The sequence below is a fragment of the Herbaspirillum sp. GCM10030257 genome, from assembly GCF_042666555.1.
In the GTDB taxonomy this organism is placed as follows: domain Bacteria; phylum Pseudomonadota; class Gammaproteobacteria; order Burkholderiales; family Burkholderiaceae_D; genus Noviherbaspirillum.
The window spans coordinates 1-57,252 of record NZ_JBHTDH010000018.1; the positions used below are offsets into that span (position 1 = coordinate 1).

The following is a 57,252-nucleotide window of genomic DNA, read 5'->3' on the forward strand; positions in this document are numbered from 1 at the left end:
TCAATGCGTACGCAATCTGTTCGTCGGTAAAGCGGGATTTCTTCACGGCATGCTCCTTCCGTTGCTGGTCGTCCATGCCGACTACTCTAGTTTAAAACGGGACGATTTACCGGGAGGGGATCACGAAGAACCAAAGCCACGCTGATCTACCGGCGCACGAAGAACCTGAGGGCAGTCCAACTACTTCTTGGCCATACGAAGCTGGAGAGCACAGTTCGCTATCTAGGCATTGAGGTCGATGACGCGCTGGAAATTGCAGAACAGACCGAAGTATGACGTATAGCCGCCGGTCAGTGTCTGGCAACTGCAGACGTTGACCGGCCACTAGGGGACGGTGGTAGCAATATCTCAGCTCTCCAAACCCGCCATTGGGTAAGGATCTTGAGCGCTCCCATGTCTGTGGGATGGCGAAGTATGTAAAAGCGGGTATACCATGTCGCCCGAGACACATAGACCTGCTTCGTCTGCAGACTGTAATGCTTAATTCTCAGGAAGCGGAGTAGCTGGTCGAGCAAGGAGGGAGGTTGCCAGGAGGCAGGATTCCGGATGCCGCTTTCTACGGTTAATTGATACTGCATCAATTTACAGCATAGGCTGCAGACCAAGCGGCATGCAGCTTGCAGACGACTAGGCGAAAATGATTAATCAGACACCATCCTGTTTTAACAGGCAAAGCCTGCCGTATAAACCTAGTTGGGCGACTGGTCCGACGTTTCTTTTTCCCTCAACTCCGGAGGCGGCATGGTAAATGCCGCGGATATCAGGCGCTGTGCGCTCGCGCTGCCTGAGGTTCAGGAGACGATCCATTTTCGCTTGCCAGCATTCAAGGTTGGCGAGAAGATCTTCGCTATGGTTCAGAGTGGTGACACTCACGCAATCCTGAGCGTGAGCGAAGAGCAGGCAAAGGCAGCGGAGGACGTGGACCCCCGCTTGTGCCAAGTTGTGCGACGTAATGGCGGGAAGATCTTCGTAGGTGTCAGGGTAGAGTTATCTCATGCGGATGAGTCGCATGTAAAGCAGCTGGTGGAGCAAGCCTGGATGCACAAGGCTCCGAAGCGCATCTCCGCAGGACGTCAGTAGTCCGACGGGTGCCGTGGGTCGCTGCATCTCCCTGCCGTCGCCCCCAACACAGCGTTGCAGGCGACAGAGGGCCACCCATTACGGCCTGACGTCACAGCTTGAAGTGTCCGAGCGTCTGGCTACCGTCCGCGCCGGCCCTCCGCACCTGAACTTGGTCGTTGAATGCCTGTTTTGGGACGAGGCGACAGGCCGCTTAGGATCGCGAGCCACGCTTCCGTTCTACGATAACGCCGCCTGGAATGCGGCGCCGACCTGCTGTTGGCTTTGGATGCCTATAGGACGCATGTCGGCCAAATCGGTCTTTGAGCGGGGCTTTATTGGCGCAAGGCGTGCCTCGATCAGCAGATGGTTTTTGATTGCAAAAATGCAATCACGCTAGTATCGTGCAGCCATCAATCTCTAGAAAGACGGATATGCAGCCCAACGAAAAGGCCCAGGTGATCCAAAAGTACATCGCTGCCTACAATGCGTTTGACGTGGACAGCATGCTAGAGCTCTTGTCGCCAAGAGTGCGCTTCGAAAACTGGTCGGGCGCCCACCTTACTACCGAAACTTCTGGCATCGAAGAGTTTAGACAACTCGCGGAACAGGCTAAGACCATGTTCTCCGAGCGCGAACAGCGCATCACAGCCATCAAACATAATCCAGATTCGGTCATCGTGAGTATTGCGTATCGCGGCCAGCTCGCCGTGGACATACCGGAAGGCCCGCGCGCGGGAACTGTGCTGGACCTTGACGGAGAATCCGAATTTTCCTTCGATGGCCCCCTTATCTCCAAAATTAATGATCGGAGCTAAGGCAGGAAATGGTTGAAGGTCACGTCAGCTAAGCCCCACACTCGAGCGTCCGCTTCGGGGACGGATACTGCGCTTTAAACCTCTGAGGGCAATAGCTTATATGGATGCGCAGCGTACTGTGGCACGCCACGTGGCATGCAGGGGCTCAAGTGAGATAGCCTATCAAGCAGACCCTGCCGTATATATTTAGTTAAATCCTAAGGAGAGATCGTGACAGTCAAGCGTATGGACAACGTCGGAATCGTGGTGGAAAACATTGATTCCGCAATTGAGTTCTTTACGGAACTTGGTCTTACCCTAGAAGGCCGGATGCCCATCGAAGGCGATTGGGCTGGCCGAGTCACCGGCATTCGTGGCCAGCGTGTTGAGATCGCAATGATGCGCACCCCGGACGGCCACAGTCGCATCGAGCTCTCCCGCTTCGACGTCCCTGCCATCGCGTCCGATCACCGCGCGGCTCCCGTAAACTCGTTGGGATACCTGCGCGTCATGTTCACCGTCGAGGACATCGACGACACTATCGTCCGGCTCAGCAAGCTCGGTTCTACGGTGGTCGATGAAGTCGTAGATTATGGAGACACGTACCGGCTCTGCTACATCCGAGGTCCCGAAGGAATTCTTATTGGGCTCGCCCAACAACTTGGGCAGCAGACTTCTCGATAGATCTGATAGAACGTAAAGTTTAAGAAATCAGGTGCGAACGTACAACGACCGGTCTCAACGGACGGGTCGCTTCGCGGCCCACCACTGGATCGCAAGGTTAATGACCGCTTACGAGCAAGGCGACAGTCCGGTCAGGGTCGACAGCGCGCCTTCAGCCGTGGCCTACGAATGTCTGAAAAATGGTCTGCAGCTGCCGTCGGCGCGCAGCTTGCCTAATGCCGGATCCGGCCATGAGCCGCCATACAAGGCTGGTCCTCGATGCCCGAAAGCGGCCACTCAGTTAAATAAATCGAAACCTTGACTTGGTTTTGCAAAACGCTTTGTATTCCTCGTATTGAAAAGTCAACCTAGTTAAACAAGTGAACTTCTGCGTGCTCACTTGGCATCGGGCTCAGTCATCTTGATCGATGATTAATTTGGCAATACCAGCGTAATACGCATCGTCACCCAAAACCTCCTTTTGCTCATCCAGGAACTGCAGAATGTGCAGCAGTTTTTTTTGGGCGATTGCATCAAAAACCTGCCTGTAGATTCGATTCCACTCCTCTTGGGCAGCGTCATAGTTTGCTTGACCTCGAACTGGGTCCAAGACAAGCATGCGCTTGTTTTCGGCCGCATTCCGTAGCTGCATGACAAGAGCTATCATCTGACGTCGTACGTTATCTTGCATGTCTATCTTCAGAAATTGTAAGCGGCTGGATTATATTGCCGATTAAGTCACACACGTTAGGCGGCGCGCAATTATTCAGGCATAGCTGGATGCAGCATTAATGCCGTGACAAAGCGATGGCTTTCTTCTGACAGCACCCCAAAGCGGATCCCCGTCTCCCACACGTCGCGCTCACCTTCGACTGAATAGACAGTCGTGCCCTCGCAGCTAAACTGACAGCCGGAGGAGCTCCCCAATGCGAGGGCAACCTGCGCGGTGGCCGAAATGGGACGACAAGAGAGAATGCTCGCGCCGCAAGTCGATATATTTTTAATACGAACAGCAATGACTTCCGATTGGAAGACGAGATGCGCTTCTATTGGAAAGGGTGTGGGCAGCGCAGAGAGCGATATCGACATGTGAGTAGTATTTCCTTGCGGCAACATATGGATTCTACACTAGCCTACCTCTCGTCAAAGTCTCATCTCCTACTTCGATGCGCCTTAAAAAGGTTGATGTATCTCAACTTCTCAACGTTTTGCATTGATGTCGGTAGGTCAGTTTGAAGAAAAGTAGTACAGTCCTGCCTGGACAAAAGCCCAGCCCCCGCCATGTCTACCTCTTCACAAGTTATCTATTGTTTATCACCCGAGTGCAGTCGCCCTTTTCATGTTGCGGCTTTCCGTTTTCTCGACACTTCCTGGAAGCGCGGCGTCATCTGCTGCCCTCATTGCGGAACAAACATGGTCGGCGCATCGGAATCAGTCTTTTTGGCATTTGCCATGACAGACAAAGACGAGGCACGGCACTTATCCAAATGACAGTGGAACACGAAGTACCAGCTAAACCACTAATAATGGTGGTGGACGACGCCGCTGACAGTGCCTACGCCCTTGCCACAATTTTGGAGATGTGGGGGTATCGGTCCGTTGTCGCAACTGATCCGTACACGGCCATCGCACTAGCCAAGGGCGAACCGGTCGACCTCTTCATACTGGACATCGGCATGCCCGGGATGGACGGCTATGAGCTCGGCGCGGCCCTCAAGAAGGAATACTCCGTTGCAGGTTTTATTGGCAATAGCGCCTGGCCCAGAGACTTGAAGAGGGAAGCAGCGCGAGGATTTGCCTTCGACGCCTACGTCCTGAAACCAATCGGCTTCACGACCCTTAAAAAACTGATACCTGTCGTACTGGCCGAGAAATTGGGTTAGGCACATGCCGGGCTAGAACTGAAAATTTACGCCGGCTAGGTCAATTGTAACTTCGTAAAACTACCAAGGTTCGTTTAACAAGTGGAGCCGACATGGCTTACTTCATTCCCCGTGCACTGCTTCGCGGACTGTCGTGTCAAACTTTGACCGTTCGCTGTCTGAAGTGACGACAGGCGGGTAAGGGACGCATTCCGCAGTTTCGAACTATAGACCAACTGGCAGGACAGCGGTCCAAAGCCGCCAATGTCCTCGAATCTTAGAGCGCACATATAGAGAATTGCCAGATAGTTAATACGGCACACGATTCCGACAACGGGTACAATCTCGCCCGCATTTCATTCAGTATAAAATCAGGCGGTTTCGTCATTCATTGACGCTGGACTGTCCTAATCCTCTTACCTTTGACACCAAATTTCCTATGAAAACGCGCAGCTATCTGAGCTTGGTGGTTGCGATCATTCTCGTTCCGGCGTTAGCAGTCGCCGGGTGGGGGCTCGTGCTACTGCTCGGAAAAGAACGCGAGGCGCGATTCAACGTTGCTGAAGCCCGGGCGTCGGCAATTGCATTGGATATCGACCAGGAAGTCGCAGCTGCGGAAGGCAAACTGCGCGTATTGGCTAACACCAGCTATATCGAAAAGGGCGACTTCGTATCACTGTATCAACTGATGCAAAAAGTGAACAGAACGCCGGATTCCTGGACAGTCCTCTATGACGAGAATGGGCAGACCCTTATCAATACGAAGTCACCTTTTGGTGCGGACTTCACGGGGTTGGTCTACGACTGGGTACCTTCCGCCATTGCGTTAAAACAGGTGACTACGTCCAACCTGCGAATGGGTTTAGTGAGCAAGTCGCCCGTGGTTTCCGTCAACATGCCGGTCGTGACAGCATCGGGCAAAAAATATCTGTTGGGCCAAGTATTCCCGTCTCAGTATTTCGCGGAGATGCTTAGCACCCACAACATCCCGGATTCCTGGATCGTAGGAGTCGTTGGTTCGGATGGCATCACCATCACGCGGAATAGGAATGCAAACACTCTGACAGGACAAGCGGTCGTAGCTGAAATACGCAACGCAATGTCCGAGCGGCCTAGTGGACGTGTAAAGAATATCAGCCGTGACAATATCCCCCTCTTTACCGTCTTTACGCATACGGAACGGACTCAATGGGTTGTCGCCATCGGCGTGCCTCAGGTCGACATCGAGGCTCCAGCCCGGAATGCCTTACGGTATAGCCTATTTTCCATTTGCCTGATATTTGGAGTCGCCGCATTTGTCGTATTTGCTTTGGCAAACCGGTTGACCCAGGCGTTCAATAACGCGGTCAGGGCCGGAAAACGCCTTAGCAACGGGGAGATACCAACCTTTGCAAAGCAAACGGTAAAGGAAGCCGATGTCTTGCTGGGCGTTCTTCACGATGCGGGTACAACCCTTGCCGCAGAACGTCATCGAAGGCAATCACTGGAGCAGGAGCGCGAATCCCTTCTTCAGAATGAAAAGGAAGCAAGGCGACTGGCCGAGGACCAGAATGCTGCAAAGGACGATTTCTTGGCCATGCTGGGGCACGAGTTACGGAATCCACTTGCGCCAATCAGCGCGGCAGCGCAGCTGCTCAAAATCGCCAAGCACGACGAAACGACGGTACAGCGAACAAGCGACATCATCGAACGGCAAGTGGATCACCTCACTGAACTAATTGAGGACTTGCTGGACGTATCTAGGGTAACGCGTGGTCTCGCTGAACTTGAAAAAGAGAACGTTGATATCAAATCGGTGCTTAGCGACGCGGTTGAGCAGGTTCGCCCCTTGATTGAATCACGTAGTCACGCACTTAATATTCATATCGATGCAACGCATGCATGTGCCCAAGGCGATAGGACGCGTCTTATTCAGGTAATTACCAATTTGTTGAACAATGCCGCTAAATATACTCCTCAAGGCGGTGTCATTGAGTTATCTGTCGGCGTTGAACGGCAGTGGATAAAAATCAAGGTGATAGATAATGGGATGGGCATCGAACCCTCTTTGCTTCCCCATATTTTTGAATTGTTCCGGCAGGGTAAACGCACACCGGATCGTGCACAGGGCGGGCTCGGTCTTGGCTTAGCGCTGGTCAAAAGTATTGTTGCACTACATGGCGGCACTATCGAAGCATACAGCGACGGACTAGGCAAAGGCTGTACGTTTGAACTCAGGCTTCCTGTGCTCGCGTTGGCACAAACAAGTGGTGTCGGTTCGGACCACCAAAAGCATGAAGACTCTCTGGCTGTTGCATTGGACATCATGATCGTCGACGATAACCTCGATGCGGCGCATTCGCTGGCGCTGCTTCTTGAATCAAAGGGCCATCGGATACGTGTGGAAGCGAATGCACAAAATGCGTTGGCGTCGGCGGCTATCGCCAACGCTACGATTTACATTTTGGATATTGGATTGCCTGACCTAGATGGATATGAATTGGCTAGGCGGCTGCGCGCAGGATCTGAAAACACCAATGCGTTGATGATTGCGTTGACTGGATACGGACAAGCGCATGACAAAGTCCTGTCTAAGGCAGCTGGTTTCGACCATCATTTCGTCAAGCCGGTTGCCATTGAACAGTTAGATAGAATCTTCGCAGCCTTTACAAAAGGCACGTCAGCCCTTAGCTAGGCACACATCGTTTCGTACTGGAGAGCATACAATCCATGCTCGAACAGACTAAAGTCGGCGGTGGTATATAAGGTGAACGTGGTTCACCGTTTCAACGCAATATCAAGCACGATGCTCATTCATATGCGGCATATGCGGCATATGCGCAAATGAAAGGGCAGTCTTTTGTGTTTTAGCTTGCCGCTCTGAGACTAACTTCGTTTCTACTGCATCGGACCTGATAAATCGGCACGTGCTAATTTGTGACGGGTCGGCGAGGCTTACCGCCCTGGTGTGCTGCTCGCGGAATAACGTCGACAGGGCAGTCGTCTACTTTCTCAATTGCTGCTTCGAGAATGTCCCGCATCGTTCGCCGATTGATTTCGTATTCCGGAGCGGAACAGTGACGTCGAAAGAGGCCGGCCTCGGTTGCCTTCTGGATTGCGATATCAAGAGCCGAATCAGTTATATGGAAGAATTTATTCATCGAGCATCAACGTTGGACTAAGTCATGAGGATTCATCATTTCGATCGACGTGAACGTACTACGTCGGAGGAAAGGAACCTGGAATTAATCCAGTCGACTTTGTCCCCTGACTCCAGCCACACAGTACCGAACGGCTCGATGAATTCTTCATTGTCTCGTATCTGTTCGTAAACTATCTTGGCAGAATAGAGATTGTCTGCGTAAAGCGCAAAAGCGCCCATAGTAAAAGGCGGCCGCCTGTTTGGATGGAATGTCGACATGATACGAAAGGCTTACGGAAACCACATTGTCGACATCTTTTCTTCTCCTGTCAGTCTGGTAGAAAACATACCTTTCGCTATCCTTTGCTGTTGTTCGGTGGTATCTATGTCTGGAAATGCGGAAACTCACATCTGTGATTTGGTAAAGTGAACCTCCCTATATTTGACTGCCCACGCCCATTTGCGACTGATAAAAAGTAGCACTATGGCGTCAGCCAGAAAGATTGGCTTCAAAAGCAAAGTACCGAGGTTCTAGTGACGCGTTTTGCAGCAGCATACGGCTACGAGTTGACACCTATCGCCATAACTTCCCATAGCAGTTCGCATCTCAAATCTGTTGCGTAGGCATACCAAATGCATCCGCGCAACACAGCCAGACACCTTCCTCACAATTTGTTACCCGCTTGATAGAATCGAATTCTCATGCAATTTTGCAAAACTTCCTATACATACAATATCTCGAATGATAGAAGGTTCCCATTGAAGAATTGCAGTAAGCGACATGGGCTTCTTAGGGCGAGGAAGAATGATGCAGTGGAATGTCTTAGAACTTATTGCGCTCTGCCGGCGCACCCGTTCTTCCCCGCAGGAGCTTCATTCAGCTTTAGCTTTGCTTAACGGTGAGCTGATTCAGTTCAAACACGTCACTTCCCGACTGGATAGTGAAAGTGCACTGCAACGCTCCGTCGAAAATTTGGCGTCAAGTAATTCGGACGTCTTGAATTTCCAGTTACGCGCGGTCATAGAAAATGATCCTGCCTGTCGTGATGCCGTTATGGCGGTTCGGCAGGCTCACTACGCAGTAGTCACGCTTCTCTACCAGTGGCATGAACTAATGCAGCCGAGGCTGCATGATACGCAGACACCCCATTGATCGGCTAGCGGCGCAGACGCCTACAAGTATGCGTCGCTCCGTGCCCTGCTCGGTTCCGCCCAGCTATAAGCAGTCTGGCAGATTGACCTGAAAATACTCTCGCGGTGGAATCGCAGCTGCTGCGATATCAACAAGAGTGCCATACATCCGTTGATTGATAGCGCTTTGGTAGCAGTCGTCCACATAGCCAAGCAATTACGATCTGTAAAATTGATGCGGGATTGTGGCCCCGTCATCACGATATCAAGTTGATTCTGCTGCCAATGTGCCAAATCAACAGAATCATTTCAACCAGTAGAGGCGATTAGGTGGAGGCATTGAAAGTGCGCAACATTCTAGATCAGCCTCAATCCTGGGATTTACATTGGAAAAATCGACTCAGTCCAGTTATGCATCCTGCTGCGATCTAGAGTTGAAAAATGAAACACTACGTACCAGCCATTCTGCTTGTTGAAGATGACGTTTCCTTGAGGTATTTAACGAGCGACATACTCACCGCTTTGAACATGTCGGTGCAAAGTGTTTCTACGGCTGAGAAAGCGCTGGAATTATTGATTGAGAACGATTACAAGCTTTTGTTGGCAGATATCCATTTGCCGGGCATGACAGGGTTGGAATTGGCCGCAAAGGCTGTAGCCATGCAGCCGCAAATTAAAGTGCTCCTGACCTCCGGAGCGGGCTTTCTAGTTGCGGACCGCATGAACTTCGAATTCGCTCTCCTCCCGAAGCCCTATAACACGCGCCAGCTCCAGCTTGCCATTCGTGAGCTTGACGAAGAAGCGTTCTCCCCGTCCGCGAAGTTAGAGACGCCGGCTTCCGTTGTGCAAAGCCGATCCCCAAACATATAAGCTGTAGCTCGAGAACGGTTCTTCCGCGGGGTCAAACGATTTACACAGACAATCTCCGGTTTCGTTACGTAGTTCAGTCGCCAGGGAGAGCGAAGCTAAATACGGAACCGATACCAACATCACTTTTAACGCAGATGTGGCCACCATGCGCCTCAATGAATGCCTTGCAAATCGTTAATCCAAGTCCTTTGGTTCTCTTCATCACGCCATCGGTCTCAAACTTTTCAAAAATGAGAGATAACCGGTCCTCTGTTATTCCAATGCCATTGTCGGCGACTTCACAAACCACCGCCCCATCCTCGGTCTGGAGGGCTGATATGACAATTTCGCCGCCTGGTGCGTGTTGCAGCGCATTGCCTATCAGGTTTTGAAGCACGCGTCTGACAAGCGCAACGTCAGCAAAAGCCCTGATGTCCTCATGCACGTCGTTAATTATCTTCGTACCTGCCGTCGCTGCCATCGATGAAAGGTCTTGTTCAAGTGATGCGACCAATGGCCAGAGATCAAACCATCGACGCACGACCTTGATGCCAATCTCCGTTTGCACGCTGGTGTTTTCTTCAAGTACCTTGTTGACCAGCGTCTGGAGATAGCCAACATTGCGGTGCAACGTTGTGAACGCACGTTCCGCAGCCTGCCCATCCGTATAGCTATGAGGTAGTTTCTGTAAAATTTCAGATGCAAGCGTCAATGCGTTGAGGGGAGTGCGCAGGTCGTGAGCAACGAATGCCAGGTAATCTTCGCGACGCTGCTGTTCGTCGAAAGCCTGATGTTCGGCAAACGTGCTTGCAGCTGACCCGATTGCTTCGTCAAGTGCGCGGTTAATAATTCTGAACGGTCTACCCTCAAGCGAAATACCGTGCTGGACAACTAAATCGTGAATACATTCCCGCAGCATGTTGTACTCGGCAATGACATCTCTCAGTTCAAAGCCGTTGCGATAGCGTTGAATGCCGTGTTCGGGCGGGAATCCATTCGAGAGTTTGTGCAGTGCGATATCATCAGCTGCACTTTCAAATGCCCAGGAAAGCTCATCCAGGAAATCGGGAATATGATCATTAAGAGTCGGGCGGTCAAGGGCCCGGCCGGCATCAAGCCGTCTGACTAACTGTCGCCATTTTGATAGCAGATCGGACTTTTTTGCTCTGATAAGAGAGCCAATTTCCGCACACGCGTTTTGATGATCGGTCATGATCTAACATCCGAAGGTCGTTGACTGCAAAGCGGAACGTTACGAAGAGAGGTTAGCGCAGTTTCCGTCGCTTAAGCTAGCGCGGTTTTTGCGATTTCGCATTCTTCATGCTTGGTTTAAGCAATCGCAATATCTTGGTTTGTTGCTAGCGATGCCTGTGACTGTTCGCTTGCAAAATTCGGATTTAGACGATACTGTTAAAGTCATTTCTAAATACTTGTTGTGCGGCATGTTATGCGATGTACGGCAATTCACTTTTATTGCTGGCCTTCTTGCGAAGTCTTCATGTCAGCGAAGGGGACTGCAAGAGCAAGGCAGGTTAAAACCAAAAGGGCAATCGCAGCACGCTCCCAGCTGGATTCTATTAAACCAACCTTGCGGTTATACACATCGCCTTCGAACGAGGTTTGGATGTCCCTGTCCGATTGGGCAACGGGGTTGCAAGCATGACCTCGTGCGACGCCACCTACTCGCATGACGCAATGCTGAGTGCGATCGCAACCAATACGATCGAACCGTTTATTGTTTTGGATGCGTCTTTACTTATTTGCGTATGGAACAAGCCGGCGGAACGCCTCTTTGGATGGGCTGCAGATGAAGTCATTGGTCGTGACATCACCAAGCAGATCATTGCTCCAAAACGCGTGACCACCGTTCGTAATGCAATCGCGGACGTGGTCAACGGTGTATTGGAGCCTGGGCTTCCCCTTTACGGAATAAGCACCATACGAAGAACTGGTGATGCGGTAAACGTCGACCTGATAATCGGAAAAATCGACATTAGCCCGTCGCCGCTATTTAGCGTGGCCATTCGCGAGGCCCTGGTCGGACGATCTTTCGATAGGGAGCAGGTGCTGCGCCACAGTTCACTTCTTGAATTCATTCCCGAGGGTGTGTTTACTTTCGGCACGGACGGCACTCTGCAGTCAGCAAACCGTGCATTTTGCGCACTTACTGGCCATCCGCGCGAGGAATTGATCGGGATGCATTACCAACGTATGGTTGCGCCAGAATGCGTTGACGATGCAATCACACGGTTTCAAGCACTTTGTGATGGGGCCGAGCAAAATTTCGACATTATTGGAATCAAACAGGACGGCACCAGGTATCACGCTCATATCACGTCAGTCCCAGTGATTGGCAGTGGTGAAATTGTGGGGGTACAAGGGGTTGTCCGCGACGTTACTGTCATCCGGGAGAATGCACATCGCGCGCAATACCTTGCGACTTACGACGTCCTGACTGGACTGCCAAATCGGACCTTACTGAACGATCGGCTCAGGCATGCAATCGCCCAGGCAGAACGACATGGCGGAAGCGTAGGCCTCCTGTATCTCGACCTGAACAGGTTCAAGGTCATTAACGATAGCCTCGGGCATGAAAAAGGCGACGTCATATTACGGTTTATTGCTGACCGACTTCAGCAATGTGTACGGGAAGCTGACACCGTTGCACGCATTGGCGGTGACGAATTCGTACTGGTCCTGGAGGACGTCACTTCGATCCAGGCATTGATTGCGGTGGCAAGAAACGTCGTTGAGGCGGTAGAGCGGCCAATGACTGTTGATGGGCAGGAAGTGACGTTGTCAACGAGCGTCGGTTCTAGCCTATACCCCAAAGATGGGCGGGATGCGGCGACATTAATCCGGCATGCAGATCTGGCAATGTATGAGGCGAAAGCTGGCGGGAACGGCTCAGTCCGGTTCTTTACCGCCGATATGAACGAAAGGGTCAAAGCGCGCCTCGTCGATGAAAATGAACTGCGCCGGGCACTCGACAAAAAGCAGTTGGTTGTCCATTACCAGCCGCAGGTTGATATTTGCAGCCAACGCATTGTCGGCGTGGAGGCCTTAGTTCGATGGCAACATCCAGACAGGGGGTTGGTAGCACCAAATGAGTTCATTCCACTTGCCGAGGAAATTGGATTGATCAATCGCTTAGGCGCCTGGGTCCTTGAAGAAGCGTGCAAACAGAACCGGCGTTGGCAAGTTGCGGGTGTGGATCCAATTAAAGTATCCGTCAATCTATCGCCTCATCAACTGGCACCCGACTCTCGTATTCTGGAATCTGTTCTTGATGCACTAAAACAAGCAGGACTTTCGGCCGAATTCCTGGGCCTCGAGATCACTGAGAGCAGCCTGATGCAGAATGTTGAGTCGACCTTGGCTAAATTGCTGAGTCTTCGAACTCATGGCGTATCGATTGCAATTGATGACTTCGGGACTGGGTATTCGTCGTTAAGCTATCTACGGCAACTGCCTATTGATGTCCTGAAAATCGATCAATCATTCATTCGCGACATGATGAATAACCGAGATGATGCTGCGATCGTGGCAGCGACGATCGCGTTGGCTCACACGATGAAATTGAAAGTCGTTGCAGAGGGTGTCACATCGTATGAACAACTCTCGTTCCTGCAGAGCCATGAATGTGATGAAGTGCAAGGATTTCTACTTGGTGCCCCCGTCGCGGCGGATACATTGGCAGCTCTCCTTTCCGCTCAGAGTTCATCACTTCGAAAGACGGACTAACATTATTATTATGCCGTTAACGACCCGGCGTAGGAAGGTCATGCGGTTCTCAACCGTCCCATTCCTGCACGCGGCCAAAAGCGGAAGGAAGCGACAGAGGCTCAGTACCCCACATCTGCGAATTTTATTCAGCCAGATGGGGAAAATCAGTGAGCAAGAATAGCGGTCTGATTACGTATCGATTGGGCCGAAGGGCTGAGCAGAAACCGCGCCTCATGAGTTGGGGCGATAAGCGGCTTTGAAAGGCGAGCCGTCACCTGACAGCCGGCAGACCACATGCCGTCCTGAGCGATGTGACATGACCACACTCGGCACCCCAGATTGTGTATGGGCTGTCCATTGCAAATGGTCGGGCCGCACTTTACCCTTGTTTTAAACTATTCCACGCATCGGAGACAACCATGAAGCTGCCCCTCCCTAGACGCCATGTCGCGGCCACCGCCGCAGTGCTCGGCCTGATGGCCGCCGGAGCCGCGCACGCGGGCACTTGCGAGAACCTGACCGTGGCTAACGTCGGCTTGAGCAGCGGCACCATCACCGGCGCGGTGACCGTGCCGGGGCCGAACTTCACCGCGGCCGACGGCGTCACCTACACGAACCTGCCCTCGTTCTGCAAGGTAAGCGTTGTCATGACGCCGACGAGCGATTCCTTCATCAACGTGGAGCTCTGGATGCCAGTCAGCAACTGGAACGGCAAGTTCCAGGGCGTTGGCAACGGCGGCTACGCCGGCACCATCCAGCAGGGCCTTTTCACGCTGGCCACCGGCTTGCAGCAGGGTTTCGCGGTGGCGACGACCGACATGGGCACGGCGCCGTCGACGGCCACCAACGGCGACGCGCTGATTGGCCACCCGCAGAAGTGGATCGACTGGGGCTCGCGTGCCACGCACTTGATGACGGTCGCATCCAAGCAGCTCATCCAGAGCTACTACTCTGCCCCCCCGAAGTACTCGTACTTCACGGGCTGCTCAACCGGCGGCCAGCAGGGGCACATGTCGGCGCAGCGCTATCCGGCCGACTACGACGGCATCCTCGTCGGTGATGCCGCGAACAACCGCACCCACGACCACGCTGCTGCGCTCTGGGGCTACCAGTACGCGCGCAGGACGCCGCTTGCGCCCTTCTTCAGCACTGGCCAGACCGGCGCGATGGCAAAGGCGAGCGCCAAGGCGTGCGCCGTCAAAAGCGGCGGCGTAGACGGCGACGGCTTCCTGACCGACCCGCGCGCCTGCGACTGGGATCCGGCGTCGATGCAGTGCACTGGCGCGCCCGACGGCACCTGCCTGACCGCCGACCAAGTCACGACCGCACGCGCCAAGTACCAGGGCCCGCGCAACCCGGTGACCGGTCGCCAGATCTTCCCCGGCCTGCCGTACGGCAGCGAGCCGCCTTCGACCGGCGGTTGGGCCAACCTCGACACCCAAGTTGAGACGCCGTTCGGATCCCTCTTCAAATGGGTGTTTGGGCCGACGTTCACGTACTTGAACTTTAACTTCGACACCGACATGCAGACACTGGACTCCGTGCTCGCGCCAATTCTTAACGCCAACAGCACCGACCTGTCTGCGTTCAAGGGCCGCGGCGGCAAGATCCTTGCGTACCACGGCTGGTCGGATCCGCTCGCCTCGCCGCAGGACAGCATCAATTACTACGAGCGCCTGGTCGCCACGCAGGGCGGCAGCGCGAACAGCGCCACCAAATCGGTGCAGGACTACTACCGACTGTTCATGGTGCCCGGCATGTATCACTGCTCGGGCGGCCCCGGCCCGAACGCCTTCGGGCAGCCGTACGGCACGTCGACGACGGTCCCCCGCCCGCTTAGGCCCGATGCCGGCCATGACGTCTTCCGTGCGCTGCAGCAGTGGGTCGAAAAGGGCGTGGCGCCGCAGCGTGTCGTTGCCACCAAGTACACCAACGACGACGACACCCAGCCCGTGCTGATGACGCGCCCGCTCTGCGTGTATCCGAACGTCGCGCGCTACAAGGGCTCCGGCGACACGGCCAACGAGGCGAATTTCGTATGCGCGCCCACCGTCGGCAAGACCGACCCAGCCCAGGTACCTGCGCCCGAATACATCAACTGAAAGCGATGGCAGGAAGTCGGTATCCGCTGCGCGACCGAGGGAGCCGCCGCATTCCATGGCGGCTTCATTGCATAGGTACGTTCGTCCACCGCCGAGCGGCGGTTCCAATGCAAGACAACGACGCACAGCGCGATGGCTTTCTGCCGTGAGGAGCTGTTCAAGTTGGCGTAGCGCATTCAGGGAAGGTCTGAACAAGTCCACCGAGCGCGATGAGCCAGAAGAGTTTCTCGGATGCGGGTACGCCGGCAAGCGCAAGAAGTCGCGGCTCGAGTGAGTTCTTGGAGTAGATGGAACCGGTCGTGCGGTGGAAGGCGCTGCTTGCTGCTGATCGAGCCGCACTACCGGGTGGATGGCTGCGGAACCCAGGCAAGTTGGCGATACCGTCGAGCGGCTCCTGGGTACCGTCATTCGTTCTCTGGAATGGTCCGTCAGTACCGTCACCGCGCATCAGAACATGTACTTTTCGCTCTTCGGCCCCTGTCGTGAACCAGCGACGCCCGGAATTGCGGCGAAAGAGCCGTGGGCGGGGCTGTCGCCACTTTGAGTGTTTTACAACACTCACCGTAACTGAGATCAGGCGCCTTAATCTGGCTATTAATATTGCATTCTCACGTAAGGCCCGGCTTTAGTCTAGGGCGTAGGTACCATGACTGCGTGCGACCACTAGAATGTGCAGATCAACGGCGGCTTTCAGGATGCAGCTGTGACAGCTTGGGGTCGCGGCACGTCGGTCAATGCTTAATCGGGAATGTCGGATGACGTAACCGAACCAGCCAGTCACTGTTTGCGACGTGACTTCTTGGAGCGGCCACTAGCGGCCGTTCGTAGCACACTTCAATGTAGTGCTATTGGCTACTCTTCGATATGGTATCGTCGCGTTTTTTGTAAGTCCACGCCAGATGGTCCGCCATTTCCTGGGAAAATTGCATACTGTTTTGCTCGCGCAGCCCCTCCCAAAGATTGACGGCTTGGTCATAGGCGGCAAGCGCCTCTTCGACATTGTTCGTGGTAATGCCGCGGTTCTTGTATGTGAGGGCCAGGGCGTTGACCATTAAGGGGGTAAATTGTATGCCCGGCTGCTGGCGCAGCCCTTCCCAAAGGTTGATGGCTTTGGCAAAGTAAGCAAGCGCCGCTTCGATATTGTTCACGCGCGTTAAGGCAATTCCGACGTCGTTGTATGCCCTCGCCAAGCCGTCTGCCATAGCCGGCGGGAATTGCAGGCCGGTCTGCTCGCGCAGACCTTCCCAAAGGTCGACCGATTTTTCGTAGTCGTCAACCGCCCCTGCGAGATTAACCATTCCAGCTCGGGTATTGCCACGGCCCGTGTAGGCCGCCGCCCAGTGAGCGACCATATGGAGGGGAAATTGATTTCCGGGTTGCTGGAGCAGTCCTTCCCACAGATTAATGGCTTCGTCATAGGCAGCAACTGTCGCTTCGCGATCCACCGTTTTCTTCATGGCCATTCCAAGGTTCACGTATGCACAGGCCAAGCCATCCACCATACTAGGGAGGAATTGCATGCCTGGCTGCTGGCGCAGCTCTTCCCAAAGGCTGATGGCTCTGCCATAGGCTGCAAGTCGCTCTTCGGTAACCTCCAAGCTGTTTCCCCGATTCATGTGCGCCGCAGCCAAGTTATCGACCATATCTGGGCCAAATTGCATGACCGACTGCTGCCGCAGCCCCTCCCAAAGACTAATGGCTTGGTCTTGCGCAGCAACCGCCGCTCGAAGGTCTCGCGTGTTCGCCAAGCTAATTCCAAGATTCATGTATGCATGTGCCAAGGCATCGACAAGGACGTTGTTGAAATGCGTGCCTAGCTGTTGGCGTAGTTCCTCACATTTAGCAATCATCCGATTGCTTTCAGCAATCGCTCCTTGGATGTCGCCGATCTCATTTAAGACCATGATGCGACCCTGCAACACGTCTAAGTGGTTACCATGTAGCGTCCCCGTTGTTTCAGTCGATAGATCCCTAGCGAGCTCATCAACGATAGCCTGCGATACCGCATAGCTTGACAGTGCACCGCGCCCGTTAGACATCTCTCGTTGAGCTGCGCCCTTGTCCATAAACTCCTTTAACAAGCCTTTCAAAGCTGCTTTGGATTCAGCATTGGTGTAAAATTCTTCCCGCAGCTTTGATGACAACAACGTAGCGAACCCATCAAAGTAATCGGCCACCCATTCCAAGTCTGCGGGACGAGACATTGGGGATTCACGTTTTGACGGGTATGCTAGAAGACGTCGAATGAGGTGAGCATATAGCTGGTCAAGGTCCGAGGAGTGGCGATCATGTATCATTTCGCGCAGCCCCTTGATCCCTAGCCGGTAACGCGACACGCCAATGTCACCTCGCCATGTGGCCAGCAGCGGTTTGAGCAGATACAACACATAAGCGAGGCGCGGGGTCATTCCAGTCTGGCCTTCGACGGCATGGCATAGTACCTCCATCGGTAATCCCATCCAGGGCGTTTGCGCCAAAAGCGGTAGAGCATTATTGTGCGCTGCATAGGCTTCCTCAGTCGCCACCAACCAGAGCAACACTCTCTGCAGAAGGTCGCCTGCAGCGGTATTCATATAGCGCTGCTGTAACGCAGTTATGTATTGTGGTATTAAATGTGCTGGATCCGCTAGTCCGTCGATGTCTTCAGCCTTCAGATCGCCGTCCTTCATGCGATGCACCAGAAAGGCGAAGTAAAGAAACCGGCCCTCGCTTTTTTCATGCAGCTCGCGCAGCAATGCCTCGTTTCGTAGTAACCCCTTTGCCAGATGCTTGCGCGCATACTCATCCATCAAGGCGACATAATCGACATCATCCAAAGCGATCCGGCGCTGTAGCGCGTCGTGCAAGGCACCGGTCCTTTCAATTAACCATGTGGGCAATTCACTCTGCAGGCGAGAAGTCGCCAGCAAGAACACGTTCGGTGGCATCATCGCGGATTGCGGAAGGTAGTCGGCGATACTTGGAGACTCTTCTGATAACTCGTCCAGGCCATCGATGATGATGAGAAGTGGGCGTTGGCCCAGTTGCTGAAACTCCCTGAAAAATTCGCACAACGCCTTCGGGTTGGGGTTTTTGATGCTTAAGTTCGGCAAGGGCCTTTTCTGGGCGCGAATTTCTAAGGCCTCCTTGAGCTTGTCGCGCAACTGGTCGGCAAACTGACCCAAATGGAATTGATACTCGCGGCGAATATAAAATACAGCGACGGCCAATCCTTCTTTTAGGGTATCTTCCCTAAATTGCGATCGGAAGGCCGGATCCAGGCCCCGTACGAAGGTCGATTTCCCGACATGGGCCGGTGCCTGCAGCCAGAATACGCCGCCTCGGTTCTGGTCTATTGACGTTTCAATAAACGTTTTCAGCGGGGTGCGCAGATAAACAGGGGACAGATAGTCATGCTCGACCGCTTGTTCATCAAGCATCCGGGCGACCTCTTCAGGAAGGCTGTCTTCATCAAACCCTTCCTTTTCTTCGATAGTGCCCAGGCTGCTGGCCGCTTGATAGTGCTCCGCCATCTTCTCATCGGCACTGAATTGTAGGCTGTAGCGGTGGCCTCTTTCGTAATTGATCAGACGGAAGTCTGGAATGGTTTTTTGCAGGCGCGCGGAGTCGTACAGGTAGATTTCCGATTGACCGCAAACTTGACAACGCCGTGTGCTGATCCAGGGGCGCAAATCCAATTGTCTGTCGGATCGTTGCAGTATGACGCTGGTCGTTTCAGCGAAAGTATGTCCGCCTTGTCCTTGCTCCACGATGCTGTCCGCACCCATGATCGGGCGGCCCTCGGCGTCAAGGAGTCTGACGTCGCGCCATAAATCCGCGAAAGGCAGCAAGACCGCATGCATGCTTGATGCGCTTTGACCAAGAAAGCCTTCAAGATCAGTCATGACCGGACCTACGTCGGCTCCCCGTACTCCATGGCCGATGGTTTGATTGCGCCAATTCACCACGCGTTCGCTCAGCATCGCATTGAGCGCGGTACGCTTTTCTTTTGGCGTTCGCCACAGACTGGCGATTTCGGGAAAGAGCAAATCTGCGGCTGTTAGCGCCTGCTTCGACCACGAATCGGCGTGCCTTACCCAGGTACCCATGCTTGGTGGACTCCCGAAGAACCCGGCACGAATCGTCCCAGCGTATTTGGAGGGGGCGTTCTGGAGGAGGTCTTGCGCCAGAATTTGTGCTGAAAGGCGCGCCAGCAGCTCGGCAAAGTCCTTGAATACGAGCGCGGCCGCGTCGATCTGCCCGGTGCGCAACACCTGACGCAATAGCCGGTAGGTGTAAGCCACTGGACCGGGCCACTTTCCTTCAATGTCTTCAATCCATCCAGCATGATTGGCCAGGGTCTTGGCGCGGTGTAGGAAGTCGGATTCGGACGTAACCAGTGGGTCCGGCGCAATGTCCGGCGGACTTCCCGCAAAACGGACTTCGCAGTCCGGGCACTCCCATGTTTGTGCCTTGGCTTTCCAGTAGGGGCGATCTGAACCGCAATGAGGACAGGATGGTGCCATAACCGCTACCCTTCTTTGATGCGAGTACCAAAGTGCCAGCTGATCCACAGGCCCAGCAGAGCACCAAGGATGCTGCCGCAGAAAATGCCGATATCCCAATGTTCCACCAGGGAGACCAACTGCTCTAGCCGCTCGGGCGAGGCATTACGAATTTCGACTGCCCAGACGCGCGTATCGGGGACGGCCCAAGAAGACAAGGCCTCCAATAATTCGTGGGTGAGCAAGAATCCGCCTATGGCCCCGGAGACGCGGGCGAGCCATTGTGTCCGCCGTGTCTTGACCAATTCCGCTACATCCCTAGTGGTGTGCTCGACATATTGCAAACGCTCGTGGATGTGGAAGGTTTCCTGCGAATGCCGGTAGAAGGCGTTGTGAAGACTGATGTGGCTAACCATTGGCAGGTGAAAATAGCGGCGGAACTCTATCGTTTGCTCATAAATTTTCTCCAGATCCTCTGACTCTCCCCGACTGCCTGCCTTGCAACGGTGCGCCGGAATCCATTCCGTCTGATTAAGTAGCCAGAAGTGATTGTGCAGGCTTGCTACTAGCAGGGGGACATAGATGTGAAGGCTTGTGCCCTTAGAAAAATGCTCTACATAATCGGAAGTTAGGTCGGCGTCAAAAATGACGCTGGCTCCGCCCTCCAGCGCGCTGCAGTGGCACAGATAAGGGAAGGGCTGCAAAAGCTCGCCTTGGGCCTCTTGTGAGGGCTGATAGTCCGTTGTTTGACGGTGCCCCAACCGGAGAGCTAAAAGGCGAATGGTCGACTTATCTGTCGGCTGATCCAGCTTCACTACGGAGTACAAAATACGCCGACCTGGATGAAGGATAAGCGGCTTTGCTTCCATCTCAGGTAGCAGTGCCTGAGCAATGGAGCGTAAGAGATTCGGGCTGAGTTCGTGGCGTTCGATTTCGACCCTGTCGTTCTCCGTGTAATTGTCGTGGCTTAGAAAATAGTTGCCTTCCAGTACCGCGCTAGCCTGCAGAGGGCCGTCCGTTTCGTAATGCCACCAGATGTCGAGAATCGCAATACCCGTACGAAAGGCAAACAACCGTGCACCATCAATACAGGTGTCTAGGGATGCAACACCGCATCGTCTGATGGCAGCCTGACGGAAAGGCGTACAAAGTAAGCGGTCTTGAGGCCGGTTGTTTTCGCCTTTCATTCGACGTAGCAATGGAGTTTTTAGAACAAAGGCCCGGCAAAGGCGGGACGCTTCGCCCTTTCTTCCCAGGATTTGCTGCACATGCGGATAGAAGTCGGGCGCGGCGTTATCCTTTGCCATTACTAGTTCCCATGCGGGCTCTTGCAGGGCTTTTGCGTCATCCGGGGACCATCCGAGGCGGTCGGACAGTTGGGCTACACTCAGATCCAGAACTTTTTCCTTGAGCGTCTCAAGCGACGTCTCGGCTCGCGCGTCTTTACCGTTGTCTAAGAAGGTGATGGGGAAGAAGGCATGGATGTGGTGGTCCCTCACCGCCATGCCGGCAAGAACCTGCTGCTGTGGGCTAAGCATTTCCTGCTCCATTTGTCATCCAGAGAAGCAACATGCGGTGCGGCATGCTGCTTGCCTATTTAGGCCTTGGAACCATAATAGGGCACGCCCACCAAACGTTGTACGTTTTCAGTTCGGGTCGCTGAAACCGGCTCGCGACATGTTCCATGAACAATGCCGGCGAACCGTTTGGTTTTCATTGGTTTTTTCGACAGCTGCTGCAAAGCAAGCCCTACAATCCGCATTGGGTGGACTTCGCCGATGAAATCCGGCAATAAGTCTCCAGTATCGTTGTGGTGCTTGCTGGACATGATCAGTCGTCTCCGCCTGACTATTGCCGCTTAAGTGCCGACGAGGTTTCGACGGCTTACATCGGAACTTGACAACATCGTCTTTCGGACGGTTGCTTTGCTCCTCTTGGCACCTAAAGAACAGATGGCCCATGCGCGCCGGAATGCGCTCATGCGGTTGCTTTTGGCGGATGACACGACGGTAGCAGTCCCGGAGGCCCTGCGTGGGGATCCATTCGTATGCCTTTGGGTCGACGATGAAACGCTGACCAGCGACCAGGCAGCAAAGCTCTTAAACGTATCTCGGCCTCACCTCAACAAGCTGCTAGACACGAACGTGATTCCAGGCGGAGAGCGCCTGATGTCCTCATGCTCTCGGTCTGTTTGTGGTTATGCCACAGTCCCAAAGTCGAACGTTGAGCGTCCGCTTTTGAGAAGTGCGACCGGCCCATTTGGGTCGATTTGAACCGGATCACTGAATTCGTACTACGGCTGCTTTAAGGCCTGCAGCAGCCGATCTGTTTAAATACTTGATCGACGGGTGCTGTCGACAATCCCGCTCCGACCGAGCACTGCGGAATGCACAGTCACATGCGGAAATCCCTACGCGCTTCATTCGGCCAACGTGGGCATGTGGTTAAAAAGCGACGCGGATCAAGGGATAGGAACTAAATGTTTGCCAAGTAGAGCATCGGCAGAATGTCAGTGTTTAGTTCGCAATTTGGCAAACATTTAGTTCCGAGCGCTGCGAGCCTAGGTTTACTTCTTGGCAGCCGTCGCTATATTCCCGCAAATACTGTATAAATGTACATATGTTTTGTGTCCATTTAGCAATAGCAACGGATAGTTATCGAAGAGGCAACCTTGTCCATTATATCGGGAAGCGACAGCACAGCAGCACAGAAGCGCGACCGGTTTTTTGCGCTGACAAACTCCTTGCAGGACTCGCTGTGGCGAGCTGATGCACTTGGACGGTCACGAATATCCACGATTTCAACTGGCTACTCCCATCTGGATGCCGAGTTGCCAGGCCACGGGTGGCATCCGTCCGCTCTGACCGAACTCCTGTGGGGACACCAAGGTGGAGGGTAGTTTCGCGTCCTCGCACCCGCTTTGAAAACGTTGTCCGAAGCGGGTAAAACCATTGTCCTGTTGGGTTCTCCGCATGACTTGATTGCGCCGGCGCTGGACCAATTCGGCATCGCCGTCACGAATGTGTTAATCGTCAATACAGACAAGCCTGCCGATCGCTTATGGACAAACCAATAAAAGAAAAACGGCCATGTTGCATTACTACGATTGGAAAGCGATCGACACAGAGAAAGCGCAATGTGCGCTGGAAAGAGGTGGAAAGCTATTTGATTTGCCAACCAGTTTCGGCAATGGTGCGGCAGTTTATAGGACCGGTCTCCAAATCAAGCGCGGGACGTGCTATTTGCTGAGCGATTGGGTCAAAAAGGGACTGGTCCTGCCCACCGCAAACTGAACGAGGAAAAACAATGATTTTGCTCTGCCATACCGAAGCAGGCGTCTTCACGATTTCCCAAAGAGAGGACTATCGCTTTGACCTCGTGTTTGAAGCGGAATGGCTTGGCACTTACGACGATGAACAACAGGCTATTGAGGCATTGTGCGATGGAGAAGTATTTCAGCCAAGTGCAAAGCATATCGACTTCAGCACATTGACGATTCCAAGAAATGTTTTGGAATGGGATTACATACGTAGCTAAGAGGAAAACGATGAGCATCAAGAGTGACTTCCCGCATACCTGGGCGAATATGCAAAAGCTTGAAAGGAAGATTTCAGTCAAGCTTGAGCGAGAACAGGGAGAGCTACCAAAGCGTGTTCGCAAAATCAGTAAAACTAGCCCACTTAAAGCTTTGCAGGCCATTTATGAATATGTGGAGCGTTATTTTGCTGGCGCAAAAAATTTGGCTGCATGTCAGAAAGGATGTGCCAACTGTTGCCATGGTCGCATCTGGATCAAACAAGTAGAAGCCGATTTAATTGCTAACACTTATGGTCTGAAGGTTCCACGGATTCTGGAAATCATGGATGACGGCACCCTCCCAGTAAGAGATTCGAGCCGACCATGTCCTTTTCTTTCAGCGGATCAAGCGTGCACTATTTACGAGGTTAGACCGCTTGTCTGTCGAACGCATTTCAACTTTGAACCCACGAATGTGCTTTGTCAGTACGAGAATGCTGATAAGCCAATGCCACTGTTGGATCGCCACAAAACGATTCCGGGCATACTCGACGCGATGGAGGAAGTTGGCCAGTCACACGGCGGCGGTGGCGGAGATATCCGCAGATACTTTGGCGAATCGCGTATTAACGTAGCGGCAAATGTATTTAGCGCGTCTAAGCCGAGTCAGAGTTAAAGGAAAACAATGGAAAATACGGGCGAATCTGAAATCGACATTTGGAAGGTCAGTGGCCAGTGCTTGTAGAGACGTAACCAAACTGCCTGGCGTGATTGCCTATGAACGTGCAAGAGCGGCAGCTGGAGACTTGGTCTGTATAGGCGCGTTTGACTTGTTCGTAAAGAACTTGGAGTTAGAAGCGTGATGTTTGCTCCTTGCAGAAATTGCATTCCCACCACAGGGTCACTTTTAAACTAAGGAAAAGGTTAAAAATGTCAGCAATTGTTCATGAACTAACAAACATGGCAAGCGACCCAAGTATTGCAACAACCGACCTGCTACGACGCGCATTAGTGGTTGCACGCCGACTAGAAGTGCCGGACTTAATAACTTGGATCAATTCAGAATTGAGTGGATACCGACAAAGCGAGGTTCCCGATTACCGGCGGGTGCAGGGGCAATTGGTTGCAGAGAATCCCTATCGTGGCCCTATCCCCTTCATGCCTCCCGCTGAAATGGCTGAACTACTGTCCGACTTTTCCATCCGCCAATCTGTCCCAGAGCTGGCAAAAGTAGCAGAATCGACAACTGGCATTTATAGCCACTTCCCCCCAGAGGTCGAGCAAATACTGATGAGGATGATGCAAGAGGGATCTGGAGTTGCTATGCGACCCGCGCTCCGGTTCTCGGTCGTTCAGGTCCAAGGTGTAATCGAAATTGTCCGGAGCCGCATCTTGGACTGGGCTCTAGACCTTGAGAGCAGAGGGATCATTGGAGATGGAATGACTTTCACGCAGGAGGAAAAAAATACCGTGCAACAACAGCACTACCATTTCGGCAACGTAAGCGGGTCTCAGATCCAGATCGGATCGCATGAATCCACGCAGTCTCAAACCAATAGCAACACCAACGACGTAGAAGCCCTGCGAGGGTTTATTAGTGCATTCGAAACTGCTCTCTCTCGAAGCAGTGTTACGGGCGAAGCAGTAGAGGAAATGCGCGCGGAACTGGCGACACTGAAAGCGCAAGCCTCTTCGCCAAAGCCCAAATGGGAAATCATTAAAGCGACCGCACGCAGTCTTAAAACAATTGCAGAGGGAGCGATGGGCAACGTTCTTGGCGAGCTAGCTAAGCCACACTTCGGAACTCTCATGTCGCTTGCTTCTTCCTAGCATCGAATACCGGACTGCCTGCAAGGATTGAAGAAGGCTGGTCCACTTACCCCCAGCATCGTTCGAAGAAGCCCCGTCCAAGCCGGGCGGCAGGCCTATTATCACGCGCTGCACGATGCCATCGCACTCGCAGGGCTCGCTGGCGTGGGCCACCGCTAATGAGACAGGGCCTTAAAGTGAACGTTTATGGGGACGCTCAATGAACTACACAAAGGGGGGGCTCCCTATTATCTCGACTAAGCTTGAGCGAGCTGTCCGAAGCTAAGGCCGCTCCGCCACCGTTCGATAGGTGGCTACGCTGCCGGCCCACGCTCGCCCAACAGAGCATGGAATCGAGGTCCACTTCCAAGCGGTCCCTTGGTTGCTAAGCATTCCCCCCTGTAGTGAACTTCAGTTTCTGGCTAAACAAAACCTTTAGCATTTCATCTTCCGTTATATCTAAGGGTGCGCTGACCCTCGCAGGCAAGAAACTGTGAAGTTCAGGGGCAAATTCCCGAAATGCTGGCACTGCCGCCATAGCATTTGCCAGTGCGTCTGAGAACTCCGGATCATCATCGTCTGTATAGGTGGTACGCACAAAGAATCCGCCAACGATCGTCTTAGGATTCGAATTCCGTCGAGCAATACAAACTGCGTAGACGTTAGGGAGTACTCGTAAGAGTTCCAGGTCTGTCGAAAAAGTATCGTGCAGCACTGAGTCAAAGCCGTTGAATACGCACCAGTTTAGTGGAACAGACACGCCTTCTTTTCCTGCCATTTATACTCCTTGAAGAAATTTTTACTCTAACGAGACTGGGTCGATCGCCAGATGCTCACGCATATCGCCCAACAAAGACGAACGACGACAGGACGACAACGCAGTTTAGCGGCGACGTCACTGCACATGATCTTAACGCTGGCAGTTCGGACTTGACCTGACTGGTCGCTTGAGGTGACCAGCTATTCTACCTCATTGCAAGTAGTAGGAAAATTCAGCATTCGTGCCTTGATGCCCTCATAGCCGGCAGGAGAGGGTCGCCCATGCTTCAATGAGGGATCTATACCGGTGCGAGGGTGCATTCTGATGCGGGTCGGAGCGCAGGGTGTGCATCGAAATATGCTGTCCTAGAAAGCATTGGCTGCTCAGCCGAAGTATACATGCACATGATTTCTCCGTTGACTTCTGCCTTTAACCTGTTCAGCCGTTGATACGCGCCGTCAGGGCTAACTTCAATAGCGAAAGTCATAGGGAAGAGCCCGATGTCCGTTTTGAGCCGGCCCAAAGTGAATACAAGCAACATTGCCATCTGGATATTTATGAGGTAGTCAGGCATGGCGATGTACCTTGATGAAACCTGCGGCTAGCAGGGTCAGTGTAGCCGCATGTTGGTGAAGTGCCGGTGTTGGGCGGGTTATTTTGCTGCGGTGGCCAATTCCTGTTCCACCAGTTTCTGCAGTTGCTCAGGACCAAACGACGGCAACGGCTTCCCATTCACGAAAAACTCCGGTGTTCCCCTAACATTCAGCGTTTTGACATCCTGAAGGTCTTGCTCGATCAGGCGCGCGAAATCCGGCGACTGCATATCAACTTTTACGCGAGCCATATCCAGGCCCAAGCCTTCGAGGTGAGGCCAAAGCAAGTCCAGATGCGCTGAATGATCGGGCGCCCATTGCGGCTGTGCGGCGAGCACTGCTTCGAGTGTTTGCCAGTACTTGTTCTGCTTCCTGGCGGCTTCGAGCACCTTGACTACTTCGTTCGCTCCCTTATGGAACGGTGCGTATCGAATCGTCAGCCGGAGTTTCTCGGGATTCGCAGCCATCATCTCTTTTACAAAGGGGTAAAACGCGCGGCAGGACTCGCACGCCGGATCGAAGAACTCGACGATGTGTACCGGCGCGCTCGCGTTGCCCAGGGACGGTGAATGGAACCGCACAAGCGCCTCGCTGTTCTGCGAAGTAGCCTGCGTAGCCTGTTCAGCTTTCTGGGATTTATAAAGGTTGATGCCGAGAGCAAATGCGATCGCAAGGATGGCGGCGGTCGCAATGAAGATAGTCTTTTGTTTCATTTTGAAGCCTTGAAATGAGTAACAGTAAGAAGTGCGGTGATGGCCGCGAACGCTGCAACCGAGAGCATCGGTATGGTCAGGAATCCGAACCATTCGATTTGCTCCTGAGAGCAGGGCACGCCTTGTGTGCAAGGCGTCATCGATTCGGCAATGACGCCTTCAGCAACCAGAAGGTGAAATACTGCAATGCCTAAGCCGATAACGGCCAGCGGAAGTGCGTATCGCACGACTTTTATGTCCAGAGGAAAGAGACCGGCGGTAAGAATGAGTACAAGCGGGAACATGCAGATGCGCTGGTACCAGCACAGCACGCACGGTGTCAGACCCATGACTTCCCCCAGAAAGATCGCCCCAAGGGTGGAAACCGTTGCCAAAGCCCAGCTCAGGAACACCAGGGGCCACAAGGAGGGGTTTGTGTTTGTCGTCGCCATTATGTTTTCAGCAGTGTTTTGAGGTCCTGGACGATGTCTTCGGCCGGCTGCGCATCCCTGAAGAACAATCGCAGGCGGCCCTGCGGGTCGAACGCGTAGGTTTGGCCGGAATGGTCGACCGTGTAGAAGCCGTCTTCATTCGGCTTCTGCAGCACGCGAATGACCTTGAACTCCTTCGCCACAGCATCAACTTGTTGCTCACTTCCGGTTAAGCCAAGGAACGACGGGTGAAAGGCTGGAACGTACTTGCCAAGCACTTCCTGCGTGTCCCGCTTCGGGTCCAGCGTGACCATGAGTACCTGCACTCGTTCGGCGTCCTTGCCGAGCTTTTCCATGGCCGAGGTCAGCTTTACCATCGTCGTCGGGCAGACGTCAGGGCAATTGGTATAGCCGAAGAAGAGGACTACCGCTTTGCCTTTGAAATCGGCAAGAGTCCGCGGCTTGCCGGTATGGTCGGTCAACTGAAGATTCTTGCCCCATTCGCCACCCGTAATGTCTACCGAGGCGAACTTCTGGTCAGGCGTGCTCTTGCTGTCACATCCGAGCAAGACGGTGCCGGCCAGAAGCAACGCTGCTGCATATCGCATTTTCATGGGTGATCTCCGTGTTATTTGCCAAGTGGGCGGACGGGCACTGAAACGACCGAGGTGTTTCTCACCTTCTTGGCGTTTTCGAACGTCAGCTTCACTGTGAGGTTTTCGCCAGCCGCCAACGGCTTCTTTAGGCCGAGCAGCATCAGGTGTAGGCCTCCTGGCGCGAGCTCGACGGTCTGCCCGGCTGAAATGGCCAGCTCACCGTGTTCCCGCATCTTCATGACGCCGTCTTGGTGATGCATGGTGTGAACCTGGACATCCTTGGCAGCATCGGTTTGAATGGCGACCAGACGCACTGCGTCGGAACTGCTGACTTTCATATACACAGCGCCTACGGGTTGGCTAGGCACTGTGGCCCGCGCCCAGGGTTCGTTAATGGAGACGTCTGCGAATACAAGAGGAGCCATCCCTAAAAGAATCGAGGAAAGTACGAAATTTTTCATTGTGAATGCATTGAAGAGTTGTACGCCTTGTGCGCGGCCGTAACAAAAGCGTGCGACAAACCAAGGCTTAAGCGGATAGGCCGGCACTGGTCGCAACCGGATGCTGGTCAGTCCGGTATGACGGTGCTGCAGCCTATTTTCAGGACTGCAGCGACTCAGAGGTAGATCAGGACCGCAGAGGTGGAGCGCGAGATTGCGCCGGCGCCCACATGAACAGTGAGCGGGGACCTTCGTAGAAGAGGGAGGGGGATGATCGCATCGATTCAGCAGCGACAATGCCGGCTGCACCCGTCGGGGGAGGGCCAAAGGAATCGCCTTGGATACGGCAGAACGGACAGTCCTCCGAGTGCTGATCGTGCTTGGCCGGAGAAAACGGCTTGGCATTCTCGCTAGCGATCTGCTTGACCTGCTTAGCGCCCGTCAACGTGCAGATTTCAATCCACTCCGTGGCAGACACTCTTTTCGCTGCGAGGGCATGAGAAACCGACGGCGCGAGCGCAACCAGCAGGATGGCAAAGCATGCCACCCACGCTGTCAACATTCTTGCTGTCCGATTCATTCTCATCCAGCTATTTTAGCTGAGTACCTCTTTTACCAAGTTAAAGGGAATCTGCGGCCGCTTACGTTGGATTTGCTAGCGTTATTCTGGAGCATAGGCAACGGAGCGGGGAATGGCCTGTCTAGGCCAATTTCCCATAAATCTTTGGCAAGGATTAGCTGGATGGACCTTGCATATCTGACATGTGACCTGTGGCTTGTGTGGCTTTTATTACATACTGGCGTAACTCATCTGCAATAACCCGTTGGGTGTCGAGCTTGGCTTGTGTAGTGACTAGTTCGAGTTCCAGCGCCCGGTGACGGGTCTCCAGCGCGTCCGATTGGGCGGCCACTGCAGTCATGCGCTCTGTCATGGCTTTGATTTGCCGATCCCTGTCCTGTAACTGCGCGGCCAGCATGGCGGCACGCTGTTCGACCCCTTGTAAGGTTTCGACCTTCTGTTCTAATTGCCTTAGCTGTGTCTGTGCATCGTACAGCCCCTTCTGCGCGTGGCTGAGGTCCGATACCAGCCGGACACCGTCCTGATTCAGGCGTGTCACTTCCTCTTGTTTGACGACAACCGCTTGCTGAGCCAGCCGCAGTTCCGCCTGCAGCTGATGAACTTGATGCTCGTGCCGTCGCTGCTCCTGCTCTCGCTGTTCCTTCGTCGATTGCCGGTAATGTTCGAGCGCCTCGCGCGCATGGCGGTGCTTGTCTTCGAGAGACTGCAAATGCAGATCGTTTTCCGCAAGCCGCTCCTTCAAGTCCGCAGCATGCTGTTCGGCGGTGTGGCGGAGGACAGTTTCCCGCTGCAGGGCCTCACGGGTCTGGGCATGCACGGACTGTTCGCCGGCCAGGGCTTGTTCCAGGCGCTGCGCTCGTGTTTGCCACTGGTCGGCTTCCTGCCGTGCTGCGGCCAAGCTTTCGGCGTAGCGGCGTTCCATTGCCTCTTGTTCGGCGCGCACTGTATTGATCTGTACGTTGGCTTCTTCTTGCAGCTGACCGGCCAGACGTCCCACCAGATCCTGCAATGCTTCGCTGATGGTTGCGCCAATTTCCTTGGGGCCAACGTCTTCTTCCTCAAGTTCCTTCAAGTACTTGTGAATGGTGGTTTTGGAGCCGGTATTGCCGAGCGCAATACGCACGGCGTCGACCGAAGGGCGAACGCGCTGGGCAAGCAAGACATCGCGTGCGCGCTTGACGTCGGTTTTATAAATGCCGGATCTAGCCATCTGGAAATGTTCCGTGAATATCGTACCGTGTTACGTATTATTGATTACGTGGTATTTTAACGCAGAAATTGACGCGAAAATGATCTCATATTGATTTAGAATAATAGGGAGTTATCCATTATGATGATGCCAAAAACCCGTTTTGTCGCATCTTCCAGAAGTAATACCCGGTTCGACCGCGACAGCGCTTAACGTAATGACCAAGCTTGACCAGTATCTTGAAGCGGCTACCCGGGACAACACCCGCCAAAGCTACCAGTCCGCGATCCGCCATTTCGAGATCGAGTGGGGCGGTTTTTTGCCGGCTACCGCAGACAGCGTCGCGCGGTATCTGGCGGACCATGCCGAAACGCTGTCGATTAATACGTTACGTCACCGACTGGCAGCGATCGCCCAGTGGCATATTGGGCAGGGATTTCCAGACCCGACCAAGGCGCCCATCGTGCGCAAAGCCTTGCGTGGCATTCAAGCCTTGCACCCGGCTCAGGAAAAGCGCGCCAAACCTCTACAGTTGGACCAGTTAAATCAGGTTAGTCAGTGGCTCGATGCCGCCATTGCGAAATCGCAGGAGGAAGGCAACCGTCGCCTGGAACTGCGTCACCGGCGGGACAAGGCGCTCCTGCTGCTCGGTTTCTGGCGTGGATTCCGGGGCGACGAATTGACTCGGCTGCGTATCGAGCATGTACAGGCAGTGGCAGGGGAAGGCATGACTTGCTACTTCCCGCAGACCAAGGGCGACCGCACCTACCAAGGGACCACCTTCAAGGCGCCAGCATTGTCTAGTCTGTGCCCGGTTGACGCTTATCTGGATTGGGTTAGCGCGTCACAGCTAAGCGAAGGACCGGTATTTCGGGCCATTGATCGCTGGGGACATGTAAGCAAGGAACCGCTATGTATCGATAGCCTGATTCCAGTGCTAAGAAGCATGCTGACCAATGCTGGGATCGCCTCGGCTGAAATGTACAGCGGACATTCGCTGCGCCGCGGCTTCGCCACTTGGGCATCGTCCAACGGCTGGGACATGAAAACCTTGATGGAATACGTAGGCTGGCGTGACGTGCAGTCGGCAATGCGTTATGTCGATGCTGCCGACCCCTTTGCCAATTACCGACTCCAGTCCCAACTGGCCAAGGACGACAAAACCCAGAATGAATAGCGCAGCACGCCAAAAGATAGGCAGCTTTCTCATTGGCGACGGGGATCGTCAGTTTTCCGTCTCGAGCTGGTTTGCGGTCTGTTTCCAACGCAAGGCGTACAAAGAAGTTTGGTACCATTCCGCCATGCGTGGCCCCGTCAATCGCTTCCTGGCTTATCTATTACTACTGCTGTTGCCTGTACAAGCTCAGGCAGCCGTAGCCGTTTTAGCTTGCTATGTGAATATGACGCAGGCGGTCATGGTCGTGCACGCCATGGAAGACTGCCAAGACGCCTCCATGATGCAGCAGACCATGTCAGACGCCGGCGTCCCCATTATCAAGCCACATCCGGAATCGCCCCTTGTATCTTACACCTCTCCCTGTGGCATGAGCAGCAGCTGCCTGGCACTCGCATCGATTGCGGTTCTTCCCGATATCCGCATAGTGCTGATCGACCCAGCGATGCAATCATCGGATTTTACCGATGAGTTCTATCTTTCCTATATCCCAGAGGGCCTAGAGCGTCCTCCTCGGCCCATCCGCGCGTAACCCCAGGACTGATTGCGGCGGGAGTTAGTCCGCCGCAATACCAATGGTTTCGTAAGCGTGGCACCTGGCCGTAACGCTTACGAGGACCTTTTACGTTGCAATACCAAGTCATGGACTCACAGATACTAGGAATCCTAGTATGAAACCATTTTCTCTTTCTCCAGTTGTCCCGTCATTGTTTGCCACTTTCGTGCTGTCCGGATGTGCAGGAGCATTGGCAAACTCCGGTACTCGTCCGGCACCCATGGCCGCCGGCATGGCCAACCATCATACGATGATGGCCGACGGGGGTTGCAGCTGCTGTGGAATGCATAAAGGTGGTATGTCGAATGACATGAAGCCGGGACAATCCTCGCCGCAGCACGGCGCGATGTGCATGCCCACAAAGAATGCCGCGGACAAGTCTGGATGTGGCTGCTGTGATATGGGCAAGATGGATTCAGGCGGGTGCGGCTGCTGTGGGATAGGCAAGAAATAATGCCATCCATGCAGATCCCCATAAACGGGTAACGTAATATTGGAGACGCCCGATAAACGTGCCAGGCGTCTCCATAGAATCTGCTCAGCCACCCGCCGCCAACCGACCGGCATCGATGTCCTATCAAAGGGCCGTTGCTGGCGACACCTTGCCTACGAATCGATTGGACGAGTGATAATAACGTCGTACAACGCCGCGTTATGGCAAGACAATCCTATAAAACATCACTGTCCTGCTGTAATGTCTTTTCTTTACTATTACCCTAAATCAAGTCAACGTACCGAATATTTGGCAGATTTGCTTCTTTAGCTACGGGAATTGACACTTTTCCTTCATAAAACAAGGCAGTTTTGCTTCACCGTACGGCAATCACATCATTAGATTTTTTGGGTGCCTAAAAAAGAGTAGGGCACGGATCGCACATCGCCGTTCAGCGAGGTGCAGCAGTTTCGGACCGAATTGCAACAATGACAGCAGTTGCTGTCGGCCGAGTAGGAAGAGGTAATAAGACTGAACTAGGAAGGCGCACGACTTCTTTCAAATTAGTCGCTTTCCTCAGATTTTCTAATTTCGTTCGAAGCTCTCACACCTGGAGGAAGACTCGGGCCCCGAAATCCTGTCTTCGCATTTCCAGGAATATGCATTTTTTGTTTCGGTGCTTCACGTTCTCCGGACAATTCAATGCCATTTGCTTCTGCTTGCATCCGTACGTACCCTCGAAGCATTTTCTCTTTGTAGGTGTACCATCCAGTGCGATTCGGAAGTGGGGTAAGGATTTCGCCAAACGCTTGGCCTTTCAACCTTCGGATGATATCCGAATATTTTTTTCGGTCCAGTTCAGGGCGTCCAAGACGCTTTCGTAATACCGCTTTGTACGCTTGATATAAGTCGTCTAGCGAGCGGAATAACTCTTCTCCATCCGCAGTGGACCAAACAATGTCTTCAAACTCCTCAGGCCTATGGCTTACTGCCATTTCGTATGGTCTTTTCAGCTCGGCATTAATACTTTCAATTGCAACCCGCAAACCGAGATGGAAGTGTTCCCATCCAAGGATTGCAATCTCGTCCTGATCCGAGAATGCCTCCCAAAGCATCTTCTCCATTAGGAGATGAATGTAATAAGGGAAACCATCGCTTACTGCCGCAATTCGCCAATTGACGTTATTGTCAACTGAAAGTCCAAACCGAGAAGCTGCTCGATCAACAATGGCACGTCGGGAATTCCAATCGAGGCGATTCAAGTGAACCGTGTCAAGTTGGCGGAATGCTGAATGGTGGGCTCCAAGTAACTCGTCAAGCGTGGTTCCAATTCCAGTAAAAATAAACTTTAAATTAATTTCTTGATCCCCAAGTTGCTTCAGAAGGGCAGCAAATTTTGCACGCTCGGCAGGATCAACAATCGTGTCAAATTCGTCTAAAACGACAATGGGGAGCTTGGAATGCTGATCTTGGATTTCTTTTAATAATTCGGCTGCATCCCCGACAGAACGAATCTGGCTGCTTATATCAAGGCTAGTAATTTCACTTCCTTTATTTGCCTTGACCTTCCATTCAAAGCCGATGGAGTTTGTTCGTTTGACTGATTCTGTTTTGGATCGACCGAGTGCCTGCTGAACGATATTGGTAATTATCGTCACGAAAGTATCAGTCATAGATCCTGAAACAAAGATAGGCGCGGCTTCAGGGCTTTGATATTGATACGCCGCCGTTGCCGCCAAAGAGCTCTTTCCTACGCCTCGATCGCCATAAATGAAAATATGCCGGCCCGGGGCGTAAAGCGACCGGCTGATGTTTTCAATTTCGCGCTCACGTCCCTCGAGAAGTTCAATGCTGCGTACAGGATGGGAAGGAGAGACGACTTCGTTCAAGCGGACGCCGAACTGATCTTTTGTGAAATTTTGAATCATCATTTCTCCGTTAAATTACCTTAGCACGGTAAGAGGGCGGTCGACCGAGCGCTATCATGGTCGTTCTGCTTGCTTGGCATCGAACCAGCGTTTCTGCCATCGGGTTTGCCGCAAGACCTTCCAATATGTCGACTAGCTAAGTGTACTGTTTTTTCGCGTGCAGTGATCCCGCCAATTCCATTTGCGATTGGTTTCGCGGTTGATAGCGCGGGAGCCGAGTACTCTTGTCTCGAATGCAGTTACATTTGAATGGTGTTTAGCCTAAGCCAGGCAGCGATCGGCGGGAGTAGGTTGGTACGCATTTTGACTGCTTTGCGCTCAGTGCGGATACACAAACATACCTATTATTCATGAGAAGCACTTTGTACGTGTCTGAGAATTACTTTTCATGTCTGTTTTAGAATCAAAGACTTACGATTCATCAGTGATAACAGTCCCAGCAAACCTTGTGTTTCCACCTCTTGTTCAAGCCATTTTCAGATGTCTCACTTGAGGCTATGTTCAAATGTCCTGTTTTATTCCCTGGGTTAGCCATATGTCTAACGTTAAACATGCGCGGCAGCTAGAGGCCGCAGGCCGGAAGCTGTCCGCTCGATGGAAGGGTTAGAGCATTTTGCTGAAAATACCAAGATTCTCGCCCTCGTGAATGACGGTCTCCCTAAGCTGCCACCCACAACGTTGCAGCAGACTCTGCGCGGTACTTGTGCCACACCATATGCGGCCGAAGCCGAGTTTGCAAGCCTGCTCTTCGAGCGCACCCAGGAGCAATGAACCGATTCCATGCCCCCGCAGTGAGGGATGAACGAATCCCGCGGCCGCCCACGGCGACACGTCTGCATAGCTTGAGATGGACTGTGCTTTGAGCGCAGCAATGCCGCAAACGCTGCCGGACCGCAAAGCAACAACTCCAACCGGAAGGCCGCCTTGGTTAGCGTAGGCACGTACATCGCGAAGTGCTGAGCCAGGACCGCCCGGGCCATAGTACGCAGGCCATTCGGCCTCAAACCAGCCGGCTATGGTTTCAACGGCCGAGGGATGATCGACCAAGGGTTCGACGGTGATCTCTTTGATCATGCTCTGCGCTCTAACTGGTACTTAGAAGGCGTGTTCTGCCGGTAAGCACGGACATAGGCTGATAAGCACTTTGGCTTGATGCGCCGCAAACCGCGCCAGGACTAGCCTCGGCAGTATACTGTATATTCATACAGTGATAATTTCCCGTGAAACAATGCGCATCCGAAACCATACCCGACCGTCCTCCCAAATTGCTTGATCAAATGCGCATTCGTATCCGCGAGAAACATTACAGCTTGCGGACCGAGCGCGCCTACGTCTATTGGGCTCGATGGTACATTCGATTCCATGGACTTCGCCATCCCAAGGAGATGGGAGGACCTGAAATTCAGGCTTTTATGTCGTTCCTCGTCAACGAACGTCATATTTCCGGGTCCACTCATACACAAGCCCTGTGTGCCTTGTTGTTTCTCTATAAATCGGTGCTGGAGATTGATCTGCCCTGGATCGAAGGTATCCATCGCCCGAAGCGCCCACCGAAACGACCAGTTGTTCTGACGCCTCAAGAAGTCAATCTTGTATTTGAGCAGATGACAGGCGTACATAAGTTATTTGCACAAATGCTATATGGCACTGGGATGCGGTTATCCGAGTGTGCGGGTCTGCGCATCAAGGATGTGGATTTCCAGCGCCGGGAGATCACCATTCGAGAGGGCAAAGGTGGCAAGGACCGCGTGACGATGCTGCCGTTGTCACTGGTTTCCCCTTTGCGCGAGCACATCGAGCAGTCCCGATTGTTATGGAATGAGGATCGCACTGCCCTTCGGCCGGGTGTCATGCTGCCTCATGCATTGGAGCGCAAGTATCCGAAAGCAGGGGAGCAACTGGGTTGGTTCTGGGTCTTCCCGTCTGATCATGAGTCCACCGATCCCCGTTCCGGTATCGTGCGCCGGCATCATATCTATCAACAAACGGTTCAGCGTGCCATCAAGCGCGCAGTCGCAGCCGCCAAACTAACCAAGCCAGCAACGACGCATTCATTTAGGCACTCGTTTGCCACGCAGTTGCTGGAGTCAGGTTATGACATCCGGACTGTACAAGAGCTGCTCGGACACGCGGATGTCTCAACCACAATGATTTACCTGCACGTACTAAACAAGGGCGGCCGAGGGGTCACATCACCGATGGACCAGGCGAGTCTTCAGGCTTAGCAAAATGCCACGGTAGAAATTCGTCGACGCGGTTGATGGGGTGGTCGGCGATGTGCGTCAGGACATGGCGCAGCCAGGCTTCTGGATCGACTCCATTAAGCTTTGCCGTCCCGATAAGTGAATAGATTGCCGCTGCACGTTCGCCGCCCGAATCAGCACCGGCAAAGAGATAGTTGCGACGCCCAATCGCGACACCGCGCAATGCACGTTCGGCGGCAGAATTATCGATCTCAATTCGCCCATCAGCGCAATATCGTGTCAGCGCCGGCCACAGGTTCAATGAATACAGAATGGCCAGCGCCATATCCGACTTGCGCGACAGTGTGGCAAAGGTCGTGCACAGCAGAACGTGCAGTCCGTCGAGCAGCGGCCTTGCCTCAAGTTGGCGAATCCGTTTGCGCTCATCAGGGGGGCTGCCGCGGATATGGGCTTCGATCGCATACAGTTCCGCTATGCGACGCAACGCTTCTGTAGTGAAACCAGACGGTCGGGCGACATGTAAATCATGCAGCTTTCGACGGGCGTGGGCCCAACACGCCGCTTCGACGATGTTGCCGGTGTCATAGAGCCGCGAGAAGCCGGCATAGGCGTCGGCTTGCAGCACACCTCGGTAATTGGCCAGGTGCGATTGTGGATGCATTCCCTTGCGGTCAGGGGTATAGGCAAACCAGACAGCAGGAGCAATGGAGGAGCCGCTCGGTCGGTCGTCACGGACATAGGTCCACAAGCGCCCCGTCTTTGTCTTGCCGCATCCGGGTGCCAGCACCGGTACCGGCGTATCGTCGGCATGCAACTTGTCAGCGGCCAACACATGGTGGCGTATGGCGTCGACGAGCGGACGAAGCAGGGCGCTGGACGCACCAACCCAGTCGGCCAAGGTAGCACGATCAAGCTCAACGCCCTGGCGGGCATAGATCACTGATTGGCGGTAGAGCGGCAAATGGTCCGCAAATTTGCTAACGAGGACGTGGGCAAGGAGACCTGGACCAGCTAGTCCACGCGCAATGGGACGGCCGGGCGCCGGTTCCTGCACGATCTGATCGCAGCAGCGGCAAGTGTATTTCGGCCGGATATGCCGAATCACCTTGAAACTGGCTGGAACGTACTCAAGCTGCTCCGAGACGTCCTCGCCGAGGTAGCGCATACCGGCTCCGCAGGCTGGGCAAGCGGATATGTCGGGCTGGTAAGTGCATTCCTCGCGAGGCACGTGCGCGGGTATTGGCTTACGCGACGGCTTACCGGTGTTGCGGCCCGGTGCCTTGGTGTCGACTAATGAATGGTCGCCGGCGTCGGCCTGTAGATCTTCCAATTTCAGTTCGAGCTGGTCGATCTGATACGCTACCTTCTCTGACTTGGGACCGAAATGCATCCGTCGTAGCTTGGCAATGAGCAGTTTCAGTGTCTCAATCTCGGTATCCCGATCGGCGATCTGGCTCCGTAGAGTCCCTGCGATAGCGGTTTGTGCGGCCAATTCATCGTCTCGCTGTGCCAGTTCCTCCATGGTGGCAGACAGCATCGCCTTCAATACAACGGGATCATCCGGCAGGCGAGGTTGATAAATTGTCATGACTATAGTTTACAGATAATCAGCCACGTTTACAACGCCATTTGTGGTTGCCAGGTACGGGCAGGCTGCCGCCAGTCGATCCCTTCTAGCAGCATCGACAGCTGGGCCTGCGTCAGTGACACCGTTCCGTTGGGCGCCTGCGGCCAGATGAAACGCCCCCGTTCTAGCCGCTTGGCCAGGAGGCATAAACCATCACCGGTCCACCACAAGACTTTCAGAATGTCGCCACGGCGACCGCGGAAGACGAAGACGTGACCGCTGAAAGGCTGAAGTTCAAGGGTTTGCTGTACCTTGGCCGCAAGGCCATTAAAGCCGCATCGCATGTCGGTCACTCCTGCGGCAAGCCAGATGCGTGTGCCCGCCGGCAGAGCCATCATCGTGTCAACATCCCTAGTACCGTACGCAGTAGCTCGGGATCCGGCGTTCCCTTGATGGTCATCCGCACCTTTGCAAACTTCAGGCAAAGCACACCGACCTGTCGAGGCTCAGGCTGAACTGGCGGAGTAACGGAAGTTGCATTGGCCGGCGATGGAGCAATCTCAACAGCAAGCATTCCGGTATTGGATACCGTCACAGAGGTGTTGACTCGGGCTTCTTTGAAAAGCTTTCGCCATCCGAAGAGTTGGTTGGCGTTGATGCCGTTGTCGCGGGCAATGCGAGCCACCGAGGCTCCAGGCAGGAACGATTGCTCAACCAACGAGCGTTTGAACTCGTCGGAATGGCGACGATGCGTACGCATTGAGTCGGATTTGACTGGTCGGATCATTGTGTCCACGATGGCATTTGTGGGCACAAACCGGATGGGTGCCCCGCTGCTCATCATCGACCGATTGGATTACCTCGTCTAGACGGCCAAGACCTGACGCTTACAAAAGAATGTCCGTGGACGCTTGGGTGACAAATGCCGGGATTCCCGGTGCCTGCATGTCGGGACTATTGCCGTCACAATACGAAACCGGACTATGCAAATACATCCTGCGACTGAAGTCACTGCTGACTTGGTTCTTTGTGCTCGCATCCACAACCGCTTGATAATAAAAGGGTGCTACACGACCACCTTTAAGACCAAGGCCGGTAAGCAAGGTCAAATACTCACTTTTGGGATGATTGAACAGGCTATATCGAAGATCGTGCCAGGTAGCTGCCGGCACGATGGCATCTATCCGACGATCTACTCCCGATCCGATTGTCTGGAAGCCACCTCCATACGAGGCACCCACCGCGCCAATGACCGGATCGGACAAGCCAGCGCTATTTTTCCGGTAAGCCAAGCGTGGCAGGTGGGATTGCGCCCAGTCGATGATCGCTTTGATGTCCTGTCCTTCCAATTGGGGATCCATCAAATTGGCCAGTCCCCCAGACTCTCCGAAACCTCGCTGGTCGAAACTAATCACATACCAGCCGCGTGTCGGCCCTTTGCCACCTTGCATGCCGCTGTCAAGAGCAAGTTTTGCCCCCTGCAATGTGACGTCAGGAGCCGCCTCGTAAGTCGTGCTGTCAAGATTTTTGGCACGCTTATCACCCCATCCATGGCCATGGAGTAATAGCGGCGCGGAATTTCCTACTGCAATGTTTGGTGCATACACAGTGAACGAGATGACAGTTCCGTCTAAAGACACCGTCGTCGAATCGTAGCGATTAGCGGTTTGAGGAGGCGATAGATCATTGATCAAAGCTAAGGTGCTTTGATCAAGATCCGTATCTATAGGAAGTGAAACCATGCTGATCGGCGCAATTTTGGTTGCCTCCGGCCCGCTGGCTGCTTCTAAGCCGCCATTGCACGCGGCAATGGCACATGAGAGAAATGCGACTACGGCAAACTTTCCAATGCAATCTTTCATGGGTCTCGCTCCAAAATTCTCGATTTTCGAACTTGTAGCATTACGTCATCGCTCGCCAGGTTATTGAATCTATTTGCTCCTTTGTGCATTGATTGATATTTATCCAATATCTCGATGTGTTGAAACATATGAATGCCGGCTGTTAGAAGACGCCCGGCCGACATTCCGGCCATGCAGATGCCATTTCGTCCGGACGAGGTACTGGTATGAACACTTAAAAATAGACAGTCTGATGACTACCCATTTAAAGTCGCTCCGTAAGCTCGAAGAGATCGAAACGGACCTTCCGCTATTCCTAATACTCCGGCATTACCTTCGACGATTGGAATGCACAGGCCTAGCGCCTACATCAGGAGATGATCGGCAATGCAACGTGCCACCATGATCTTGGTGGCATCCGACCTTGCAAGACATTGGTATATCGCGATCTTATGCTCGGACATCAACGCCATCTGCGCCCCTGCCGGCGGCACAGCACCATTTAACCGGTTTGTAGCTTGTACTCCTTGAACTGTTCACGAATCCGGTTTTTCAGTACCTTGCCGGTGGCACCGATTGGCAATGCATCAACGAATGTCACATCGTCGGGCGTCCACCATTTTGCAATCTTGCCGTCATAGAACTTGATCAGTTCTTCCTTGGTGACGTCGGCTCCTGGCTTCTTCACCACGACGAGCAGCGGCCGCTCGTCCCATTTCGGATGGAAAACACCGATACATGCAGCCTGCTGCACGGCGGGATGCGCCATCGCGATATTTTCAAGATCGATTGTACCGATCCATTCGCCGCCGGACTTAATCACGTCCTTGCTGCGATCGGTAATCTGCATATAACCATCGGGATCAATGGTGGCCACGTCGCCCGTCGGGAACCAACCGTCCTGCAAGACGTCACCGCCCTCGTTCTTAAAATAACTGCTGATGATCCAGGGTCCTTTAACCAGCAGATTACCGTAGGTCTTGCCATCCCATGGCAACTCGTTGCCGTCGTCGCCAACGATCTTCATGTCCACGCCATAAATCGCATGGCCCTGCTTTTCAAGAACAGCCTGCTTCTGCTCTTCCGGCAAATTCATGTGATGGCTTTGCAGCGTACCAGCCGTACCAAGCGGCGACATCTCCGTCATACCCCATGCGTGCACCACCTCCACACCGTATTGGTGACGGAAGGTTTTCATCATCGCGGGCGGGCATGCAGAGCCGCCGATCACTGTGCGCTTGAAAGTGGAAAACTTCAGGTTATTTTGCCCGACATAGGTAAGGAGGCCAAGCCAGACCGTGGGGACGCCCGCTGAGAAAGTAACTTTCTCCTGCTCGAACAATTCATAAACCGATTTGCCGTCGAGTGCCGGTCCTGGGAACACCAGTTTGGCACCGGTAAGCGGTACGGAGTATGGCAGGCCCCAGGCGTTCACATGGAACATTGGAACCACTGGCAAAACCGCATCCCGTGCCGACACGTTGAGCGCGTCTGGCATTGCCGAGGCATAGGAGTGCAATACCGTGGAACGATGCGAATACAGTGCGCCCTTGGGATTGCCGGTGGTACCCGAGGTATAGCAAAGGCTGGATGCTGAGTTTTCGTCAAACTGCGGCCATTCGTACTGATCCGAGCTATTTGCAATCAGTTCTTCGTAGCACATCAGGTTAGGAATCTTGGTTTCCGCCGGCATGCGGTCCTTGTCGCCCATCAGGACAAAACCTTTGACTGTCTTGCAGTGGGCAGCGAACGCTTCGACTAGCGGCAGGAAGGTTATATCGAAGAACAGGTACTGGTCTTCGGCATGGTTCGCGATATAGGCGATCTGCTCGGGATGGAGCCGCGGATTGATGGTATGCATGACCGCATCGGAACCGGAGATCGCATAGTACAGCTCCAGGTGACGGTAGCCGTTCCAGGCCAGCGTGGCAACCCGGTCACCCATTTTTACGCCGAGCCCAGCCAAGGCGTTAGCCATCTGGCGGGCACGGCGGTGGCAGTCACGATAGGTGTAGCGATGGATATCGCCTTCCACCCGACGCGAAACGATTTCATTACTGCCGTAGTAACGGTCTGCATGCTTAATGATGCTGGAGATGAGCAAGGGCTGGCTCATCATCTGGCCCATTAATGGGCTCTTTGGATATTGCGACATATATTGTTTCCTAGCGAAAGAGTTGTATTGTTAAACGTGTCTGCAGACATCCGCCTAATTACTTAACACCAGCGCCGATGTGTTACTCGTCTACCATGATCAATGATCATATACGCCCAATTTTGCCGTGCAGTAAGTACCACACCGCCTGCAAGGATATCTATGTAGAGGGCGCATGCTTTCTGCCGCCTTTGTTGTAAGTGCTATACCCACTGACAGTCGAAATTATCGCCGTGTAGTAATGAAAGGTATTTGCCAGTGTAAGTCAGGCGGTCTGGTTCCTGCCCTTAATGGGATCTGTCGCAACAGGCAAGAGGAACTTAGGCAAGAAGGCGCCCATAAAGACACATCTATAGATCGAGGTTCACACAAAGGCGAACCTCGCCCAAGCAACGCTTTACTCTATGAACGGCATGCTGATTGTCAGGTCCGTGACATTGACATTGACTGGCGTACGGCTGTACACCTTGTAGTAACGAGGATGGAAACCATACACTATCGCGGCGATGCTTTCACCGGGCAGGAGAGATGTACTCATTCCAGGTAGGTCGAAGGACTTGTCACCGAAACCTTCTACCGGTGTAACCTGATCGTGCAGAACTTCACGCGAGCCATCGGCACGAACACGCACCAAGCCAACAAAAACGATCGGCGCGTTGGCACCTGCATCTGTCGGAGACGCCGCAGCCACCTTCATGGATACTTTTGGAATACCTACAATTGTCCGCTTCGAGGAGCTGGCGGATACAAGGGTAGCTAACTTGCCGGCGTCTGGGGCAAACAGCGAAACGGTAGCAGGCGAAGTAAGCAATTCCAATGGCGCTTTGTCAATCAGAGAGCTTAGTGACGCAGGCAGACCGGCTGTCACACCACCAACCTGCGCAGCGAAATTGCTTCCTCCGCGTTTAAATATTTGTCCGTTCGCTTGCGCTGTAGCAGATGCAACTTCGTAACATCCACTTTCAACGCTTTCGCCCGTGGTGCGTAACGCTTTGCCATCGTCCAGCACCACACGAATGTCAGGCAGAGTTAGGTACCGGTTCGAATTAGTAGCGTCCAGACGTGAATCCACAAGGTTTTGTGCAAGGAACGAGAACTGCAGTCTTGCAACAGAAAGAGAGTTATTACCACACGAAATCCTATTCTCCTGTACTGTTTTAGGAGCCGTAGGAATGAGTGCATCGTAGGTATGCCATGCCCGGATACCCAAGAATTTTGAGTTAGGATTAGCTTTGCGAAGGCACTCGAAGTTGTTAATACCCTCGGTGAGGTTGAACAACGTATCGCCGGCGCCTTGAATGACAAAACTCGGGATATTGGGCCGGGTCATCCTGGTCGATTTGCCTTCACAATAGGAAGCCGGAGAATGCTGGTACAGCTCCGTTAGTGCGGCATCATTGACCTTACCGACTGATAATGCTTCGCCTAGCGCTTGTTGTACAAAGGGCGATGCCTTATCGGTAAACAGCAACGCCCCCCAAAGGCTCTTCGGCTTGTCGAAAAGGGTTGTTGACAGGTTATACCAAGTTACTGCAGGAACCATTGCATCAATACGCTTGTCCACGCCTGCGCCAATTGTTTGGAAACCGCCGCCGTAACTTCCACCCAGCGTCCCGACGACGGGATCCAATCTGCCATCTGCAGTTTTGCGATAGGAAAGGCGAGTGAGGTTTTTTTCAGCCCAGTCAATAATGGCTTGAATGTCTTTGCCTTCGATTGCCGGATCTTGAATATTGGCTACTCCGCCGGATTGACCAAACCCGCGCTGGTCAAATGCGATGACATACCAGCCTTGAGTCGGTTGTGCCCCACCCTGAGGACCTTCAGCCAAGGCGAGCTTGGCGCCCTGTTGCACGAGCTCAAGGGTGTCCTCAGCAGCGGTATCCAGGTTTTTAATGCGCTCATTTCCCCAGCCCGGCCCAGTGATAACTAACGGCGCTGAATTGCCTTTAGCAATACTGGGAGCATATACCGTAAAGGCGATGGGAGTGCCGTCTGCCGATGTAGTCGCCGCATCAAAACGCGTCGCGGCCTCGGCGTTGACATCGTCTGTGCGCATGACAAGGCTTGAAGGGTTTACGCGAACGGAAGGCGACGCACCATCGCCACTTCCTCCGCATCCTTGCAAACCGAGTGAAAGTGCAATTGCTACTGCATGATACAGTTTTGAGAATTTGAATGACATGCCTGTCTCCTAATTGTTCTACGTCGTTCGATCGTGGATGCGAGAATAGCCAGAGATAGGGTCACATTTTTACGGGAGAAAGAATTGAATCTATTTGACATCCCGGAAAATGGAAATGCGCGGTATGATGGTTGACGGCGCGCCACAGCGAATAGGGTTTATTGCCGATGGTGACGAAGGCTTCATCCAGATGTCAGGACGAGCCGGGAGATGGCTGCCGCTGTTTGACCCGCCACATGACGTGCGCAGCAAACTTGTAGCACCAACGCCGGATGGTTGGCCACTGAACCACTGGACATGCGGGCAAGCACAGAGAAATAGCTAGCCCGTGTGGTCAAAGTGTTCAGAGCCGCCCGCATGCACCATGCCTTTCTGTTCGTCAACAGGAGCGGCACACGAATGAGGGTGCTGATCTACGACGGCTTGAGAATCTTGCTGGCGGTACGCAAGTTCAGTCTCGGCCACTTCGTCTGGTGCAATGGTCTTAACGGTTAGCGTGAATGGGTATCGGACATGAAAGCGCGGTGGCATACCCGAACGCGAACGCCTAAGCGACTAATAGTTGCTGGCATTAATCCGGACCATCCATGCCGAAGTCATGAGCGCATACGGCTCGTGGCGCATGACGGCAGAGATACGGGCACGCGGGTTCCCGGCCAGTAAAAACCGTGTAGCGAGGCTCATGCGCAAACAGGATATCCGGACTCGCCACAAGTTCCAATATCGTACGATAACCGACTCCATGCGCAAGTTGCGGGGCTACCAACATGCTGGACCGCCACTTTGCACCGAGAGCACTGAATCAGGCCCCAGTGCGAACATCACATACGTGTGGACCGATGAAGGTTACCCATACTTGGCTGTTGTACTGGACTTAATTAACCGAGAAGGGGTCGGCTGGTCGATCTAGCCACGCACCATGACCGATATCGTCATCGACGCTCTGGCCATGGCGTGGTTTAGCTGCAAACTGGTGTCAAGTGCTCGGCATCATTCCGACCGCCCAGTACGAAAGCCACGATCACCAACACAAGCTGGCCGAATACAGCATGTGTTGCACAAGGAGTCGCAAGGGAAATGCTGGGACAGCCTCCACTCCATTCTTCAACAGCCCGAGGAATAGAGTGGTTCCTCCACGGCGCTACTCAAATCATGAACCGCTCAGGCCGACGGAGCAATTGCGTCCGCTGCGAATACTGTCCATCTCTATAAGCGCCACCTTACGGATTTGAATGCAAACGACGGTGAAATCCTCGGGCTTTCCGGCGCAGACGGAAGGCCCGGAAGTCTATTAGCAAGTTGAAAATCCAGAAACACCTTTAAGTCGGGCTTCTGGCAGCCCGGATTAATCCACGCTGCGGATTATAGCCGGCCACAGCCAGGCAGAACATAACGACCGTCGTGATGCCAACGACGAGCAGCGACGTCTTCTCCAGCTGCCCGTACAGCGCAAAGCGCAGCAGCTCGACCGCATGCGTGAAGGGATTGAGTTGGGCCACGGTGTAGATCCACTCGGCTCCGGATTCCCGGACCTTCCACAACGGATACAACGCGGAAGACAGGAAGAACATCGGGAAGATGACGAAATTCATCGTGCCGGCAAAATTTTCCAGCTGCTTTACATGCACGGAGAGCGCCAGCCCCAACGCGGCAAGCATGACCGCGCCGAGCAAGGTGACCGGCAGGCCAATGAGCAGCTGCGTCAGCGTCAGATCGACGCCGAACAGCAGCACCATGGCGAAGAAGGCCACCGCCTGCAGCATCGACAGCAAAGCACCAGCCATCAGCTTGCACATCAGCAGCCAGGCGCGGGGCAAGGGCGCCGTCAGCAGCAGCCGCATCACGCCCATTTCGCGGTCGTAGACCATGGCCAACGATGACTGCATGCCATTGAACAGGCAAATCATCATCACGAGACCTGGCACCATGTACACACGGTACTCGATATAGGTTTCATACGGCGGGACGATGGCCACGCCGAATACGTTCTGGAATCCTGCCGCAAATACCACCAGCCACAAGGCCGGCCTGACGAGCGACGAGAGCAGGCGTCCCGGCTGCCTGAGGAACTTGTGCACCTCACGCCCGCAGATGGCACGCAACGCAAGGATGGCGTGGCCGGCTTTCATTGCTTTCCGCTCTCTGTGGACGAAGCGCCCATCGCACTGCACGCCGATTCCCGCTCATCCGCCCCGAGCGTGTCGAGATTGTTCTTCGCATGCAGAAAACCGTCGAACGGCGCGACGCCGGCGATACCGCCGCCAATACCGCCATGGGCGAGGAATATCGGCTGGCGCAATTGCTGGTCCCAGGGGCGGAAGGACAGGCGGGCGCCCTTGAATCCATCCAGCACCAAGTCCGCGCCGCGCAGCATGCGCTGGTGCTCCCGGCTGTCGGGTGAGCGCAACGCGACATCGACGATTGCCTTGGTCGCCATCCAGGCTGCCCAGTCGGGCGTGGACATCCAGCGGCCCGACGCCTTTCGGAAGCGTCGATTCAGCTGCGGCGCGCCGTGACGTTCCCATGAAGCGTGCCATGCTTCCGGCACCAGCCCCGCGCTGCCGACCACCGGACGCGGCGCGACCGAGGCGTAGGGAACCTGGCGCGCAAATTCACCGTCGGGATCGACGACCCAGATCACGTCGGCATCAATGCCGGCGGTGAGCAATGCGACATTGCCCAAGTCGTGTTCGCGCGGATCGTTGGATAACTTGAATGTCTTGACCGCAGCCAGTTTCAATCCGTAGCGCTTGATGGCTTGCCGGGCAGCGCCGATGGCCGGCTGGTCGTCAGCCAGAGTACTGGTCAGGAGCAACACCTTGTTCCACTTGCGCACCGTCAGGAACTGGGCGATGGCGTCGCTCCTCATCGCATCATCAGGCAGTGTATGGAACAGGTTGGCCGCGCATGCCTCGCGCCGCAGCCGCGCCTCCGGAGCCGAGACGTTGAACAGCAACACATCCTGCCCGGCGACCGTCTTCGACAGTTCTGTCAGCGATGATCCGGGCAGGTCGGCCAGGAAATGTCGGACGCCTTTCTTCGCAAGCGCCTCGATCTGCGCACGGGCATCCCTGGCACTGGCCGCTGGCACCTCTTCCAGCATGACACGGAGATTGGCCTGTTCAAGCTGGAAGGCGGATTCCGCAATCGCGAGCTCCGCGCCAGCCTTCGGCCGGCCCATCGCCTGGCCGGGATAAAGCTTGTCCAGCCGCTTGCTTTCATACCGCGGGTCAGCCGGATCGAACACGATGCCGATCTTCAGGTCGCGCGCCTGTACGGTGCAGGCGAGTCCCAGGAGCGTAAGGCTGACGGCGAGCCGCAGGGTGCGGAATGCTTCAGTCATCGACCACCACGCTGTGCGGCACCCGGCCTGCCTTGACGGATTTCACTGCGCGCCCCTTGGCGATATCAACAACCGACACATCGTCCGACAGTCCATTGGCGACATACAGCGTCGCTTCATCGCGCGACAGGCCCAATCCCCACGCACGTTTGCCAACCAGGACCAGGTTGCGCACGGCCCGAGTCCCTACATCTACCACGGCCACATGATTGGCCTTGCCCAGGGCAACGAAAGCGGTCTTGCCGTCGCGGCTCATGGTGACGCCGACCGGAGTGATGTCGTCAGCGCGGAAACCCTTGGGTTCGAAACGGACGGTATGGGCAACGGTATGGTCAGTCGTACGAATGATGCTGACCGATGCACCGAGTTCATTGGTCACCCACAACTCCTTGCCGTCGGGCGTCAGCGCAAAGCGGCGCGGGCGCTTGTCGACTTGGATATTCTTGATCACCTTTCCGCTCGCCGTATCGATCACGTGGACCAGGCTGGCGACTTCCGACGTGACATAGATGATCTTCCCGTCTCTGGAAATCAGCACACCTTCAGGTTCCTCGCCGACCTTGATCTCCTTCGACACTTTCTTGCTCGCCAGGTCGACCGCCACCAGAAGGGCATCATCTTCATTAGAGAAATAGAGCGTCTTGCCATCGGGCGAAAGGTCGAACATCTCCGCGCCCTCCTGCAGTTTGATCTTGTCGACGACCTTCTTTGCCGCGACATCGATGATGGCGACGCTGCCGTCGTCACCGCACAAGACCAGCAATTTTCCCTTGTCCCCGGTCAGACGCATGTCGCGCGGCCGCTTGCACGTCTTAATCACCCCGACCTGCTGCTGCGACTTTGCATCCAGCACGGTGACAGTGTGGTCCTTCTCGCTGGAGATGAAAACATTGCCGGGCTCCTTGGCGCTCGCGGCCATTGCACATGCAAGCAACGGAACGGCAAAGAGGATAGCGGTGCGAAGCGGTTTGTTCATTGTCAGGTCTCCCTTTCTTAATTATTGGATAAATACGTTACGGCGCCGCCTTTACGCTGCCCCGGCTTCGGCACCTATCTCCGGGGCGCCCTGCGTCAGGTGCAAAAAAGCTTCCGTCAGTCCAGCATGCCCGTTCAATGCCAGCAGTTCCTGCGCCCGTCCATTGAATTTGACCGTGCCCTTTGCCATGACCACGATGCGATCGGCTGCTTGCGCCTCGTCGATCAGATGCGTTGCCCACAGTACGCCGATGCCTTCGGCGCACAAGGACTTGACGTCGGCAAGGATCTGCGCTCGCGACGCCGGGTCGATACCGACGGTGGCTTCGTCCATCAGGAGCAGTTTCGGACATGTGAGCAACGCACGTGTCAACTCCACCTTGCGGCGGTTGCCGCCGGAGAGGTCACGCGCCTTGTCTTGCGCGCGGTCGCTCAAACCGAAGCGCTGCAGCCAGTGCGCGATACGGCGGCGGGCTTCCCCGCGCGGAATACCGTGCAGGTCCGAATGGAACTGCAGGTTGGCAGCGACCGTCAGGTCGAGATCCAGCGCGGGCTGCTGAAACACGATTCCCAGATGCGACAGTGCGGCAAGCGGCTCTGTCGCAAGGTCATGCCCGACAACCTGCGCCCTGCCCCCATCGGCGCTGAACAGGCCGGACAGCATCTGGAACAGCGTCGTCTTGCCGGCACCATTCGGACCAAGCAAGGTGATGAATTCTCCCTCGCCGACAGTCAGGCTGATGCCCGCGACCGCCTTGCGCGCGCCATAGGATTTGCTGAGTGCGTTGATTGTCAGTGGTAGCGGCATGGCCGTTGTCCCGGAGTGTCTCCTGGCGCTACGTCTAGCAGGTTTCATACCACTGTGCCGCGCACGTGACAAATCGAGTGCAGAATAGAGACGTACTTTAATCTTTCATTCGTTCCAAATTCTTTAGAGCGACAACTGGACGGCTCCGTCCTCCTGTAAGGGAGAGAACTCGGGCGGGGATGGAAGATTTGAAGCATTTTAAGTTATGTCTCGAGCGCACTACCCCTATCCCAATCTTCCCCTGCAAGTAGGGAAGAGCTGTCAGAAGCTGCTTGAACAGTCACTGGAAATGCATGGAGAAGACGTTTTTTTCCCTGGCAGAATCCGCACCTTTGCAGAGGGGGCAGCCAAATACCCATCCCTTTTTGGCACAGATGTTGCGCTCCAACGGTACAGGTGTGTCGTTCTGACACACCTGTACCTCCAGAATACCTCCAGATTTGCGCTACCGGGACGCCAGCGGCGGCAGAAAGCGTACAGGTACGGCAATTGCTATCCACTCCGTCCAGAAGCGATGGCTTCGACTTCATCCAACGTTTGGGAAACGCATTCATGCATCATCGATATTTGCACCACTTCCTGATTGCCCTGGTGACGCTGTCGCTGACCGCGATTGCGCACGCCAACCCCAAGCCGGCCGTCGTCCGGGTCGGCGTGCTGGGGTTCGGCACGGTCAACTGGGAACTGGATGTCATGCAGGTACACGGCCTGGCGAAGAAGCGCGGCGTCGAGTTGAAGATCGTTCCGCTGGCATCAGCGGATGCGCCGACGGTGGCGCTGCAGGGCGGCGCGGTTGACGTCATCGTGGCCGACTGGATCTGGGTATCGCGTCAGCGGGCCGAGTCGAACGCTTACACCTTCGCCCCATATTCCAATGCGGTCGGCTCGCTGATGACGGACCGGCACAGCGGCATCAAGTCGCTGTCCGACTTGAAGGACAAGAAAGTGGGCATTGCCGGCGGCCCGAACGACAAGACATTGCTGCTGTTGCGCGCCTATGCGCAGCGCAAGCTGGACCTTGACCTGCCGCGCCACGTTAAGCCGACGTATGCCGCGCCTCCCCTGCTGACCGAACTCGCACTGCGCAACCAGATCGATGCCGCGCTCAACTACTGGCACTACGCCGCGCGGCTGGAAGCCAGCGGCATGACGACGCTGATCGACATGCCCGAGATCCTGAAAGGCCTGGGCATCGACAAACCGATTCCCTTGATCGGATGGGTATTCCACGAGGAGTGGGCATTGCGCAACGCCGATGCGGTGAAAGGATTTCTCGCCGCCTCCTATGAAGCAAAGGCCATCCTGGCCGGCTCCGACGCGGAATGGAACCGGATCAGGCCGAAGATGCGTGCCGAAAACGATGCCGTCTTCGCCGCCTTGCGCCGCGGTTTTCTGAAGGGGATTCCGACATGTTCAGACCAAGAGACCATGACCGCGGTTGGCAAGACTTTCGGCATCCTGGCCGAGACCGGCGGGACCCAACTAGTCGGCAGGTCATCGGAACTGCCGACCGGAACTTTCTGGCCAGGCTTCCGGCTGCCGCCATGCTCCGCCGGTTGAGCGCACATCGCATTTCGTTCGCCTTGGCCTGGCCGAGACTCGCGCCCCTGCTGCTCCTGGCATGCATATGGCAAACCTTGTCGATCACGCTCGACAGCAAGAGCCTGCCGTCGCCGGGCTCGGTACTGCTGACGCTGCAGCGGGAAATCGTCGATGGTGAACTGCTGCTCCATCTCGGTAAGACTCTCGGGCGCGTTGCCGTTAGCTTCGGGCTCGCGATGGTCACCGGAGTGGCGCTCGGCATATTGATGGGCCGCTCCCCTCGCTGGGACCGGCCGCTCGACAGCCTGGTCATCCTCGGTCTCAACACCCCGGCGCTGGTGGTGATCATCCTGTGCTACATCTGGTTCGGACTGACCGAGACGGCCGCCGTCCTTGCCGTCACGCTCAACAAGCTGCCCTCCGTTGCCGTCAGCATCCGCGAAGGCGCACGCGCGGTCGACACCAAACTACTGGAAGTTGCACGTATCTACCGGCTGTCGCGCCGCGACACCCTCTTCCAGATCTACCTGCCGCAACTCTACCCCTACCTGTTCGGCGCCGCCCGCAACGGCCTGTCCCTGATCTGGAAGGTCGTGCTCGTGGTCGAGCTGATTGGCCGCAGCGACGGCGTCGGCTTCCGGCTCGGCAGCCTGTTCCACTTCTTCGACATCGCCGGCATCCTCGCGTACACGCTGGCATTCATGCTCGTGATCTTCAGCATCGAGGCGTTGCTTCTCCGCCCGCTGGAAACACGGCTTCACAGGTGGCGCGCATGACTCCGCTGGCAATTGACATTCTTCAAAAGGATTACCGGAACGGCACGCGCGCCATCGAGAGGCTGACCTTTCACGCGAGTCCGGGTGAATTCGTCGCAATCGTCGGCCCTTCGGGGGCAGGCAAGACCACCCTGCTCAACCTCGTCGCCGGTCTCGACAGCGAACTGGACGGGACAATCCGTTTCGGCACGGCGGACGATGCCATGCACGCACCAAAGACAGGTTTCATGTTCCAGGAGCCGCGCCTGATGCCCTGGCTCACCGTACGGCAGAATCTCGAACTGGTGGTGCGACCCTATGTTGCCAACGGGACGCTGCCGCTGGACGACGAGCACCTGAGACAATTATTGAACAGTGTTGGCCTTGAGGGCTGTACCTCCATGTTTCCGGATCAGTTGTCCGGGGGCATGAAGCGCCGTGTCGCGCTGCTGCGTGCCTTCATCATCGAACCCCGTTTGCTGCTGATGGATGAACCGTTCGAATCCCTCGACAGGCCGACGGCCGACCATCTTCGTGCGCTGCTGCAGGATCTCTGGCTGCGGACCAGGCCAACCGTGCTGTTTGTCACGCACAACCTGAACGAAGCGCTGTCCCTGGCTGACCGCGTCCTGTTCCTTTCTTCACGTCCTTCACGGGTGATTCTGGATTTTCATGTGAAGGTGGCAAGGCCACGCGAAATGGGTGGCGCTAGCGTGCAGGCGCTGCATGACGAATTGATGGCGCTTTATCCGCGCCTGTTGGAAGGAATTGTTGCGGAGGCGTGAACTGATCCCTATTTGCAATCCGGCGGGTACTTCCTGCTGCTTCCCCGTGATTAAGGTAGACAAGTCGGAGGTGATCAGTTCTTGATTTTTCGGGACACCTCGGTTCCAACAATTCGATGGAAAGTTGGAAAAATTTTTGCAGCTTCCTAACGATGATCATGGAGTGTGCGATGTTGGACATAGTGAGAAAGGCGGCGGGGCAGGACTGGACGGAAGAGCTCAGCGCCTTTCGCCGCATGTGAACATACTCGATATAACAGCCAGCATGTCCGTTTTCCATCCGGTAGAACCCGTTTCGCTTTTCCGCCCTTCTATGAGTCGTGTCAAGGTCTTTTGCAGAGACGCTCTTAGCTGGACTGTGTCCATTTTTGAGCGGTATGGAGTTTTGTCCACATGGCTACCCTCCATGCGATTCTAACGCATCAAATTACCCGCTTACCCCTTCTGTGCTACGTTTGCAAACAGACACTAAGCCCTTCTCGCAGCGCCTCTCAATTCGCGCATATATACTTACTGGCCTCTTTACCTCCATGCCCCCTCATCTGGCCAGTCGCGTACATCGTTAGGCAATGGCCGGGTAATATATGTAAATTCAACATTCGCTTCAAACCTTGCGCTACAACGCGGGCATTTGATGACTCCAGGTTGAATGCGATCGCTAGGAGTTGCACTCAAGCGCTCCATTAAAAAAACAAAGCCACATCGTTTTTCCGAACATTTTTCCAAATGAAGAGACATGGACGCTTTAGGCAAGTGAAAATCAAAGACGTAGAGAATAAGCTTTTTGTGAAAATGCATAACAAGTGTTTTGCACCGTAAAACGCAGTCGCATTTTTTATATATCCGAAAGCGCCGCCATTTCAACACAAGAGCTGATCGCCTTCCGCAGTGCATTGCGGATTAGTGGATCGGAGGCCGTGTGAGTACCGCGTGCCACCCATTCCAGCCGTGCCTGAGGCATCCAACGCTTAATTATGGCCGCGTTGCGCGGCTGGCAAATCCAGTCGTGAGTCCCATGGATCAAGATTGTCGGAATGTTTGACGCACGCTTGGCGGCACCGGCTAGCGCCGTCGTGTTGGTAAAGCATTGCTGCGACAGGTAATGTGCCTGCAACCGGTATTTTGATAACCACTTCGACAGCGGTGGCTCGCGCCCCCCAGCCAGAGTGCCGAACATTGCGTGCATTACACCTTCTTCATATCGACCCCAGCGTAAGGCGGCGTTCTCCTGCTCCATCCTTGTTCCGTTTTGGAGCATCGCTGCCAAAGTTTGGAACACCTCGCATTGTTGCATTGTGGACCAACCGGCGGTCAGTTCTCCCCATGCCTTAGGTACCAGCGGTTTCAATTTCTGAAAAAACCAGTGGACATCTGCATCAGCGCCTAGAAAAGCTCCGCGCAAGATCAGATTCGAAACTGCGTCCGGCATGTGGCCGGCATACAGCAAGGCCAAGCAGGCGCCCCAGGAACCGCCGACGACGCTCCAGCGCTCAATCCCCAAGGATTTGCGTATCATTTCCAGATCGTTCACCAGCTCAGCAGTGGTATTGCCATACAAAGGATCAGCTGCGGTGCTTCTACCGGCTCCACGCTGGTCTACCAATATGACGCGCCAGCATTCAAGGTCGAACCACTCCAGCATGGAAGGATGACATCCGCTACCCGGTCCTCCGTGTAACACGACTACGGCAGGTGCATTTTCCCGTCCATGCTGGGCAACGTAAAGACGGTGGCCATGTCCGACGCTAAGAAAGCCATCATCAAATGGGAAACTTGCTTGCTTGGGCATAGATGTTGCGTTAAGGAGATTCGATTGCATGACTGTTTCACGTCTAGAAGTTTGAAACAGATAATCGATCAAAAACCATACCACCTATTTTTATTCAAGGAGATCACTATGCAATGGTCAAAGCCCGAGTTTACCGACCTGCGTTTCGGATTCGAAATCACGATGTATATCTCTAACCGCTGATCGCTTCACGCAGCGCCTGGCGAGGCGCCTCGCGGAAAAAAAGAGTGCGCCTCGCATACCGGACATCACCATGAAAATTCGCGTACTTGGTTCAGCGGCTGGAGGTGGTTTTCCTCAGTGGAATTGCAATTGCCGCAATTGTGATGGCGTACGGCATGGTCGAATTCGTGCACGCAGGCGTACGCAATCATCGATCGCCGTCACGGTTAACGACGTAGACTGGCTACTAATCAATGCTTCACCGGATCTGCTCGCGCAGATCGGCGCATCTCCGTCGCTGCAGCCAGGACGCTACGCGCGCGACACTGGAATCGTCGCGGTCGTCTTGATGGATGCACAAATTGATCATGTGACGGGATTGCTGATGCTACGCGAGGGGAAGCATCTATCAATCTACTGCACGGCGTCGGTATGGAAGGATTTGACCGAGGGCTTGTCGCTGACTCGTGTACTGTCCCACTATTGCGACATTCAGTGGCATCCAATTGAGATGAACGACACGATGCCGCCCGGGGAAGGAAAGCCGTTCACATTACCGCAACTTGAAGGAATCGACTTCATTCCAGTCCCTTTGAGTAGTAAGGCGCCCCCTTATTCTCCGCATCGAATGTCACCTTCGCCGGGTGATAATATCGGTCTGATAATCAGGAACGCACGTACCGGAAAATCGGCTTTTTATGCGCCAGGACTCGGCCAAATAGAAGCTCATGTGGAGTCCGCAATGCGGGCAGCGGATTCCGTACTGGTCGACGGTACCTTCTGGCGTGACGACGAAATGATTCGACTGGGCCTGTCCAAAAAAAGGGCCCTCGATATGGGTCACCTCCCGCAATCCGGACCTGGCGGCATGATAGAACTACTCGACAGTCTAGGCGACCGTCGGAAAATACTCATCCACATTAACAATACCAACCCGATCCTTGACGAGGATTCGCAAGAGCGAGCAACGCTTGCGCGCGATGGCATCGAAGTTGCGTACGACGGTATGGAGATCGCCTTATGACCACCACCCCCGGACAATTTATTGCTGAGGTCGCACCGTGGTCGCGTGAAGAATTTGAAATGCATTTGCGTGCCAAGGGCGAGCGCTATCACATTCATCATGCTTTCAATGTGAAGATGAACAGCGGCCTACTAACACCCGACCAAATTCGCGGCTGGGTTGCCAACCGATTCTATTACCAACTTAACATTCCCAACAAAGACAGTGCCATCCTCACAAACTGTCCAGACCGGGATACGCGACGGAAATGGGTACTCCGCATACTTGACCATGACGGCTGGGAAGGCAATCCCGGCGGTATCGAAGCCTGGTCACGCCTGGGCGAAGCGGTCGGTATTTCACGCACGGACTTGTGGTCGCAAAGACATGTAGTTCCTGGAGTGCGCTTTGCAGTGGATGCTTATGTCAACTTCGCGCGGCATGCACCGTGGCAGGAAGCAATCTGTTCTTCGCTGACCGAGATGTTCGCGCCGAAAATTCATCAGCAGCGGCTTGCGAACTGGCCACAACATTATCCTTGGATCGACCCGGAAGGCTTGCATTACTTCCGTAGTCGTATCTCCCTGGCTGAACGCGATGTGGAGCACGGTCTGCAAGTCACGCTCGACCATTTCCTTACGCGTGCTCAGCAGGAGCGAGCAATACATATATTGGAGTTTAAGCTCGATGTACTGTGGTCCATGATGGATGCGATCGAGCGCGCCTATCCCTGAGGAGAAACGGAATGAGCATCGCCACTGAAAAACCTCGCCTATCCCGTCTCTTCCGTCTGCAATGGGAGGAGGTACAGGGAGCATACGTGTTGCTGTATCCCGAAGGGATGGTGCAGTTAAACGATAGTGCCGCGCAAGTGCTCAAGCGTTGTGACGGGCATCGCAATATCCGCCAAATCGTGCAGGACCTGGAACGGGCATTCTCCACTAGCGGATTGCGGCATGATGTGGAGGATTTTCTGCAGGTGGCCATCGAGCGCGGTTGGGTGGTGTGACATGGCTGCCACTCTTCCCGTCACGCCACGGCACCCGCTGTGGCTGCTTGCAGAAGTGACTTATCGCTGCCCCTTGCATTGCGTCTTTTGTTACAACCCGGTGGACTTCGCGCGACATGACAAGGAATTGACCACTGCGCAATGGTTCGATGTTATGCGGCAAGCGCGGACATTGGGCGCGGCCCAACTGGGATTTTCCGGCGGAGAGCCGCTGCTGCGCGATGATTTGGAAGAACTAATAGGCGAAGCGCATCGCCTAGGGTACTACACCAACCTGATCACCTCCGGCATCGGTCTGACCGAAGTAAGAATAGCACGCATGAAAGAACTGGGCCTTGATCATATCCAGCTTTCCTTTCAAGATTCCACCCGCGAAATGAATGATTTTCTGTCGAGCACGCGCACCTTCGAACTCAAGCAGCGGGTAGCGAGGTTGATCCAGCAGCATGACTATCCCATGGTACTGAATGTCGTGCTGCATCGACATAATCTGGATCACGTGGACCGTATAATCGAGATGGCAATCGACATGGAAGTCGACTATTTAGAACTCGCAAATACGCAATACTACGGCTGGGGAATGGTCAATCGAGCGCAATTGATGCCGACGCGCGAGCAGCTTCAGCGTGCTGAAGAGA

At 54.4% G+C, this 57,252-nt stretch carries 51 protein-coding genes and 2 pseudogenes (1 of these 53 only partly in view); 26 read left to right on the forward strand and 27 right to left on the reverse strand.

The window, feature by feature from the left end; genetic code table 11:
* Positions 1-123: 123 nt before the first annotated feature.
* The 4 genes and pseudogenes from ACFQUU_RS21495 to ACFQUU_RS21510 all read left to right on the forward strand — a co-directional run.
* Positions 124-276 (forward strand): annotated as a pseudogene (locus ACFQUU_RS21495) (integrase); the annotation flags it as partial.
* Positions 277-741: 465 nt separating this feature from the next.
* Positions 742-1,080 carry an MmcQ/YjbR family DNA-binding protein gene (locus ACFQUU_RS21500; protein ID WP_382250170.1) on the forward strand — a complete coding sequence of 113 codons (339 nt, stop codon included), beginning with the start codon at positions 742-744 and terminating at the stop codon, positions 1,078-1,080.
* 413 nt (positions 1,081-1,493) lie between these two features.
* Positions 1,494-1,877 (forward strand): nuclear transport factor 2 family protein, encoded by a 384-nt coding sequence (locus tag ACFQUU_RS21505; RefSeq protein ID WP_382250171.1) that lies wholly within the window; start codon positions 1,494-1,496, stop codon positions 1,875-1,877.
* 210 nt (positions 1,878-2,087) lie between these two features.
* The gene (locus tag ACFQUU_RS21510) at positions 2,088-2,540 is read left to right on the forward strand and encodes a VOC family protein (RefSeq protein WP_382250172.1); all 453 of its coding nucleotides are present in this window, start codon (positions 2,088-2,090) and stop codon (positions 2,538-2,540) included.
* Positions 2,541-2,931: 391 nt separating this feature from the next.
* Here ACFQUU_RS21510 and ACFQUU_RS21515 read toward each other — a convergent pair whose 3' ends face one another.
* The gene (locus ACFQUU_RS21515) at positions 2,932-3,210 is read right to left on the reverse strand and encodes a hypothetical protein (RefSeq protein WP_382250173.1); all 279 of its coding nucleotides are present in this window, start codon (positions 3,208-3,210) and stop codon (positions 2,932-2,934) included.
* A gap of 71 nt (positions 3,211-3,281) precedes the next feature.
* Positions 3,282-3,608, reverse strand: coding sequence for a hypothetical protein (locus ACFQUU_RS21520; protein WP_382250174.1), 327 nt, complete (start codon positions 3,606-3,608; stop codon positions 3,282-3,284).
* Between the two features lie 398 nt (positions 3,609-4,006).
* Here ACFQUU_RS21520 and ACFQUU_RS21525 point away from each other — a divergent pair, with 398 nt between their 5' ends.
* The 4 genes from ACFQUU_RS21525 to ACFQUU_RS21540 all read left to right on the forward strand — a co-directional run bounded on the left by ACFQUU_RS21525 (position 4,007) and on the right by ACFQUU_RS21540 (position 9,503).
* A complete protein-coding gene (locus ACFQUU_RS21525) occupies positions 4,007-4,402 on the forward strand; it encodes a response regulator (protein ID WP_382250175.1) in 396 nt (131 codons plus the stop codon).
* Between the two features lie 418 nt (positions 4,403-4,820).
* Positions 4,821-7,055: an ATP-binding protein gene (locus tag ACFQUU_RS21530; protein WP_382250176.1), complete on the forward strand. Its 2,235-nt coding sequence runs from the start codon at positions 4,821-4,823 to the stop codon at positions 7,053-7,055.
* Positions 7,056-8,307: 1,252 nt separating this feature from the next.
* The gene (locus ACFQUU_RS21535) at positions 8,308-8,655 is read left to right on the forward strand and encodes a hypothetical protein (protein WP_382250177.1); all 348 of its coding nucleotides are present in this window, start codon (positions 8,308-8,310) and stop codon (positions 8,653-8,655) included.
* 419 nt (positions 8,656-9,074) lie between these two features.
* Positions 9,075-9,503, forward strand: a complete 429-nt coding sequence (locus ACFQUU_RS21540) for a response regulator (RefSeq protein ID WP_382250178.1) — start codon at positions 9,075-9,077, stop codon at positions 9,501-9,503.
* Between the two features lie 73 nt (positions 9,504-9,576).
* Here ACFQUU_RS21540 and ACFQUU_RS21545 read toward each other — a convergent pair whose 3' ends face one another.
* Positions 9,577-10,695 carry an ATP-binding protein gene (locus ACFQUU_RS21545; RefSeq protein ID WP_382250179.1) on the reverse strand — a complete coding sequence of 373 codons (1,119 nt, stop codon included), beginning with the start codon at positions 10,693-10,695 and terminating at the stop codon, positions 9,577-9,579.
* A 482-nt stretch (positions 10,696-11,177) separates the two neighbouring features.
* Here ACFQUU_RS21545 and ACFQUU_RS21550 point away from each other — a divergent pair, with 482 nt between their 5' ends.
* Both ACFQUU_RS21550 and ACFQUU_RS21555 read left to right on the forward strand, forming a co-directional pair.
* Complete coding sequence (locus ACFQUU_RS21550; protein ID WP_382250180.1) at positions 11,178-13,226, forward strand: putative bifunctional diguanylate cyclase/phosphodiesterase; 2,049 nt, start codon at positions 11,178-11,180, stop codon at positions 13,224-13,226.
* A gap of 401 nt (positions 13,227-13,627) precedes the next feature.
* A complete protein-coding gene (locus ACFQUU_RS21555) occupies positions 13,628-15,310 on the forward strand; it encodes a tannase/feruloyl esterase family alpha/beta hydrolase (RefSeq protein ID WP_382250181.1) in 1,683 nt (560 codons plus the stop codon).
* A 157-nt stretch (positions 15,311-15,467) separates the two neighbouring features.
* On the opposite strand, the gene ACFQUU_RS21560 is transcribed toward ACFQUU_RS21555, so the two are convergent.
* The 4 genes from ACFQUU_RS21560 to ACFQUU_RS21575 all read right to left on the reverse strand — a co-directional run bounded on the left by ACFQUU_RS21560 (position 15,468) and on the right by ACFQUU_RS21575 (position 21,622).
* A complete protein-coding gene (locus tag ACFQUU_RS21560; RefSeq protein ID WP_382250182.1) occupies positions 15,468-15,758 on the reverse strand; it encodes a hypothetical protein in 291 nt (96 codons plus the stop codon).
* A gap of 397 nt (positions 15,759-16,155) precedes the next feature.
* Complete coding sequence (locus ACFQUU_RS21565; protein WP_382250183.1) at positions 16,156-19,593, reverse strand: tetratricopeptide repeat protein; 3,438 nt, start codon at positions 19,591-19,593, stop codon at positions 16,156-16,158.
* A gap of 227 nt (positions 19,594-19,820) precedes the next feature.
* The gene (locus ACFQUU_RS21570) at positions 19,821-21,344 is read right to left on the reverse strand and encodes a hypothetical protein (protein WP_382250184.1); all 1,524 of its coding nucleotides are present in this window, start codon (positions 21,342-21,344) and stop codon (positions 19,821-19,823) included.
* 47 nt (positions 21,345-21,391) lie between these two features.
* Positions 21,392-21,622: a hypothetical protein gene (locus ACFQUU_RS21575; protein ID WP_382250185.1), complete on the reverse strand. Its 231-nt coding sequence runs from the start codon at positions 21,620-21,622 to the stop codon at positions 21,392-21,394.
* A gap of 1,478 nt (positions 21,623-23,100) precedes the next feature.
* Between ACFQUU_RS21575 and ACFQUU_RS21580 the strand changes: the two genes are divergently transcribed.
* The 3 genes from ACFQUU_RS21580 (at position 23,101) to ACFQUU_RS21590 (ending at position 25,140) form a co-directional block, all read left to right on the forward strand.
* Positions 23,101-23,331, forward strand: coding sequence for a hypothetical protein (locus tag ACFQUU_RS21580; protein ID WP_382250186.1), 231 nt, complete (start codon positions 23,101-23,103; stop codon positions 23,329-23,331).
* 10 nt (positions 23,332-23,341) lie between these two features.
* Positions 23,342-23,986: a YkgJ family cysteine cluster protein gene (locus tag ACFQUU_RS21585; RefSeq protein WP_382250187.1), complete on the forward strand. Its 645-nt coding sequence runs from the start codon at positions 23,342-23,344 to the stop codon at positions 23,984-23,986.
* A 254-nt stretch (positions 23,987-24,240) separates the two neighbouring features.
* Positions 24,241-25,140 (forward strand): hypothetical protein, encoded by a 900-nt coding sequence (locus ACFQUU_RS21590; protein ID WP_382250188.1) that lies wholly within the window; start codon positions 24,241-24,243, stop codon positions 25,138-25,140.
* Between the two features lie 364 nt (positions 25,141-25,504).
* Here the strand turns inward: ACFQUU_RS21590 and ACFQUU_RS21595 are convergent, their stop codons facing one another.
* From ACFQUU_RS21595 to ACFQUU_RS21625, 7 genes are all read right to left on the reverse strand, one after another.
* Positions 25,505-25,897: a hypothetical protein gene (locus ACFQUU_RS21595; protein ID WP_382250189.1), complete on the reverse strand. Its 393-nt coding sequence runs from the start codon at positions 25,895-25,897 to the stop codon at positions 25,505-25,507.
* 634 nt (positions 25,898-26,531) lie between these two features.
* A complete protein-coding gene (locus tag ACFQUU_RS21600) occupies positions 26,532-27,278 on the reverse strand; it encodes a DsbA family protein (protein ID WP_382250190.1) in 747 nt (248 codons plus the stop codon).
* Positions 27,182-27,616 (reverse strand): disulfide bond formation protein B, encoded by a 435-nt coding sequence (locus tag ACFQUU_RS21605; RefSeq protein ID WP_382250191.1) that lies wholly within the window; start codon positions 27,614-27,616, stop codon positions 27,182-27,184. The genes ACFQUU_RS21600 and ACFQUU_RS21605 overlap by 97 nt, the downstream gene beginning before the upstream one ends.
* On the reverse strand, positions 27,616-28,209 hold the full coding sequence (locus tag ACFQUU_RS21610; RefSeq protein WP_382250192.1) for an SCO family protein: 594 nt from the start codon (positions 28,207-28,209) through the stop codon (positions 27,616-27,618). The genes ACFQUU_RS21605 and ACFQUU_RS21610 overlap by 1 nt, the downstream gene beginning before the upstream one ends.
* Positions 28,210-28,223: 14 nt before the next feature.
* Positions 28,224-28,652 carry a copper chaperone PCu(A)C gene (locus tag ACFQUU_RS21615; RefSeq protein WP_382250193.1) on the reverse strand — a complete coding sequence of 143 codons (429 nt, stop codon included), beginning with the start codon at positions 28,650-28,652 and terminating at the stop codon, positions 28,224-28,226.
* Between the two features lie 166 nt (positions 28,653-28,818).
* Positions 28,819-29,193 (reverse strand): DUF2946 domain-containing protein, encoded by a 375-nt coding sequence (locus tag ACFQUU_RS21620; protein ID WP_382250194.1) that lies wholly within the window; start codon positions 29,191-29,193, stop codon positions 28,819-28,821.
* A gap of 172 nt (positions 29,194-29,365) precedes the next feature.
* Positions 29,366-30,421 carry a DNA-binding protein gene (locus ACFQUU_RS21625; protein ID WP_382250195.1) on the reverse strand — a complete coding sequence of 352 codons (1,056 nt, stop codon included), beginning with the start codon at positions 30,419-30,421 and terminating at the stop codon, positions 29,366-29,368.
* A gap of 196 nt (positions 30,422-30,617) precedes the next feature.
* On the opposite strand from ACFQUU_RS21625, the gene ACFQUU_RS21630 reads away from it, so the two are divergent.
* Positions 30,618-31,577 carry a site-specific integrase gene (locus tag ACFQUU_RS21630; protein ID WP_382250196.1) on the forward strand — a complete coding sequence of 320 codons (960 nt, stop codon included), beginning with the start codon at positions 30,618-30,620 and terminating at the stop codon, positions 31,575-31,577.
* Positions 31,570-32,106, forward strand: coding sequence for a hypothetical protein (locus ACFQUU_RS21635; RefSeq protein ID WP_382250197.1), 537 nt, complete (start codon positions 31,570-31,572; stop codon positions 32,104-32,106). Before ACFQUU_RS21630 ends, ACFQUU_RS21635 begins: the two co-directional genes overlap by 8 nt.
* 1,020 nt (positions 32,107-33,126) lie before the next feature.
* Here the strand turns inward: ACFQUU_RS21635 and ACFQUU_RS21640 are convergent.
* Entirely contained in the window at positions 33,127-34,494 is a 1,368-nt protein-coding gene (locus ACFQUU_RS21640) for an AAA family ATPase (RefSeq protein ID WP_382250198.1), read from the reverse strand.
* Positions 34,495-35,094: 600 nt separating this feature from the next.
* Positions 35,095-35,565 carry a GNAT family N-acetyltransferase gene (locus ACFQUU_RS21645; RefSeq protein ID WP_382250199.1) on the reverse strand — a complete coding sequence of 157 codons (471 nt, stop codon included), beginning with the start codon at positions 35,563-35,565 and terminating at the stop codon, positions 35,095-35,097.
* A gap of 146 nt (positions 35,566-35,711) precedes the next feature.
* Here ACFQUU_RS21645 and ACFQUU_RS21650 point away from each other — a divergent pair, with 146 nt between their 5' ends.
* Complete coding sequence (locus ACFQUU_RS21650) at positions 35,712-36,716, forward strand: integron integrase (protein WP_382250200.1); 1,005 nt, start codon at positions 35,712-35,714, stop codon at positions 36,714-36,716.
* Here ACFQUU_RS21650 and ACFQUU_RS21655 read toward each other — a convergent pair.
* From ACFQUU_RS21655 to ACFQUU_RS21680, 6 genes are all read right to left on the reverse strand, one after another.
* On the reverse strand, positions 36,679-38,217 hold the full coding sequence (locus ACFQUU_RS21655; protein ID WP_382250239.1) for an IS66 family transposase: 1,539 nt from the start codon (positions 38,215-38,217) through the stop codon (positions 36,679-36,681). The two genes, ACFQUU_RS21650 and ACFQUU_RS21655, sit on opposite strands and share 38 nt — an antisense overlap.
* A 95-nt stretch (positions 38,218-38,312) precedes the next feature.
* Positions 38,313-38,660, reverse strand: a complete 348-nt coding sequence (tnpB, locus tag ACFQUU_RS21660; protein ID WP_382250201.1) for an IS66 family insertion sequence element accessory protein TnpB — start codon at positions 38,658-38,660, stop codon at positions 38,313-38,315.
* The gene (locus ACFQUU_RS21665) at positions 38,657-39,049 is read right to left on the reverse strand and encodes a transposase (RefSeq protein ID WP_382250202.1); all 393 of its coding nucleotides are present in this window, start codon (positions 39,047-39,049) and stop codon (positions 38,657-38,659) included. Before ACFQUU_RS21665 ends, tnpB (ACFQUU_RS21660) begins: the two co-directional genes overlap by 4 nt.
* Positions 39,050-39,149: 100 nt before the next feature.
* Positions 39,150-40,124: a CocE/NonD family hydrolase gene (locus tag ACFQUU_RS21670; RefSeq protein WP_382250203.1), complete on the reverse strand. Its 975-nt coding sequence runs from the start codon at positions 40,122-40,124 to the stop codon at positions 39,150-39,152.
* Between the two features lie 481 nt (positions 40,125-40,605).
* Positions 40,606-42,258, reverse strand: a complete 1,653-nt coding sequence (locus ACFQUU_RS21675) for a 3-(methylthio)propionyl-CoA ligase (RefSeq protein WP_382250204.1) — start codon at positions 42,256-42,258, stop codon at positions 40,606-40,608.
* Positions 42,259-42,655: 397 nt separating this feature from the next.
* A complete protein-coding gene (locus tag ACFQUU_RS21680; protein ID WP_382250205.1) occupies positions 42,656-44,443 on the reverse strand; it encodes a CocE/NonD family hydrolase in 1,788 nt (595 codons plus the stop codon).
* Positions 44,444-44,800: 357 nt separating this feature from the next.
* Here ACFQUU_RS21680 and tnpB (ACFQUU_RS21685) point away from each other — a divergent pair, with 357 nt between their 5' ends.
* Complete coding sequence (gene tnpB, locus ACFQUU_RS21685; protein ID WP_382250206.1) at positions 44,801-44,938, forward strand: IS66 family insertion sequence element accessory protein TnpB; 138 nt, start codon at positions 44,801-44,803, stop codon at positions 44,936-44,938.
* Positions 44,925-45,597, forward strand: a pseudogene (locus ACFQUU_RS21690) (IS3 family transposase); the annotation flags it as partial. The gene tnpB (ACFQUU_RS21685) and the pseudogene ACFQUU_RS21690, both read left to right, overlap by 14 nt.
* 165 nt (positions 45,598-45,762) lie before the next feature.
* Here ACFQUU_RS21690 and ACFQUU_RS21695 read toward each other — a convergent pair.
* Genes ACFQUU_RS21695 through ACFQUU_RS21710 form a run of 4 tightly spaced genes read right to left on the reverse strand, consistent with a single transcriptional unit; the run spans position 45,763 to position 49,569 of the window.
* Complete coding sequence (locus ACFQUU_RS21695; RefSeq protein WP_382250207.1) at positions 45,763-46,572, reverse strand: ABC transporter permease; 810 nt, start codon at positions 46,570-46,572, stop codon at positions 45,763-45,765.
* The gene (locus ACFQUU_RS21700; protein ID WP_382250208.1) at positions 46,569-47,786 is read right to left on the reverse strand and encodes an ABC transporter substrate-binding protein; all 1,218 of its coding nucleotides are present in this window, start codon (positions 47,784-47,786) and stop codon (positions 46,569-46,571) included. Before ACFQUU_RS21700 ends, ACFQUU_RS21695 begins: the two co-directional genes overlap by 4 nt.
* Positions 47,779-48,762 carry a PQQ-dependent catabolism-associated beta-propeller protein gene (locus ACFQUU_RS21705; protein ID WP_382250209.1) on the reverse strand — a complete coding sequence of 328 codons (984 nt, stop codon included), beginning with the start codon at positions 48,760-48,762 and terminating at the stop codon, positions 47,779-47,781. Before ACFQUU_RS21705 ends, ACFQUU_RS21700 begins: the two co-directional genes overlap by 8 nt.
* Positions 48,763-48,813: 51 nt before the next feature.
* The gene (locus tag ACFQUU_RS21710) at positions 48,814-49,569 is read right to left on the reverse strand and encodes an ATP-binding cassette domain-containing protein (protein ID WP_382250210.1); all 756 of its coding nucleotides are present in this window, start codon (positions 49,567-49,569) and stop codon (positions 48,814-48,816) included.
* A 552-nt stretch (positions 49,570-50,121) separates the two neighbouring features.
* Between ACFQUU_RS21710 and ACFQUU_RS21715 the strand changes: the two genes are divergently transcribed.
* From ACFQUU_RS21715 to ACFQUU_RS21725, 3 genes are all read left to right on the forward strand, one after another.
* Complete coding sequence (locus ACFQUU_RS21715; protein ID WP_382250211.1) at positions 50,122-51,129, forward strand: ABC transporter substrate-binding protein; 1,008 nt, start codon at positions 50,122-50,124, stop codon at positions 51,127-51,129.
* A 77-nt stretch (positions 51,130-51,206) separates the two neighbouring features.
* Complete coding sequence (locus tag ACFQUU_RS21720) at positions 51,207-51,887, forward strand: ABC transporter permease (RefSeq protein ID WP_382250212.1); 681 nt, start codon at positions 51,207-51,209, stop codon at positions 51,885-51,887.
* Positions 51,884-52,651: an ABC transporter ATP-binding protein gene (locus ACFQUU_RS21725; RefSeq protein WP_382250213.1), complete on the forward strand. Its 768-nt coding sequence runs from the start codon at positions 51,884-51,886 to the stop codon at positions 52,649-52,651. Before ACFQUU_RS21720 ends, ACFQUU_RS21725 begins: the two co-directional genes overlap by 4 nt.
* Before the next feature lie 835 nt (positions 52,652-53,486).
* Here ACFQUU_RS21725 and ACFQUU_RS21730 read toward each other — a convergent pair.
* Entirely contained in the window at positions 53,487-54,512 is a 1,026-nt protein-coding gene (locus ACFQUU_RS21730) for an alpha/beta fold hydrolase (RefSeq protein WP_382250214.1), read from the reverse strand.
* A gap of 36 nt (positions 54,513-54,548) precedes the next feature.
* On the opposite strand from ACFQUU_RS21730, the gene pqqA reads away from it, so the two are divergent.
* The 5 genes from pqqA to pqqE all read left to right on the forward strand — a co-directional run.
* Entirely contained in the window at positions 54,549-54,623 is a 75-nt protein-coding gene (pqqA, locus tag ACFQUU_RS21735) for a pyrroloquinoline quinone precursor peptide PqqA (protein ID WP_382250240.1), read from the forward strand.
* Positions 54,624-54,693: 70 nt separating this feature from the next.
* Positions 54,694-55,626, forward strand: coding sequence for a pyrroloquinoline quinone biosynthesis protein PqqB (gene pqqB, locus ACFQUU_RS21740; protein WP_382250215.1), 933 nt, complete (start codon positions 54,694-54,696; stop codon positions 55,624-55,626).
* Entirely contained in the window at positions 55,623-56,339 is a 717-nt protein-coding gene (gene pqqC, locus ACFQUU_RS21745; protein ID WP_382250216.1) for a pyrroloquinoline-quinone synthase PqqC, read from the forward strand. Before pqqB ends, pqqC begins: the two co-directional genes overlap by 4 nt.
* An 11-nt stretch (positions 56,340-56,350) precedes the next feature.
* Positions 56,351-56,614: a pyrroloquinoline quinone biosynthesis peptide chaperone PqqD gene (pqqD, locus tag ACFQUU_RS21750; RefSeq protein WP_382250217.1), complete on the forward strand. Its 264-nt coding sequence runs from the start codon at positions 56,351-56,353 to the stop codon at positions 56,612-56,614.
* 1 nt (position 56,615) lies between these two features.
* On the forward strand, positions 56,616-57,252 hold the 5' portion of the coding sequence (pqqE, locus tag ACFQUU_RS21755) for a pyrroloquinoline quinone biosynthesis protein PqqE (protein ID WP_382250218.1). 566 nt of this gene lie beyond the right edge of the window; the window shows 637 of its 1,203 coding nt (coding positions 1-637); the start codon lies at positions 56,616-56,618; its stop codon lies off the right edge, out of view.

Excerpts from the sequence above, each read along its gene's own strand:
- ACFQUU_RS21500 (WP_382250170.1), top strand. The coding sequence starts at position 742 with ATGGTAAATGCCGCGGATATCAGGCGCTGTGCGCTCGCGCTGCCTGAG.
- ACFQUU_RS21505 (WP_382250171.1), top strand. The coding sequence starts at position 1,494 with ATGCAGCCCAACGAAAAGGCCCAGGTGATCCAAAAGTACATCGCTGCC.
- ACFQUU_RS21515 (WP_382250173.1), bottom strand. The coding sequence starts at position 3,210 with ATGCAAGATAACGTACGACGTCAGATGATAGCTCTTGTCATGCAGCTA.
- ACFQUU_RS21520 (WP_382250174.1), bottom strand. The coding sequence starts at position 3,608 with ATGTCGATATCGCTCTCTGCGCTGCCCACACCCTTTCCAATAGAAGCG.
- ACFQUU_RS21525 (WP_382250175.1), top strand. The coding sequence starts at position 4,007 with ATGACAGTGGAACACGAAGTACCAGCTAAACCACTAATAATGGTGGTG.
- ACFQUU_RS21530 (WP_382250176.1), top strand. The coding sequence starts at position 4,821 with ATGAAAACGCGCAGCTATCTGAGCTTGGTGGTTGCGATCATTCTCGTT.
- ACFQUU_RS21535 (WP_382250177.1), top strand. The coding sequence starts at position 8,308 with ATGATGCAGTGGAATGTCTTAGAACTTATTGCGCTCTGCCGGCGCACC.
- ACFQUU_RS21540 (WP_382250178.1), top strand. The coding sequence starts at position 9,075 with ATGAAACACTACGTACCAGCCATTCTGCTTGTTGAAGATGACGTTTCC.
- ACFQUU_RS21545 (WP_382250179.1), bottom strand. The coding sequence starts at position 10,695 with ATGACCGATCATCAAAACGCGTGTGCGGAAATTGGCTCTCTTATCAGA.
- ACFQUU_RS21550 (WP_382250180.1), top strand. The coding sequence starts at position 11,178 with ATGCTGAGTGCGATCGCAACCAATACGATCGAACCGTTTATTGTTTTG.
- ACFQUU_RS21555 (WP_382250181.1), top strand. The coding sequence starts at position 13,628 with ATGAAGCTGCCCCTCCCTAGACGCCATGTCGCGGCCACCGCCGCAGTG.
- ACFQUU_RS21560 (WP_382250182.1), bottom strand. The coding sequence starts at position 15,758 with ATGCGCGGTGACGGTACTGACGGACCATTCCAGAGAACGAATGACGGT.
- ACFQUU_RS21570 (WP_382250184.1), bottom strand. The coding sequence starts at position 21,344 with ATGGAGCAGGAAATGCTTAGCCCACAGCAGCAGGTTCTTGCCGGCATG.
- ACFQUU_RS21575 (WP_382250185.1), bottom strand. The coding sequence starts at position 21,622 with ATGTCCAGCAAGCACCACAACGATACTGGAGACTTATTGCCGGATTTC.
- ACFQUU_RS21580 (WP_382250186.1), top strand. The coding sequence starts at position 23,101 with ATGATTTTGCTCTGCCATACCGAAGCAGGCGTCTTCACGATTTCCCAA.
- ACFQUU_RS21585 (WP_382250187.1), top strand. The coding sequence starts at position 23,342 with ATGAGCATCAAGAGTGACTTCCCGCATACCTGGGCGAATATGCAAAAG.
- ACFQUU_RS21590 (WP_382250188.1), top strand. The coding sequence starts at position 24,241 with ATGTCAGCAATTGTTCATGAACTAACAAACATGGCAAGCGACCCAAGT.
- ACFQUU_RS21595 (WP_382250189.1), bottom strand. The coding sequence starts at position 25,897 with ATGGCAGGAAAAGAAGGCGTGTCTGTTCCACTAAACTGGTGCGTATTC.
- ACFQUU_RS21600 (WP_382250190.1), bottom strand. The coding sequence starts at position 27,278 with ATGGTTCGGATTCCTGACCATACCGATGCTCTCGGTTGCAGCGTTCGC.
- ACFQUU_RS21605 (WP_382250191.1), bottom strand. The coding sequence starts at position 27,616 with ATGGCGACGACAAACACAAACCCCTCCTTGTGGCCCCTGGTGTTCCTG.
- ACFQUU_RS21610 (WP_382250192.1), bottom strand. The coding sequence starts at position 28,209 with ATGAAAATGCGATATGCAGCAGCGTTGCTTCTGGCCGGCACCGTCTTG.
- ACFQUU_RS21615 (WP_382250193.1), bottom strand. The coding sequence starts at position 28,652 with ATGAAAAATTTCGTACTTTCCTCGATTCTTTTAGGGATGGCTCCTCTT.
- ACFQUU_RS21620 (WP_382250194.1), bottom strand. The coding sequence starts at position 29,193 with ATGTTGACAGCGTGGGTGGCATGCTTTGCCATCCTGCTGGTTGCGCTC.
- ACFQUU_RS21625 (WP_382250195.1), bottom strand. The coding sequence starts at position 30,421 with ATGGCTAGATCCGGCATTTATAAAACCGACGTCAAGCGCGCACGCGAT.
- ACFQUU_RS21630 (WP_382250196.1), top strand. The coding sequence starts at position 30,618 with ATGACCAAGCTTGACCAGTATCTTGAAGCGGCTACCCGGGACAACACC.
- ACFQUU_RS21635 (WP_382250197.1), top strand. The coding sequence starts at position 31,570 with ATGAATAGCGCAGCACGCCAAAAGATAGGCAGCTTTCTCATTGGCGAC.
- ACFQUU_RS21640 (WP_382250198.1), bottom strand. The coding sequence starts at position 34,494 with ATGATGATTCAAAATTTCACAAAAGATCAGTTCGGCGTCCGCTTGAAC.
- ACFQUU_RS21645 (WP_382250199.1), bottom strand. The coding sequence starts at position 35,565 with ATGATCAAAGAGATCACCGTCGAACCCTTGGTCGATCATCCCTCGGCC.
- ACFQUU_RS21655 (WP_382250239.1), bottom strand. The coding sequence starts at position 38,217 with ATGGAGGAACTGGCACAGCGAGACGATGAATTGGCCGCACAAACCGCT.
- tnpB (WP_382250201.1), bottom strand. The coding sequence starts at position 38,660 with ATGATGGCTCTGCCGGCGGGCACACGCATCTGGCTTGCCGCAGGAGTG.
- ACFQUU_RS21665 (WP_382250202.1), bottom strand. The coding sequence starts at position 39,049 with ATGATCCGACCAGTCAAATCCGACTCAATGCGTACGCATCGTCGCCAT.
- ACFQUU_RS21670 (WP_382250203.1), bottom strand. The coding sequence starts at position 40,124 with ATGAAAGATTGCATTGGAAAGTTTGCCGTAGTCGCATTTCTCTCATGT.
- ACFQUU_RS21675 (WP_382250204.1), bottom strand. The coding sequence starts at position 42,258 with ATGTCGCAATATCCAAAGAGCCCATTAATGGGCCAGATGATGAGCCAG.
- ACFQUU_RS21680 (WP_382250205.1), bottom strand. The coding sequence starts at position 44,443 with ATGTCATTCAAATTCTCAAAACTGTATCATGCAGTAGCAATTGCACTT.
- tnpB (WP_382250206.1), top strand. The coding sequence starts at position 44,801 with ATGCACCATGCCTTTCTGTTCGTCAACAGGAGCGGCACACGAATGAGG.
- ACFQUU_RS21695 (WP_382250207.1), bottom strand. The coding sequence starts at position 46,572 with ATGAAAGCCGGCCACGCCATCCTTGCGTTGCGTGCCATCTGCGGGCGT.
- ACFQUU_RS21700 (WP_382250208.1), bottom strand. The coding sequence starts at position 47,786 with ATGACTGAAGCATTCCGCACCCTGCGGCTCGCCGTCAGCCTTACGCTC.
- ACFQUU_RS21705 (WP_382250209.1), bottom strand. The coding sequence starts at position 48,762 with ATGAACAAACCGCTTCGCACCGCTATCCTCTTTGCCGTTCCGTTGCTT.
- ACFQUU_RS21710 (WP_382250210.1), bottom strand. The coding sequence starts at position 49,569 with ATGCCGCTACCACTGACAATCAACGCACTCAGCAAATCCTATGGCGCG.
- ACFQUU_RS21715 (WP_382250211.1), top strand. The coding sequence starts at position 50,122 with ATGCATCATCGATATTTGCACCACTTCCTGATTGCCCTGGTGACGCTG.
- ACFQUU_RS21725 (WP_382250213.1), top strand. The coding sequence starts at position 51,884 with ATGACTCCGCTGGCAATTGACATTCTTCAAAAGGATTACCGGAACGGC.
- pqqB (WP_382250215.1), top strand. The coding sequence starts at position 54,694 with ATGAAAATTCGCGTACTTGGTTCAGCGGCTGGAGGTGGTTTTCCTCAG.
- pqqC (WP_382250216.1), top strand. The coding sequence starts at position 55,623 with ATGACCACCACCCCCGGACAATTTATTGCTGAGGTCGCACCGTGGTCG.
- pqqD (WP_382250217.1), top strand. The coding sequence starts at position 56,351 with ATGAGCATCGCCACTGAAAAACCTCGCCTATCCCGTCTCTTCCGTCTG.